Source organism: Streptomyces sp. ISL-96, from assembly GCF_018614035.1.
Classification (GTDB): Bacteria; Actinomycetota; Actinomycetes; order Streptomycetales; family Streptomycetaceae; genus Streptomyces.
In genome coordinates this window covers 1-50480 of the sequence record NZ_JAGGPA010000068.1, presented here as the reverse complement: position 1 = coordinate 50480, position 50480 = coordinate 1, and the positions used below count along the sequence as shown (strand labels likewise).

The window sequence follows — 50480 nt, the reverse complement described above, 5'->3', positions numbered from 1 at the left end:
GCGAAGTCCGGGCCTAGACGTGGTGCGCCCCGCCTACCGGCCCGTCGGTCGTCAGCGAGACAGTAGCCACTTGCCGGAGTTTCCCCGTGGGCTCCCCCCGGGGGCCGCCCCCCAGATGCATTGCGGCGGAGGGGCGGCGGTCAAGGGTGAAGCGCAGCGCAATCGCCGCAGGCGACGCGACGTAGGAGCGCCCTTTACCGGCGGGCCTTCGGCGCCACACTTACGAGTGGCGGCCCCCATCGGCAGATGCGATCAACGCCCCGGGCCGCACGAAGCTGGCCTCCCGCTCGGCCCCGGGGTCCGTCATCGACGCCGGACAGGGCCCGCTGCCGCCACAGGCGACGCCGTCGCCTTCGCCCTCGGCGCTGGTCGTCCGTGCCCAGGATCGCCTCGGAGGTGAGCGCGCCATGTCCGCGACTCCAAGGTCACCGACGGCCCGCAGCTCGCGGTTGCGCCCGACTCATGGGCCGCGTTCGTCTCGTACGCCCGCGCCTGACACCGCACGCCCGCACCGCAGCAGCCGAGTGCCCTCACCCGTGGGTGGGGGCATTTCGCTGGGCATATGCGGGAGTTGGGCGCGGTGCTGTAGCGTAACCGCGTCATCACACTTCGTGTCCGTCCGGGCACGGGGCGGTCCCCGGCGGTGCTACCAACACCATCCGAGGACCTTCACCATCGAGGACTGAACAAGGAGTCCCGAGGATGCTTCGGCATGCTATCGCGCCCCTTCGGCGGTACACCAAGGCTTCGCACGACGTCGTGCAGCACCCGCGTCTGAACAGCGACGCGAAGATCCTGCTTCTGTACGTACAGGGGCTCCCCGAGGGCTCGACCGAAAAGCCGCTGAGCGCACACGCGGAGCGGCTCGGGATCAAGGGCCGGGCGTACCAGAAGGTCAAGCAACTACTCACCACCTGCGGGTTCCTGCACGAGTGGCGGCACCAGAACGAGCGCGGCCGGTGGGTGACGGATCAGCTGCTCGCCAACGTCCACCTCACCACCGAGGATGCGGCGGCCGTCAGGGACGGCGGCGTACCGAGTACGCACATGCGGACGGTCGGTGAACCGGCGCCTCGGGTGGTCGGTGACTCCCCTTCAGGGGATAAAAACGGGGAAGAGAACACTCCCCACCCACCCCCCGAGACACAGGTCGACGCGGACCCGGAACGCGCTGTCGCGGAGGGCGTGTTGCTGTCCCTGCGGCAGTCGCGCCGCGAACTGCACCTGGGTGAGAGCGAGGCCCGTACGCTTTCCGCGATCGCGGCCGACTGGCTGCGCAGAGGCATCAGCCCGGCTGACCTGCGTCACGCGCTGACCAGCGCCCTGCCGCCTACCGGTGTCCGTTCCGCAGTCGGGTTCCTGCGGCACCGCCTGACGGTGAAGATGCCGCAGGAGCGGACCGTCGTACACCCGACTCCCCAAGCGCCCCCGCAGACGGACCGCCTATCGAACGCGCTCATCACCTGCGAGGGGCCCGGCCCGGAACACGTCTTCCGCCCCCTGGCCGACGAGACGCACTGCGGCCCCTGCCGCCAGGAGCAGGCCTGGGAGGCCCACAACGCGAAGTACTCGTCCCTCACCCCGGCTCCAGCGACAGTCACGAGCTGAGGTCCGCCGTACATGCCAATAGCGAATCGCGACCGACGGAGTGGACATCTTTGTCGAGCACGGGATCGGGGGACCTGCGAAGGGCACGGGACGGTCAGGCGCCCATCCACGAGGTCGTCGCTGAGTATCTGCGGTACCTGTCGTGGGAGGCGGGAGACGAATTCCCCTTCAGCTTTCAGCTGCGGCAGTACCCGGCCACGGTCCCTGTCGTCATCGACCCGCGGTTCGGACACGGGCTTCCCGTGATCGAGGCCAACCGGGTGCCTGTGAAGGCGCTGACGGACCTGTGGGAGGCCGGGGAGTCGGTCGAGGACATCGCGTACGAGTACGACATGGAGCCGGAGCAGGTAGACGCTCTGTGCCTACGCCGTGCGGTCCGACCGCATCGACCGCACTTGGCCGTGATCAGTGTCGCCGGACCGCAGCCGGAGCAGGACCCGGTTGCCTACGATGCCGTGATGGCTCGTGATCCGATCGCGTACGTACGGTTCCAGGGCACGGTTCCCCGGGCGCGCGGCAACTTTCCCGGGGTCTTCGGGCTCGTCAACGGTCTCGCGCGGGACGGGAGGCTGACCGCCAAGCAGGAACGGTTTCGGCGTACGAACAATGACTGGTACGACGCGGCGTACACCGATCCGAGCACCATCGATCCGGCCGTCTACGACGATCGGGTGAACCCGGGTGCCGCCGCCTGGTTCAAGCCCACCGCCGTGGAGCTGATCGCGCGCGTGGGCGGCTACCTGGAGATCCTGGCCGCCCACGGCGTCGAGTGGCAGCTTGTGCGGTCCGCCGATCCGGGGCGCGTCGTCTACGAGGACGCGCACCAGATCGTCGTCGTCCCGCATGGCTGCGGGGAGCGAACCGGCAGTCGTGGCCGCTGACCACGGCGCGGCGGCGCCGGTGGCGCGCGCACCGCTCAGATGCCGAACTCCGTGGGCGGCACACCGAGAGCGGCGCAGGCTTCGCGAATGGCGTACTGCTCGGACGGCTCGAAGTGCCCGTCCGCGCCGGCGACGACCATGCCGGTCTGGATGACCGCGCGGGCCTCCGCGGGCTTCTTGGCCGCCTTTCCGATCACCTGCAGCGCGTCGGCCTTGCCCAGTTCGAAGTTGGCCAGCAGCCGATCCACATGCTGGTTGAAGCGCTGGCGGAGCTGGTCCGCCGGAAAGTTCTGCAGGACCTCGTTGGAGACGATCAGCTCCTCGACGCGCTGTCGCTCCGCCGGCTCCACCTGCCCGTCGGCCGCCGCCACCAGTGCGCACATCGCCATGCTCGCGTCCCGGTAGGCGCCGCTCTTGAGTTCGGTCTTGACCGACGCCAGCTGGGTCTTGAACAGCCCGATCAGCTGGGCCTTGGACCCGCCCGAGGCCGAGGCCGAGGCCGAGCCCGATCCGTGGGCCCCGCTCTGCCCGTGCCCCCCGCCCGTGGCCCGACTGCTCTGGGACTGCTGGAAGCTCTTGGCCTGGTCCTTGATCCGGTCCCACTTCACCACTGGTGCCACCTCGGCTCGTACGGCTGTCGATTGCCTTCACGATCTGTCAGGTGAACGTCCCTGAGAGCGACCGGGTTCCCGCATGGCAAAGGTGGAGCAAAGAAGGGGCGTCACTTGCGGTTGTAGAGACGCATCGTCACCGTGCCGAACACCGCCAGCAGCACCGCCGACCAGCCCAGTGTCCAGCCGATGTCGGCGGCCGGCCAGTTGCCCGCCATCAGTTCCCGCACCGCCGTCGCCACATGGGTCACCGGGCTGTTGTTCACGAATGCCTGCAGCCAGCCCGGCATCGTCTTCGGGTCGACGAAGACATTGCTCAGGAACGTCAGCGGGAAGATCACCATCATGCTGACGCCCATCACCGACTTCTCGGTGCGCAGCAGCAGGCCGAACATCGTCCAGATCCACGAGAACGCGAACGAGAAGACCATCAGCAGCGCCACACCCGCGAGCACGCCGAGTACGCCGCCGTGCGGGCGGTAGCCGATGAGCATGCCGACCGCCAGCATCACGGCGGACGCGATCAGATAGCGGATCACGTCGCCCAGCAGGTAGCCGACCATCGGCGCCGGGCGCCAGATCGGCAGCGTACGGAAACGGTCGAAGACGCCCTTGGTGATGTCGGTGTTGACGGCGACGCCCGTGTACATGGTGATCATCACGATGCTCATGGTGAGGATGCCGGGCAGCAGGAACTGGATGTAGTCCGCGACCGATCCGGCCAGCGCCCCGCCGAAGAGGTACGCGTACATCAGCACCATCATGATCGGGAAAGCCGTTACGTCGAAGAGCTGCTCCGGCACATGCTTGATCTTGAGCATGGCGCGCCAGCCGAAGGTCAAAGACGCGGAGAGCGCGCTGGGGCGCGGCGGGCGGTCCTTGCTCACGAGAAGCGCGGCGAGCTCCTCCGCCTTCGGAGCTTCGAAAGTGAGTTCGTCGGGGCCCTTGTCCTTGTCCTTGTCCTTGTCCTTGTCCTTGGTCGCGACGGTGCTCATGCCGGCACTCCTGTCGTCCCTGTCGTCGAGTCGTTCATCGTCTCGCTCCTCTTGTTCCTGTCCGTCAGCGCCAGGAACACCTCGTCCAGGCTCGGCTGGCCCAGCGCGAAGTTGTCGACCGTGATCCCCGACGAAGCGAGCTCCGACAGCGCCCGCGCCGCCTGTTCCGCCGCGCCCAGGTCGCTCGCGTGCCCGTTGACCGTCGCCGTCAGGGCGACGGGATCCGCGTCCAGCTGTACGGCGACGTTCAGCGCCCGCCGCAGGACCCGCTCGGCCTCGGGGCGCTGCGCGGGGTCCCGGAGCCGCAGATGTACGGAGCCCGAGCCGACCGACGCCTTGAGCTCGCCCTTCGTACCCTCCGCGATGACCTTGCCGTGGTCGATCACGGCGATACGGGAGGCCAGGTGGTCGGCCTCGTCCAGGTACTGCGTGGTCAGCAGCACCGTCGTGCCCTGGGCGACGACCGCCCGCACGATGTCCCACACCTGGTTGCGGCTGCGCGGGTCTAGGCCGGTCGTCGGCTCGTCGAGGAAGAGCAGGTCGGGCGTGTTGAGGATGCTCGCGGCGATGTCGATACGGCGCCGCATGCCGCCGGAGTAGTTCTTGACCTGGCGGTCGGCCGCCTCCGCGAGGCCGAAGGCCTCCAGGAGCTGGGCCGACCTGGTGCGCGCGGCGGGCTTGGAGTGGCCGAGGAGGCGGCCCAGCAGCACGAGGTTCTCCGTACCGGTCAGGTCCTCGTCCACCGACGCGTACTGCCCGGTGAGGCTGACCCTCCCCCGTACCGCGTCGGCCTCCCGCACCACGTCCTTGCCGAACACGTGCGCCTCGCCGCCGTCGGGGCGCAGCAGGGTCGCGAGCATCTTCACCGCGGTCGTCTTGCCTGCCCCGTTCGGCCCGAGTACGCCGTACACGGTGCCGGCGGGGACGGCCAGGTCGATGCCGTCGACAGCCCGGTTCTCACCGAAGACCTTGACCAGGCCGGCCGTCTCAATGGCGAGTTCCGGGCCGGGATTTCCACTCATGTCGCTGCCCCTCCGAGCGGTCGTCGGGTGGTCTGGATCGTCTCTACCCAGTGTTGACTGGCCGCGCGCCCGGAAGTAATCGTTCTTTGGTCCTACAGCTCACTGCTCATGGGTGTAGAAGACGTAGAACGCGGCGACCGTCATCCCGGCGCCCAGCGCCCCTCCGACGACCACGGAGCTGAGGATGCTGTTTTCGGACAGGCTGTGGAGGAAGCCGAGCGCTACGCCGAAGAGCGCGCCGTACGCGGCGGCGCGGACCAGGGGGATCATCGCGCGCTGGGTGCGTCCGAGGAGGAAGCACAGGGCTGCCACGATGACGGCGCAGATCACGCCGAAGCCCACGTTCCAGCCGGTCACGGGACCGGCGTCGCGGGCGATGAAGGATGCGTAGATTCCGTACGCCACACCGAGTACGGCCGGCACGATGCCCCGGTGGCGTCGCTCTGCCGGTGCGCTGGGACGTGTCGACCTGGTTGGTGTGGTTGGTGTGGTTGGTGTCGTTGGGCCTGTCGGGCCTGTCGGGCCTGTCGGTCCCTGTGAGCGGCCAGGGATCGCCGAATGTGCAGCCATCGCAGAACTCCTTCCGCAGCGCACACCCCCGCACTTCCCCCATCAGGTCACACCCGCGCGCGTCGGTCGGCAAGTGGATCTAGCCTCCGGTCGGCCGCCGGGCCAGCTCCGCCAGTGTTTCCAGGGCGTACGAAAGAACCTCCCGCGCCGGCGACGCCAGGCCGATCCGTACCGCGTCCGGGGCAGTGTGCGGCGGTACGGCGAAGGCCGATCCCGGGGTGATCGCGATGCCCCGGGCCGCTGCCGCCGCCACGAAGGTGTCCGTACGCCAGGGTGCGGGCAGCTCCCACCAGCAGTAGTACGCGCACTGGTCCGTACGGATACGGAAGCCGCCGAGCACGCGCTGCACGAGGCGGTGGCGGGCCGCCGTGTCCGCGCGCTTGGCGGCGGTGACGGTGGCCACCGTGCCGTCGGTGATCCAGCGGGTGGCGGCCTCCAGGTTGAAGCGCGCCGCTGTCCAGGCGCCGGAGCGCAGGGCGTCGGCCAGCACGGCGGTGTGGCTGGGCGGCGCCGCCAGGAAGCCGGTGGTGAGGCCGGGGGCCAGGCGTTTGGAGAGGCTGTCGACGAGGACCGTGCGGGTGGGTGCGTGGGCGGCCAGGGGAGCGAGGGCTTCGGGGGTTTCGGGGGCGAGGAAGGCCCAAGTGGTGTCCTCGACCACGCCGATGTTCAGCTCCGCGCAGGCTGCCGCCAGTTGCGACCTGCGCTCCTCGCTCATCGTCACCGATGTCGGGTTGTGCAGGGTCGGCTGTACGTACACCGCGCCGAGCGGCGCCCTCCGGTGCGCGGCGTACAACGCGTCCGGGCACAGGCCGGACGCGTCGGCCAGGCTGACAGCGTTCCCCGCGATCGGTACGAGACTCACGCCGAGCCGTTCCGCGATCGCCTTGACCAGCGGATACGTCAGCTGCTCGACGCCGAGTCGGCCGCCGGGGCGCACGAATGAGGCGATGGCCGCGGCGATGGCCTGGCGGCCGTTGCCGGCGAAGAGCAGCTGCCCGGGGTCCGGCCGCCAACCACCCCTGGCCAGCAGCGACGCCGCCGCCTCCCGCGCCGCCGGGGTGCCGTCGGCCGCTGCCGGGCGGGTGGCCGCTTCCAGTACGTCGGGGCGCAGGAGGCCCGCGAGTGACTGCGCCATGAGCTCCGACTGGCCCTCCGCCACCGGGTAGTTGAGCTCCAGGTTGACGGCGGGGCTCCCCGGCGCCGCAGCCCCCTCCTCCGTGAGCGCGTGTCCGGGCGAGGGCGGCGCGGCCCGGACGAACGTCCCGCGCCCGACCTCGCCCACCGCGAGACCCCGGCGCACCAGTTCGCCGTACACCCGGATCGCCGTGGAGTTCGCGATCCGGCGGCTGCGGGCGAAGGCGCGCTGGGTGGGCAGCCGGTCGCCGGGGCGCAGCCGGCCGGCGGCGATCTCGGCGGCCAGTTGGTCGGCCACCCGCCGGAAGTCCTCCGCCATGGCGCTCCACCATCCATTCGAACCGGTCCGGAACATTGCACCGAGAGCAAAGAGCCTATTGCACCGAGAAGTTGGCCGCGCCTAGCCTCCTCAGCATGGCAACGTCACAGCTCGCAGCAGATGTCAACGGCATCACCATCGGCTACACCGACGAGGGCAGCGGTCCCCCTCTCGTCCTCATCCACGGCCACCCCTTCGACCGCACCATGTGGGCCCCGCAGATCGACGCCTTCGCCCCCACCCACCGCGTGATCGCCCCTGACCTGCGCGGTTACGGCGAGAGTCAGGTCGTCCCCGGCATCACCCCGCTGTCCGCCTTCGCCGCGGACATCGCGGCGCTCCTCGACCACCTCGGCGTCGAGCGCGCCGTACTCGGCGGGCTCTCGATGGGCGGCCAGATCGTGATGGAGTGCTACCGACTCTTCCCCGAGCGCATCACCGGCCTCGTCCTCGCCGACACCTTCCCCGCCGCCGAGACGGAGGAAGGAAAGCGGGAGCGCAACGCCGTCGCCGACCGCCTCCTCAGTGAGGGCATGAAGGGGTACGCCGACGAGGTCCGGGACAAGATGGTCGCCCCGTACAACACCGAGGCATCGGCCCATGTCCACCGCATGATGACCGCCACCTCCCCCGAGGGCGCGGCAGCCGCCCTGCGCGGGCGGGCGGAGCGGCCGGACTACCGCGACCTGCTGACGCGCGTGAGCGTCCCCACGCTGGTGGTGGTGGGCCGCGACGACACCTACACGCCCGTCGCGGACGCCGAAGCGATGCACGCCGCGATCCCCGGCTCGACTCTCGCGGTCATCGAGTCGTCGGCCCATCTCCCCAACCTGGAACGCCCCGACGTCTTCAACGCCGCACTGCGCGCCCACCTCGCCCACCTCGCCCGCTAGGCCTGGAGGGCCTGGCGGACACAGGCCCGTCTCTGGGGGAGGATGCGGAACACGTCGAACGCCGCGCGGGAGAGGCTGGTTGGTTCCTTGGGGAGTGCCCGGGAGTGGAGGCGGCTCCTCGCGTGGGCGGACGGCCTCGGCCTCGCCCTGCTCAGCATCGTCGTCGCCTGCCGCGCCCTCGACACCGACGGCCTTACGCCCGTCCCCCAGCTCCTGGCCTTCCTGCCCTGGCTGCTCGTACCGGCCGCCCTGGGGCTCCTCGCCGCGCTCCTCGCCCGCTGGCGCTCCGGCATGGTGTGGGCGGCGGTCGTCCTCGCCGTGACCGGTTGGTACGTCCGGCCGTACGGGCCGCCGCCCGGTGGCGACGCCGAACCCACGGGCCGCGTCGCCGCCTCCGTCCGCGTCCTGACCTCGAACATCGAATTCGGTGACGCGACAGCGGACTTGATCGCCACCATCGAACGCGAGAATCCTGGCCTCGTCTTCATCCAGGAGTGTGACGACGACTGCACGCGCGCCCTCGCCGCGGAAGTCCCGGACGCGGCGTACCCGTACCGCGAAGTCGTCGCGGCCGGCGGCCCGGACGGTTCGGCGATCCTCAGCAAGTACCCGCTGCGGCCCGCGCCCGGGATCGACGGCGCTCTGGCCATGCCGGGCGCGGTGGCGCTGGTGCACGACCGTCCCGTACGCATCCAGCTCGTCCATCCACTGCCGCCCGTCCCCGGCAGCGTTCCCCGGTGGCGTGCCGAGCTGGGCGCGGTCCGCGACTACGCCGCCGGGGGCAAGGACCGGCCGACGCTGATCGCCGGTGACTTCAACGCCTCCCAGGACCACGCCGCCTTCCGGCGGATCCTCGACGCGGGCCGGTTGCGGGACAGTGCGGCGCTGGGCGGGGCGTTCCGCGCGCCGTCCTGGCCGGCGGACTGGGCGCGCTTCGGCACGCAGATCGACCATGTACTGGTGAGCGACGACTTCTCCGTACGGTCGGCCCGGTTCCTCACGCTCAGGCACACCGACCACAGGGCGCTGCTCGTCGAGTTGAAGCTGCACGGCGGCTAGAGGTGTGCTGGGGTGGGACTCATGGAACCCAGCGAAGACAGGGAAGACAGGGAAGACGCCAACCAGAAGATTCTCGACAACATCAACAGCCTGGTCGCCGAGGAGCGCGAGCTGCGCGAACGCTCCACCCGCCACCTGGGTCTCGACGACGCCGAGCGCGCCCGGCTGAAGGCCGTGGAGGTTCAGCTGGACCAGTGCTGGGACCTGCTCCGTCAGCGCCGCGCGAAGTCGGAGTTCGGCGAGGACCCGGGCGAGGCGCGGGTGCGGCCGGCCTCCGAGGTCGAGAACTACAAGAGCTGAAAGTTATCCACAGCCTATGGACAGTTCGCCGCAGGCAGGTGACTTGCATAAGGAGTTCGGTTTCGGTCTGTTTGGTGCATGGCTGAGCAGAGAGCAGGGGGCAGGCTGACGCCGCCCGAGTGGCTGACACAGGGGCTGCGGCCGCAGTCCGCGCCCGTGCCGTGGGCCGCCGTCGTCCGGGCCGGGATCGCGATGGCCACTCCGCTCGCCGTCGGATTCGCCGTCGACGAGCCGACGTACGGGGCGCTCGTGTCGATGGGCGCACTGTCCGGCGTCATCGGCGACACCGCCGACGCCTACCGGATGCGCCTGCTCAACATCGCCGTGCCCCAGTTCTTCGGCGCCGTCGGCGTCACCCTCGGCACGCTCGTGTACGGGCATGGATGGCTCGCCGTAGCGGTCCTGACCTGCGTCGCGCTCGTGTCCGGGATGATCTCGACGATCGGCGCGGTCGCCTCCGTGTCCGGGCTGCTGCTCCTGCTCCAGGCCGTCGTCGGAGCCGGGCTGCCGATGCCGGACCCCTGGTGGACCGCGCCCCTGCTGCTCACCCTGGGCGGCCTGTTCGTCCTCGTACTGACGCTGATCGCGTGGCCGCTGCGGGGTGGGGTGCCGGAACGGGACGCGGTCGCGCAGACGTACCGGGCGGCGGCCGACCTGCTGGAGGCGGCGGGCCGGGACACGGACACGGGCCGGGACACGGACACAGACACGTACGACGCGCGGCGCCAGGCCGTCACCCACTCCCTGAACACGGCGTACGACCTCGTCCTGGCCCGGCGGGCCCGCGACCACGGCCGCAGGAGTCCGCTCGTACGGCTGCTCGCGCAGCTCAACGTCGTCGTCCCGCTCGTCGAATCGGCGCCCGCGGCGCATCTGCGGCGGCGGCCGCTGCCGCCCGAAATTCCGGCTGCGGTACGGGAGTTGGCCGACGCGGTCGAACAGGGCGGCACGGGCGGCGACGCGTCCGAGCCCGGGCTGCGCCTTCGCCGCCTCCTGCTCCGCCTCCCTGAGCCGACGTCGCAGTCCGGGCGCGCCGTCGACCACGCCCTGCGGCACGCGGCGGCCGTCGTCCTCAGCGCGGACCCCGAGGCCGCGATGCTGGACGACCGGCTCGGGCGTCCCGCCGCCCTCGGCGTACGGGCCCGCCGTGCCACCCGTAACGTCCTGCTCTCCCATGCCTCCTGGCGCTACGGCCTGCGGCTCGCGCTGTGCATCGGCCTGGCACAGGCGCTCGTTTCGCTGATCGCGGTGCCGCGTTCGTACTGGGTGGCGCTGACCGTGGTGTTCGTGCTGAAGCCGGACTTCGGGTCGGTGTTCTCGCGGGCGGTGCAGCGGGCGTTCGGTACGGCGCTGGGTCTGGTGGTCGCCGCGGCGGTGCTGGCGGAGCTGGAGCGGGGGTGGTGGGACGTACCGGTGATGCTGGTGCTCGCCGCGCTGATCCCTGCCTTCACGGCGAAGGGGTACGCGTTCCAGACGGCGGCCATCACACCGGTCATCCTGCTGCTGTCCGACTTGCTCAACCGGGAGGGTTTCGGCCTGGTCCTGCCGCGCCTGTACGACAGCCTCATCGGCTGCGCGATCGCACTGCTGGCCGGGTATCTGCTGTGGCCGGAGAGCTGGAGCACGCGGGTGGGTGCGCGGCTCGCGGACACGGTGGCGGACACGGCGGGCTACGTGGAGTGCGCGTTCGGTCCGCCGGACCCGCCGGACCCGCAGGGCGAGCGGCAGCGGCAGCGGCTGCGCCGGCGTCTCTACCGGGACCTGTCGGTCGTACGCTCCGAATTCCAGCGGGCGCTGACCGAGCCGCCGCCGATGGGGACGCGGGCGGCGGCGTGGTGGCCGCTGGTCGTCGCGACGGAGCGGATCGTGGACGCGACGACGGCGGCCCGGGTCCGCATCAATCACGGGGCGGAGCCGCCGGCCGAGGCGGAAGTGGCGGAGGTGGCGCGGGAGCTGCGCGAGCTGGCGGAGGGGCTGCGGGCCAGCGACACGCTGGTGGAGGTACGGACGGACCTCCCCCGCGACGACGAATCGGTCCTGGCACCGCTGCGCCAGGAGGTGGCGGCGGCCCGGTCGGTGGCTTCGCCGGTGCGGCCGCGGGGGTGACGGCGGCGGGGGCTTCGGGGTCGGTGCCGCGCCGGGGCGTCTCCTCGGGCGTCGAACGTTCGGGTACCGCGTTGTTCCGTAAGCAGTGGTTGCGTTCAACGCCCTGCGGGGAGCGCCCCGACACGTCCCCTCCTGGCACAGTGACACGCGACGCGGCACCTCCAGCCCTTCCGGCCCTTCCAGCCCCCGGCCACTTCACCCCCTCCGCCCCCGGCCACTTCAGCCCTCCGGCCACTTCAGCCCCTCCGCCCCCCGGCCACTTCAGCCCTCCGGCCACTTTCAGCCCCTCCGCCCCCCGGCCACTTCAGCCCTCCGGCCACTTCAGCCCTTCCAGCCCCGGCCACTTCACCCCCTTCGCCCCCGGCCACTTCAGCCCCCCGGCCACTTTCAGCCCCTCCGCCCCCGGCCACTTCAGCCCTCCGGCCACTTCAGCCCCTTGGGCCCCTCCAGCCCTCCGGCCCTCCGGCCCTCCGGCCCCGGCCACTTTCAGCCCCTCCGGCGTTTGAGGAGCGGGGTCTGGGGCGGAGCCCCAGCCACCCCCGGCCACCTCAGCCCGTCCGGCGTTTGAGGACCGGGGCCTGGGGCGGAGCCACAGTTCGGGAAGGGGCGGGTAGGGGAACAGCGCCGCAGGCATCCAGCACCGCACCCCCGCCTCAGAACAGCGGCAGCTGCCCCGGAAACGACGGCACCTCGTAGCCATCCAGCGTCCGCTGCGCCGCCGCAGCAGCCGGCGCCCCGCGCTTCGAGCCGGCGCACAGGGTCAGCTCAGCGGCGGAAGCAGCCCGCGTGCGCGGGTCGTGGCGTACGAACCTGCCCGCGACAACGGCAACCTCACGCCCACAGAACGGGCACGGGCGACGCGGCGAAGCCGACGACCCCGCCCTCACGACGGCTTCGGCCCCTGAAGCCGCTCCATCTCACGCCGGTCCCGCTTCGTAGGACGCCCCGCCCCCCGCTCCCGCACCGCGACCGGCGCGACGAACTCCCGAGGAGGCGGCGGCGGGCTGTTGTCGACGTAGCACTCGGCCGCCACCGGAGGACCCACCCGCTTGCGGATGATCCGCGAGACGACCACGATCCGCTCCCGCCCCGCATGGAACAGCCGCACCTCGTCGCCCGCCTTCAGCGCGTGCGCGGGCTTGACCCGCTCGCCGCCGACGCGGACATGGCCCGCCTTGCAGGCGGCCGCAGCCTGGGCGCGGGTCTTGGTGAGCCGTACGGACCAGATCCAGACGTCGATCCGTACCGTCCCGCCCGCCCCGCTGTTCACCTCGTCCGAAGCCATGCCTCCGAGGGTACGGCCGCCGACAGCTCCGTGCCCCCGTACCCGGCCGACCGCACTACTATGCGCACGATCTACCGTCCGGAGGGGACCCCTCCGCACCGGGACCGCATCTCTGACTTGTCGCCACATGTCGTGCCACACAAGAGGAATAGGGGATTCCAATTGTGTCCGGCACACCTCCGGAAGCAGTTGAGAACAGTTGAGAACCGCATGAACCGCAACCCCGGCAGAGGGCTCCAGCCCAACGCCCTCGGCACCTTCGAAACGATCGTGATGGCCGTCGCGGGCAGCGCCCCCGCGTATTCCCTCGCCGCCACCACTGCCGTGCTCGTCGGCGCCGTCGGGCTCGCCAGTCCGGCCGCGCTGCTCTACTGCGCGGTACCGATGCTCGGCATCGTCCTGGCCTTCGGCCGCCTCGGCCGCATCGACGTGAACGCGGGCGCCACCTACTCCTGGGTCGGCCGCACCCTGCACCCGTTCCTCGGCTTCATCAGTGGCTGGGCGCTCGTCGTCGCCGCCACGATCTTCATGGTCGCCGGGTCGCTTCCCGCAGGTCAGATGACCCTTTCCCTCTTCGACCCGGACCTCGCGTCCAACACCGCGCTCGCCACCACCGCCGGCGCCGGCTGGTTCCTGCTGATGCTCGCCGTCGTACTCGGCGGCGCCCGTCTCTCCGCCCGCGCCCAGCTCCTCGTCTCCGGCGTCGAGCTCGCGATCCTGGTCCTCTTCGCGGTCGCGGCCCTCTTCCACCGCGGTTCGGCGACCGCCTTCGACTGGTCGTGGCTCGGCTTCGGCCACTTCGACGGCTTCACCGGCTTCGCCACCGGCACCCTGATCGCCGCCTTCTACTACTGGGGCTGGGACGTCACCAGCAACCTCAGCGAGGAGACCCGCAACAGCCGCCGCACGGCCGGCTTCGCCTCGCTGATTGGCATAGGCGTCGTCTTCCTGCTCTTCGTCGTCTTCACCATCGCCGTCAACATCATCCTTACGACTGAGCAGATCTCGGCCCACGACACCAACGTCCTGGCCCTCCTCGGCAACGCGATCTGGCCGGGCGTCGGCGGCAAGCTCATGGTCCTGGCCGTGGTGCTCTCCACCATCGCCACCCTCGAAACCACCCTGATCCAGGTCACGCGCTCACTCTTCGCGATGGGCCGCGACCGTACGATGCCGGCCGCACTCGGCGCCGTACACCGCCGCTGGAACACCCCGTGGGTCGCGGTCGCCGTCGTCGGTACGGTCGCGCTCGTCCTCTTCGTCGCCTCGAACGCGCTCGGCTCGACGGAGGAGATCATGTCCGACGCGCTCGAAGCGATCGGCCTCCAGATCACCCTCTACTACGGCCTGGCGGGCCTGGCGGCGGTCGTCGCCTACCGCAAGACGCTGCTCACCTCCCCGAAGGACTTCCTGCTGGGCGGGGCCTGGCCCCTGCTCGGCTCCGTCTTCATGTTCTGGGTCTTCGCGGCCTCGCTCACCGAGCTCGGCGCGGCGGCGATCGCGATCGGCCTCGGCGGCCTGGCCGTCGGCGTGGTGCCGATGCTCTGGTACTGGCGGCAGGGCAGCGCGTACTACAGCCCCGCGCGGCTCGACGCCACCCAGGCCATCGAGATCGAGGCGGCGTACGTCAACTCCGGCTCGGAGCGCAGGGAACACGCCGACGCCGGATTCCCCACCGACTTCTGAACAGGAGGTACGAGCCCCGATGGCCGCAATCCGCCACCGCTTCTCTTCCGGCTCCGGCTCCGGGCCCCGTTCTGGTCCCCGTGCCGGTCTCGCCGCCCCCGACTTCGACCCGGACTTCGGGGACCGGCCGCTGACCGCGGCTCGCCAGGACATCGTGATCGGCCGATGGCAGGGCGTACGCGATCTGCTGCGCGCGACCGGCGACAACTGGCCCCTGCGCACGCACCGGCTGCGCCTGCTCTCGCACGCGGCCGCGAGCAGCTCGGTCGTCGAAGCGTGGCGGGCGGCCGAACCGGACAGCCCGGACGCGGCGGTGCTGCGGGCCGCGACCGAGGTCGTACGGGTCTTCAACCAGGCGATCGAGGCGGGACGCGGCACGGAGGTCGACCGTACGCGCATCGACGTAGCCGTCATGACCTGCCTCAGCGCCGCCGACGCACGGCCCGCCGACCCGATGCCGTGGGTGTCGCTGCTGACCGTGGCGCGGCTGTACGGCGACGGGGTCGGCCGGGCGGAGCTGCGCGAATGGTGGGAGGAGCTGCGGCGCCGCGACCCGTACAACATCGAAGGGCATGTGCAACTGCTGCGCTACCACTCGGCACGCTGGCACGGCACGCACGGCCGCATGTACGACTTCGCCCGCGACGCGGCGGGCGCGGCGCCCGAGGGCTCGCCGCTGTCGGTGCTGGTGCAGATCGCGCGGGTGGAGGAGTACCGGTACGTGGCGGCTGCGGCGCAGGGCCGGCCGGTGCGCGGCTTCGACCAGCACTGGCACCACGAGCTGGCGGTGACGGAGGTACGCCGGACGAGGGAGCGGTGGCTGGGCGGGCGAACACCCGCACCGGTGGCGCCGGAGGAGGTGGCCGAGCTGAACTATCTGGCTCATGCCGCCTGTTACGCGGGTCTGCCCGAGGTGGCGCGAGAGGCGTTCACCCTGCTGGACGGGCGGGCGGCGCGGGTGCCGTGGTCGTACACGGGGGATGCTCGCGAGCAGTACGTGAGGTGGCGCGGGCAGGGGTAAGGGGCGCTGCCCCCTGAAGCCCTGCCCGCGCCCCCCGGACTACACGCCGATGGCGCGCCCGTCCTTGCGGTAGACCGCCACCACCGACGGGCGCACGAGCTTTCCGGGGCCGTCAGGCCACGCACTCGCCGGCTTCTCGACGCTCGCACCGTCGATCTCGCCCGGGTGCTGGACCGCGACGAGCACGCGGCGGTCCTGGATGATCGGCCCGCAGGTCTCAGCGCCCTTAGGAACCGTCAGGAACTGCTTCAGCTCGCCGCGCCGCTCACCGCGCGTCGCGACGCCGAACAGGCCGTCGTGGGAGCCGAGCTGGTTGCCGTCCGTGGAGAGCCACAGGTTGCCGTGCGGGTCGAAGGCGATGTTGTCCGGGCACGAGATCGGGCTGACCTTGTCCTTGGGGAAGCCCGCGAAGTACGTCGCCGAGTCGTTCGGGTCGCCCGCGACCAGGAAGAGCCGCCAGGCGAAGCCGTCCGAGGCGGGGTCGTCCCAGTGCTCGGCGAGCTCCAGCACCTGGCCGTGCTTGTTGAGGTTGCGCGGGTTGGCCTCGTCCGCGCCCGCCTTGCCGGTCTTGCCGCGGTCGGTGTTGTTGGTGAGGGCGACGTACACGCGTCCGGTGCGCGGGCTGGGCTCGACGTCCTCGGGACGGTCCATCTTCGTCGCGCCGACCTTGTCACCGGCCAGGCGCGTGAAGACGTACACCTCCTCGGCGGTCATGCCGGGTACGTGCGAGGTGGTGCCGGTGGCGAGCGGGATCCAGACGCCGCTGCCGTCGAACTCACCGTCGTTCGGGAGCTTGCCCGCGCCGTCGATCTCGGCGGCCGGGCTGTCGCCGGTGAGCTTGGCGACGTACAGCGTGCCCTCGTCGAGGAGGGTGAGGTTGTGCTCGCGCGCCGCCCGCGAGGTGCCCTTCTTCATCCGCTTCGACGAGACGAACTTGTAGAAGTAGTCGAAGCGCTCGTCGTCGCCCATGTAGACGACGGGCCGGCCATCGGCCGTCAGGCGGGGCTGCGCCGCCTCGTGCTTGAAGCGGCCGAGCGCGGTGTGCTTGCGGGGCGTCGAATCGGGGTCGTACGGGTCGAGCTCGACGACCCAGCCCTGGCGGTGGGACTCGTTCGGCTCCTGCTTCACGTCGAAGCGCTTGTCGAAGAGCTCCCACTTGCGCTCGGTGGCGCCGGTGGTGATGCCGTACCGCTTGTCGGTGGCGCTGGAGCCGTTGGCGAAGTACTGGTTGAAGTTCTCCTCGCCGTGGAGGGTCGTGCCCCAGGGGGTGGTGCCGCCGGCGCAGTTGTTGAGCGTACCGAGGACCTTCCTGCCGGTCGGGTCGGCGGACGTCTTCAGGAGGTCGCTGCCGGCGGCGGGGCCGGTGAGCCGGAAGACGGAGGTCGTGTGGAGGCGGCGGTTCAGGTGGTGGCGGGTGACCGGCGTGAGCTTGCCGGACTTGCGCTCCTCCTGGACGACCACGACGGACAGGCCGTGCGCGGCCCAGGCGGTCTCGACCTGCTCGCGGGTGGGGTTGGCCGGGTCGTAACCCTTGAACATCAGGATTTCGTCCGTGTACTCGTGGTTGGCGACGAGTACCTGGCGGCCGTGCTCGGTGGGGAGGGGGAGCAGGGAGAGGAAGTCGTTGTTGTAGCCGAACTGGCCGGCCTGCGCCTTGGCGGACTGCTTGTCCGCGTCGAAGGCGGGCGCGCCGCGGAGGATGGGCTCGCCCCAGCGGATGACGACGTTCTGGGCGTAACCGTCGGGGACGGTGACGGCGTCGGTGGTGTTGGGCGCGACGGCCGCGAAGCGGAGTCCGCGGGCGCCGTCCGCCGCCTTGCCGGCCTTGGGCGTGCCGGTGCTGTCGGCGGCGACGGCCTGCGGGGCACCGGGGCCGGCAAGGGCCGAGGTTCCGGCGGCGGCGGCGACGGTCACCACGGCGGCGGCGCGCATCATCGACCGTCTCGACAGAGCGCCGGCTATGACGTCGCCGGCGTACTCGTTGTCGCTGGTGTTCGGGACGTCCTGGAAGCAGGCGTCTCCGCAGCGGTAGCGACAGGTCAGCGCGGAGCGCCCACCCGGGTGCGGCGAGTTGAGCAGCGGCAGCAGATTGCGCACGGACCCCTCCATATGGGCTGTGGCTGTACGGGCTGTGGTTCGGCGCGCCCTGCGCCGACAACGTGTCGGAATGTCTCCGGCCGTGACATTAGGGGCGTACGTGCGCCTTCCGGCGGCCATGGGGTGAACGTGAGGTGAATGCGCGACGGCCGGGCGGAAGTTGACTTGACGGCTAGGCTCCAGCCTCATGCGCGAGGACGTCCCGGAAGAACCGCACGCCCCGACCGACGACTTGACGCCGGGCACCGACGACTTGGCGCCGGGCGTGGGTCCGGACCTGCCGCCGGACCTCACCGTGGATCTGCGAGGTATGCCGCTCGACTCACTCGACGACTTCTGGGACGCGGTGGCCGGGCCGTGCGGGCTGCCGGAGTGGTTCGGCCGGAATCTGGACGCGTGGTGGGACACGATCGAGGCGCGTGGCATCTCGGAAGTGATTGACGCGCATGGGACTTTGGTGGTACGGGCCGACGCGGCCGGTCTGTTCGCGCCGGGGCGGCCGGAGGGGGCGCGTTTGGCATCCGTATTCGCCGACGCGAGCCGCGCGCGCCTGGAAGTGGAACGGCACGCCTGACCCTCCCGAAGATCAGCGGGAAGGGCCGCTAACCTTACGTGTCCGCCCTGGCCAGGGATCATCCGCCGGGTGCGGGCGTGCATCGCACCCAACTCATGCGAAAGGCCTCGCCCATGGGCATTCGGAGCTTGCTGCGCAAGGTGTTCGGACGCGATCGAGCGGAGAGCAACGAGCAGCCGCCGGCACGGGAGACCTCGGCGGCAGCTTCTGTTCCGTCCCAGGCCGAACGTAAGCCGGAGCCGGCCACCGCGCCGGAACCGGAATCCGCGTCAGCGTCCTCGTCAGCGTCAGAGTCCTCGTCCGCCGAGGCCAGGGAGTCGGTGGCCTCGGTACCGGCCCCGGCCCAGGCCCCGGCCAACGAGGACGACACGGCGGCGGCGGAGAAGCCGGTCAGGAAGTCGACGCCGGGTATCGCATCGGACCTGGTGGCGGCGGCTTTCGACAAGCCGTCCTCGTCCCCGTCCGCTTCCTCGTCCCGTACGAAGACCCCCTCCCCCGGACCGAACGTCCCGGCCCAGTCCACCCCGGCGAACCCGGCCACCCCGAAGCCCTCGGCCCCGGTCCCGTCCCAGCCCACCCCGGAATCCACCACCCCGGCGGCCACCCAGCCGAAGGAAGAGGCAGCCCCCAAGCGGGCGGCTGCCCCGACGCCGGCCCCCGAGGCGGAGCCGACCACCAAGATCGCGGCCGACAGCGAGCCCGAGGCCACCCACGCCCCGGTCGCCGCCGACGTAACCCCGGCAACCGAGCCGCAGGCCACGGCGGAGCCGGTCGCGGAGCCGGTCGCGGAGCCCGCACTCACGGCTGACGCGCCCCAGGAGACCGAATCCGCCACGGAGGCCACCCCGGCCACCAAGGCTGACCAGGCCATCGAGGTCGTCGAGGTCGTCGAAACCGAGACCGAGACCGAGACCGAGATCAAGCCCGAGGTCACCGCCGCCGTCACCGCGCCGGAGACCGCCACCGAGCCGAAGGTCGAGGTCGCGGCCGACGCCACCGACACCGGCACAGCCACAGCCACCGAGGCGGACGCCCTCGTTTCCGCAGCGGCCGCCGCAGGAGAGGAGAAGCCGGAAACCGACACCCAGCCCGAGCCTGAGCCCGAGCCCCAGCCCGAGCCCGTCTCCGCAGGTGGAAGCGAGGGCTCCGCGCTCACCCTCGCGCACGTCGAGTCCCACGCCCCCGCGCTCGCCGCGCACTACCAGGCCGCCGGCGCCGCACTCGGCGCCAAGCAGCTGACCGGGGTGCGGGCGGACGTTTACCTGGTCCTCGACCGGTCAGGCTCCATGCGCGGCTTCTACAAGGACGGCAGTGCCCAGCACCTCGCCGACCAGACGCTCGCCCTCGCCGCCCACCTCGACGAGAACGCCGCCGTACACGTCGTGTTCTTCTCGACCGACATCGACGGCACCGTCGACGTCAGCCTGGACGCGTACGACGGTCTGGTGGACGAGGCGCACACCGCCATCGGTCACATGGGGCGTACGAGCTACCACCGCGCCGTCGAAGAGGTCGTCGCGCACCACGAGAAGTCCGGCAGCGACCGCCCCGCTCTGGTCGTATTCCAGACGGACGGCCCCCCCGACGCCAAGGGCCCGGCCAAGCAGGCCCTGGCCGACGCCGCCGACAAGCCGCTGTTCTGGCAGTTTGTCGCGTTCGGCGAGCACGACGCCAAGGGCTTCGACTTCCTCCGGAAGCTCGACGTCCCCAACGCCGCGTTCTTCCACGCGGGCCCCGCGCCGCGCGAGGTCGCGGACGACGCGCTGTACGCCGAGCTGGTCACCGGCCTCAAGGGCCTGAAGGCCTGACCCGGCAGCTTCACGACGACGGCGGTGCCCGGCCCCAGCGGCCGGGCACCGCCGTCGTTGTTTTACGTTTTGCGAAATTTATGCGTGTGAGTGGATCACCTGTTAGCCGTTAGGATTTCGACCATGGCGGCCACTGGATCCGAGAAGCAGGGGACGAGCGAAGACGTGAAGGCGTTTTACGTATCGACCCCCATTTACTACGTCAACGACGCTCCTCACCTGGGCCACGCCTACACGACCGTTGCAGGTGACGTGCTCACGCGCTGGCACCGTCAGCGCGGCGAGAAGGTGTGGTACCTCACCGGCACGGACGAGCACGGTCAAAAGATCATGCGCACTGCCGAGGCGAACGGGGTCTCGCCCCAGGAGTGGTGCGACAAGCTCGTGGACGAGGCGTGGAAGCCTCTCTGGGAGCACCTGAACATCGCGAACGACGACTTCATCCGTACGACGGAGAAGCGGCACACGGACCGTGTGCAGGAGTTTGTGCAGGATTTGTACGACAAGGGCGAGATCTACAAGGGCGGGTACGAAGGCCCGTACTGCGTGGGTTGCGAGGAGTACAAGCTCCCCGGCGACCTGATCGAGGCGGAGGACGGCACCAAGCTGTGCCCCGTCCACAAGAAGCCGGTGGAGATCCTCAAGGAGGAGAACTACTTCTTCAAGCTGAGCGAGTACGGCCCGAAGCTGCTGGAGTTCTACGAGGCGAACCCGGGCTTCATCCAGCCGGAGTCGGCCCGTAACGAGGTCTTGAACTTCACGCGGCAGGGCCTCCAGGACCTGTCCATCTCGCGCTCGACGTTCGACTGGGGCATCCCGGTGCCGTGGGACGACAAGCACGTCATCTACGTGTGGGTGGACGCGCTGCTGAACTACGCGACGGCCGTCGGCTACGGCTCGGACCAGGCGAAGTTCGACACGACGTTCCCGGCCAATGTCCACCTGGTCGGCAAGGACATCCTGCGCTTCCACGCGATCATCTGGCCCGCGATGCTGATGGCGCAGGGCCTGCCGGTACCGGGCCGGGTGGCGGCGAACGGCTGGCTGATGGTCGGCGGCGAGAAGATGTCGAAGTCGAACCTGACCGGCATCAAGCCGCAGGACCTGACGTCCCACTTCGGCGTGGACGCGTACCGCTGGTACTTCCTGCGGGCGATCGCCTTCGGCCAGGACGGCTCGTTCTCGTGGGAGGACTTCAGCGCCCGCTACACGAGCGAGCTCGCGAACGACTTCGGCAACCTCGCGTCGCGCGTGGCGGCGATGGTCGGCAAGTACTTCGGCGGAACGCTGCCGGAGGCGACGGCGGCCGGTGACGCGGAGAGTGCGGTCCAGGCCGGCCTGGCGAAGGCGGTCGCGGAGGCCGACCGGAAGATCGGCGAGGAGCTGGACTTCCAGGGCGGCATCCTGGCTGTGTTCGACTTCGTGAAGCAGGTCAACGGCTACATCACGGAGCAGGAACCGTGGAAGGTCGCGAAGGACGAGTCGCCGGAAGGCCAGGCCCGCCTGGCGACGATCCTCTACACGGCGGCGGAGTCGCTGCGCGCGATGGCCGTACTGCTCAACCCGGTCATGCCGGAGACCTCGCAGAAACTGTGGGACTCCCTGGGCGCGGAGGCGCCGCTGGGAGCCCTGGCCGACCAGCCGCTCCAGGACGCGGCGCGATGGGGCCAGCTTCCGGCGGGCGCGACGGTGACGAAGGGCGCGGTGCTGTTCCCGCGCCTGGAGGACCCGAAGAAGGAGTAAGGCGTACGTCTACGGCCTACGTCTACGGCGTAGGCCGTAGACCTAGGCACGGAGGGGCCGGGACCTGAACGCCAGGGTCCCGGCCCTTTTTGCCGGGTCGGGGCCTCGCCAGGGCCGGCAACCAAGGCTTGCTTCTGGGGGTTTCGGGCCGTCCCGGGCGCTCGGGTGTCGGTGGGCCGGGGCGGCCCAAAGAAAAACGCCCTGCACGGGGGCTCGGGGAGTAGCGCGGGTGGGTTCGATGGCTGTCGGGTGAGTGGGTGGGGCGCGGTCTGTTTAGGGGGCGGCGCGGCCCCTGGCTCGGCGGGTGCGGGGACGGCCGTTGGTGCGACATCCCCATTCCCACGCACGCGAGCACCCCCGCCGGTGGCCGGATGGTCTGGCGGGTCGACGTGCGGACTCGTGTCGGCGCGGGTGGCGCGCGAGAGTTGAATGGGGTGACTCGGGTGGGTGTGGCGTCCGCCCCGGCCGGTGGTCGGCTGGGCCACAAGCAGGTTGCTGATGTGGGTGGGTGGAGGCTTGCTCAGCAGCGAGTGGTCCTGCCGACGGTACGGCCGGAAACCGGCTGCGGCCGGCACGACGTAGGTTTGGGCCATGAAGTCTGAAGTACGGGGGGTGCTGAAGTGTTCACGCTGACGGAGATCGCCGATGATCCCTCACTTCTGACACGCCGCCTGGCACGGATTGACGGTTCGGATGTGGTCTTCCGACCCCTCACACACGCCGACACGGAGCCTCTCGCAAGCTTCCTCATGGGCCTGTCGCCCGAATCAAGGCGGCTGAGCACCTTCGACGGATACGACCTCGCAACCGCACAGGAGCTGTGTGACGCGATCGCGCGCTACGACAAGCTCAGGCTGGTGCTAGAGGAAGTGCCGTCTGGCAGGATCGTCGGCCTCCTTGAGTTGAGTCTCGAGCTCCACCCGGACGACATCGCGCGCTATCGCGAGGCCAGCATCCGGCTTACGGCGACCGATTGCCGCTTCGGCCCCACCCTGGCCGACGACTACCAGGGGAAAGGAGTGGGGACGCAGGTCTTCCCTCTCATCGCTGACGTTGCGCGAGGGTTCGGCAAGAGAAGGATCATTCTGCTGGGCGGCGTTCTCGCCGACAACGCACGCGCCATTCGCTACTACCAGAAGAACGGCTTCCAGGCGGTCGGCTCCTTCACCGGGACAAACGGTGTGCGGTCGCTCGACATGATCCTTGATCTCGATCTGCCGCCTGGGCAATGACAGCCTTCGCCCGAGTTTCGGTGGCACATGCTTAGCCTTCGCTGTCACAGGACAGCCATTCGTTGATGGCTGCGACCAGCACAGACGCTTCAGAGCGGACGGCGAGTTTTTCATACCTGGTGGCGGACGGCCCGGTGGCGGTCGGGTAGCCGGGTCATGTTGCCATGACCCGGCCCCCTCAGAACCGGGCATGCCTGTTTCCAGGCACCACGGCTCAAGCAAGCCCATACGCTTCACAGAATCTGCTATTTGTTGCTTCCATCTCGCGCATGAAGCTGCTGATGACATTCGGAATGAACGAGTCGAAGATTCTTGACTTCATCAGACCCGCCGTCTCGCCGGTAGGCGAAGTGGTGCTTGTGCAACCGCTTCTTCATCGCGTCGAACCAGTCGATCCACTCGCGTGGGCTTTCCGGCTCGTATTCCGCTCCAACGATGAGCGCCTGACCGCAGAGCGGACAGAGTCCTTTCTGACGGGCTGCCAGAGTAAGGCTGATCTTGTCCATTGGCGGAGGCGTGCGCGTCCTGCGACGCTGACTCCAGTAGTCATCGAGCGCGGGATCGTCAGGTGATGACTTTCCCTTGACTAGCTGGTGCCTTCTGATGTTGGTCCAGGCGAACTTGGGAAGATGTGCACCTGTAGTGCGGTCACCGAAGACCCAGCTATTGTTCTTGGACCGGTTGAGTCTGCCGAAGTACTTGTTGACAATCCAGCGCTTCGACTTCTTCGGGTGGGTGCGCTTGGCCCACTTGTAGGTGAGCGTCCACACATAACTGTCCAGCGCCGAAAATGTTTTGCTGGAAACCACCGTCCGGTAGTACGCAGACCAGCCCCTGACAATCGGGGAGAGCCTGCGGAGTACGACTGTGATGCTCTGTCCGAGGAGAGCTTGCATCTCGGATCGCAGTCGATTCCGGATTCTCTTCACCGCATCCTTGCTGGGCGTAATGATCAGGCTGTCGCCATGGCGTCGGACGTTGAAGCCGAGGAAGTCGAACCCTTCGGAAAGGTGAAGGATTCGTGTCTTCTCTTCGTTGAAGCGAAGACCTCGGGGTTCAAGCCAGTCGCCAAGCCGCGACTTGACCGTCTCAGCTTCCTCCTTGCTCGTGCAGAACACGGCAAAGTCGTCGGCGTAACGCACCAGGATCGGCGTCCCTTTCGCGGCCCACATCACTGTTCCTTTGCGGGTTGCGAACCGAACGCCTGCGGCGTCCTCCATTCCGTGAAGTGCAATGTTGAGCAACAAGGGGCTGATCACTCCGCCTTGAGGTGTTCCCTCGTCGGTGCGAGTGAAGCGTCCGTTGTCGACCACGCCCGCCTTCAGCCACTGGCGGACGAGTTCCCTGGCGGGGAAGCCGCCGACTCCGTCGAGCAGGCGGTCGTGGTCGATGCGGTCGAACGCTGCGGCCAGGTCGGCGTCGAGTACCCACCGACGCTTGGCCGTCTTGCCCTTCGCGGTGCTGAAGATCGCCTGGATGGCGTCGTGGCATCCGCGACCAGGTCGGAATCCGTAGGAGCGTGATTCGAACCGGGCTTCCCACTCAGGTTCCAGCGCGTTTTTCACGCGCGCTTGGATCACTCGGTCGCGCATGACCGGGATGCCGAGCGGGCGTCGCTTTCCATTGCTCTTCGGGATGTAGACCCGCTTGACGGGCCTGGCTCTCCAGGGCTGGGTTTGCTGGTCGATGTCGACCGCCATGCGAGCTCGCGCCTGGGGGGTGAGTGCTCGTTCCCTGTCGATTCCTGCCGTCTTGCGGCCCTTGCTCTGCTGCGTTACCCGTTTCACGCTCGCGAGCGTGTTACTGCGGCTTCGCAGCATGAGCTTTTGCAGATTGCGGACCTTCTTGAGGTCCCCTTCCTGTGTCGCTTTGAAGATCCGTTGTCTCAGGCGCCGTACGTTTCTCTCAGTGCTGGCCCAGTCGATGCAGTGCCAGTCCAGCGGTTCGCCCTGCGGTCCGTTCACTCTGGAGGTGCGGCCGGCAGTAGGGACTGTCTGTCGCATGTTCCTCCTTTGCGTCTAACTTGTCCGGCAGGTTCTGGCGTCATTACTTGGGATAATTCAAAGGCTCACCCGGCCCACGTGGGCACCCTTTCGGGTCAGGCCATCTAGACCTGTATCCGGCGGGTTATAGCCTGGAGTGAAGGACTCCAGGGTTTTCCTCTGACCTTTCGGTCGACCGGCGTTCGCTTCTTGGGCCATCCTGTTCCCGCTGGAGAGTTGGGCCTTCCTTACGGTTGGCTTACCGGGCCAAAGCCCGGACTCCAACGGGGTTTCCACGTTCCACACACGTAAGCTGCGACTGGGGTGGGTGCCCCCTCTATCCCGGAACCGGCGGTGTCCTTCTCCCGGTCTCAAGTCTCCGAGAGTCGCCTGGCGTCTTCCAACGCCGAGTCCTGTAGCCGCTGATTACGAACCATCGGGCGGCTTCAACCTTACGAGACATCAACGGGGGTTCACGCGGTTCACCCGTCCAGCCTTTCCCTCGCCTGTCGTTCCCCGATGGCCAGGGAACCCTTGGGCTTGAACGCTCAGCTTCACACCCCGCTGTTACCGGCGACGCATGTGAGCGCGGGAACGGATTTTGGACACTAATCCGGGGTCAGCACATGTCTCCTTCCTTCGTGGCTTTCCCACTTAACGTGTGCGACTTCGTGTCGCACCTTGAGCCGGTTGATCCCGCACTCAACCGCGTGCCGCCGCTTGGTTGCGGACACGGTCCGCCGGGACCGGAATCGTGGCCTTGATTCCGCGCGGCCTGCCGAGCCCGAGCCGGGGGCCCCGGATCGCTTCCAGGACCGGCCCGAACTGCGGGGGGTCGCCCCGCTGTCCGGCCGTGATCACGACAGAAGGCCGCCCAGCTGGTGGGCCCTGCACACCGTGGAGTCGACGTTGACGTCCGAAGTGATCAAGCCCTTGGCGTCCGCTTCGGCCTGGAGCCGTGCGAGGATCCTTCGCCCACATCCCGGCCCGCTGCCAGCGTCGGAACAGCTCGTAGCCCGATCCCACGGGACGTGGGGTTCAGCTAACAAGATCCATTTTCGCAACAGACCCCAGCCGTTGGGATGGAACGAACCCGGCAGAAGACGAACACCGGGATCCCATTTGACCTATTTTCGGCGTATCAGGAAGGGCGCGACATGCGTCACGTGCCGGTTTCATGGCGCGCCACCGGACGCTGATGCCTGACGGCCCGCCAGCCCCAGCGACCGCAACCGCTTCGGCTGCCCCAGTCGAGGCGCGGTGCCGTCGAGCGCGATCCCTGCGGACCGGTGGGCGTCCGGGCTGGCAGCGTGACGGAAAGGAGACGTGACGCGGCCGGGCGGGCCGAGCAGCATCGGCTTGATACGGGCGTCGCAACGCGATTAACCCAGCACTTGGCGAATGACATCGCCCCGGCAGTCCCACCCGTCGCACGCGCAGCGTCTTCGGTCACCGCGGGAGTGTTTCGGTTCACGTGAGCCCCGACGTAGCCCTTGCCAGCCGCCGCATGCATGACGTGCTGGGTTCGCGCCTCGGTATTCGGTGCGCCACCACACACGCACATCAGCAACGTGCTTGAGGCTCCGCCGATCCCCGGCCGGGGTGGACGCCCTACCGGCCCGAGTCGCCCCATTCAACTGTCGCGCCCCACCCGCGCAGTCATGAGCCCGCACGTCGGCCCGGTCGGCCAACCCGCCGCCGCCGTGGGTGGTCGTGTGCGTGGGAATGGGAATGTCGCACCAGCGGCCGTTCCCGCAGTCGCTGAGTCTGGGGCCGCACCGCCCCCTAGACCCGTACTTCGCAGGTCACCCGATCGTGAAGATCAACTGGTCACGACCGATCGCCGCTCAGTCCGGTCCGCAACGGCGATCGCAATGCCGGTCCGATCCGGTCGGGTTCGGACGCCGAAGAGCCGCTGCGGCGAACCTTTTCAGCGACCCGCGAAGTCCGGGCCTAGAGCTCATGCGCCCCACCCACACACCCTCGGGCGGCAGCGATACAGCGGCCAATCGCCGGGCCTTCCCCGTGGGCTCCCCCGGGGGCCTCCGCCGCCACACTTACGAGTGGCGGCCCCCGTCGCAGACGCGACCAACGGCCCGGGGCGCCCGGAGCCCCCCTCACTCGCCCCCGAAAGCGTGTGACTCAGCGTCGCAGCGATGCCTCGTCGCCCATCACCACCACCGGGTTCTTTGACGGGTCGATGGTGCGTAGGAGGTGCTTCATCACGGGCCGCTTGAAGGAGACGCAGCCCTGCGTCGGGCCCTCATGGTCCACATGCAGCCAGATTCCGCCGCCCCGGCCGGGTCCCAACGGGCGTGTCCAGTCCAGAGGGGTGGTGCCGGGCTTGCGGTTGTAGTTGATGGCGATGACGTAATCGAACGAGCCCGCCAGCGGTTCGCCCCGGGAGCCGTTGCCGGTGACGGTGAACGCGGGGCCCGTGTCGTACGTCAGTTTCGTGCCGGGGTCGGGGAGCAGGCCGCCCGCGTCCGTGAGAGTGAAGACGCCGATCGGGGAGCGCAGATCCCCCTGGACGTGTTTGTCCGTCCAGCCGCGCACGGCGTTGTGGGTCGGCCAGCGCTCGCCCGGCCGCCACGCGGCGCCGGGGCGTTCGCGCTCGTAGAGGACCGCCGTGCCCCGGTTCTTGTCTCGGCCCTCACCTGTGACGACGAGCGCCTGCCGGGTGTCCTCCGGGACCAGGCCCAGGGTTTTGGGGCCCAGGCCCGGAAGGGCCTGGGCCGCAGGGCTGAGGAGTCGGCCGGGCAACCTCCGCCGTTCCGGCGCGGCCTTGCCCGCCTTGCCGGCCTTGCCCCCCGACACCTCGTGCGCGGGGGCGCCGCGTTCGGCGACCTCGCGCGAAGCGCGGTCGGTAGCGGTCCCGCAGCCCGTCGCCAGCAGCGCGGCGGCCGTCAGCAGCACGGTCAGCGGCGCCTTGGTTCGGTTCCGGCGCTTCATTTCCTGCCCTTCGTCTTCTTGCTGCCGAACGTGACCGAGTCCCGCCCGGGTAGCGGACCCAGCCGTCCTCCGCGAGACGCGAGATGTGCGTCGCCGGCAGCAGCCAGGCGACCCGCAGCAGCCGGAGCCCGCGCACGGCGACGAACTCCTCGAAGTCCCTGTCGCCGCCGCCCCTGTTCGTCGGTCCTTCACTACCGTTCAACGCGCTGGGGGACCGATCGGGTTGCCTACGGCGCGCCGGCAACCCGAAAGCGATACGTAGCGATACGAGGAAGGGGCTCGGAACCGATCGGTTCCGAGCCCCTTCCTCGTATCGCTACGTATCGCTTCGACAGCTACCGCACTACTTGTCCGAAACCGGCTTCCGCAGCTGAATGTTCAGCTCCCGCAGGCGCGCCTCGTCCAGGGTCGTCGGTGCGCCCATCATCAGGTCCTGCGCGTTGCCGTTGAGCGGGAAGGCGATCGTCTCGCGGATGTTCGGCTCGTCGGCCAGCAGCATCACGATGCGGTCGATGCCCGGGGCGATGCCACCGTGCGGCGGGGCGCCGAACTCGAAGGCGCGGAGCATGCCGGCGAACTCGCGCTCGACGGTCTCCTTGTCGTAACCCGCGATCTCGAACGCCTTGAACATGATCTCGGGCTCGTGGTTCCGGATCGCGCCGGAGGACAGCTCCACGCCGTTGCAGACGATGTCGTACTGCCAGCCCAGGATGTCCAGCGGGTCCTGGGTCTCCAGGGCCTCAAGGCCGCCCTGCGGCATCGAGAAGGGGTTGTGCGAGAAGTCGATCTTCCCCGTCAGCTCGTCCTTCTCGTACATCGGGAAGTCGACGATCCAGCAGAACCGGAAGACGCCCTCCTCGAAGTGACCGGCGCGCTTGGCCGCCTCGACGCGGACCGCCGACATGATCTTCGAGACCTCGTCGAACTCACCCGCGCCGAAGAAGACCGCGTGGCCGGGGGCCAGGGAGAGGCGCTCGGTGAGGACCTTGACGTTCTCCTCGGTGAGGAACTTGGCGATCGGGCCGGTGAGTGAACCGTCCTCGGCCACGCGCACCCAGGCCAGGCCCTTCGCGCCGTGCTCCACGGCGTAGTCGCCGAGGCCGTCGAAGAACTTCCGCGACTGGCCCGCCGTGTCCGGCACCGGCAGCGCGCGGACGTGCTTGCCGGCGAAGGCCTTGAACTCCGAGCCCGCGAAGACGTCGGAGATGTCGACGAGCTCCAGCTTGGCGCGCAGGTCGGGCTTGTCGTTGCCGTACTTCAGCATCGCCTCGCGGAAGGGGATGCGGGGGAAGGGTGACGTGACGTGGCGGCCGTTGCCGAACTCCTCGAAGAGCTCGGTCATCAGCTTCTCGATCGGCTGGAAGACGTCCTCCTGCTCGACGAAGCTCATCTCCACGTCGAGCTGGTAGAACTCGCCCGGCGAGCGGTCCGCGCGGGCGTCCTCGTCGCGGAAGCACGGCGCGATCTGGAAGTAGCGGTCGAAGCCCGAGATCATCAGCAGCTGCTTGAACTGCTGCGGGGCCTGGGGGAGCGCGTAGAACTTGCCGGGGTTCAGGCGGGAGGGGACCACGAAGTCGCGGGCGCCCTCGGGGGACGTCGCCGTCAGGATCGGCGTCGCCATCTCGTTGAAGCCGAGCGCCGTCATCTTGTGACGGATGGCCGAGATGACGGCCGTACGCAGCATGATGTTGCGGTGCATGCGCTCGCGCCGCAGGTCGAGGAAGCGGTACTCCAGGCGTCGCTCCTCGCCCACCCCGTCGTCCGTGTTGATCTGGAACGGCAGCTGCTGCGACGCGCCCAGCAGCTCGACCTCGGAGACCTCGACCTCGATCTCGCCGGTCGGCAGGTCCGGGTTGACGTTGTCGGCGCCGCGCGAGACGACCCGGCCGTCGACGCGGACGACCGACTCCTTGTTGAGCTTGTCGAGGGCGTCGTACGCGGGGGTGCCGGGGCGGGCGACGAGCTGCGTGATGCCGTAGTGATCGCGCAGATCGATGAAGAGGATGCCGCCCAGGTCTCGACGATTGTGCAGCCAGCCGCTCAGCCGGACGTCGGTGTCGACGTCAGAGGCGCGGAGCTCGCCGCAGGTGTGGGACCTGTACCGATGCATCGTCGTTCATCCAGCCTTCGGGATTCGGGGTTGTCGGAGCACTCAAGGTTACCGCCCGGCGCATCCCGTTTAATTTGCCGTTTCTCTTTGCCGTACGGGAGAGGTCGTAGGGGCACTCGCACAGCCGGTCCGGCCGCGACCTGTAAAGATGAAGCAATGCGTACCGAGGACATCCTGGCCGCCATCGCAACCGGCATGTGGCGCTGGGACAACGCATCCGGGGTCGTCACGCTCGACGCGGAGGCCGCCCGGCTCCTCGGGCTGCCCGCCGAGCCCGTGGCGCTGCCCGAGGCCGCCGTACGCTCGCGTTTCCATCCGGTCGACTGGAACGAGATCAACGGCGTCGTGAACCTCGCGGTCGCCGAAGGCACCCTCGCCGAGGCCCGGCTCCGGGTCATGGATACGGAAGGACGGCTGCTCAGGACCGTACGCAGCCGCTCCAAGCCGGTCATCGACGGCAACGACTATCAGCTCTTCGGCACCCTCCAGGAGGTCGCCGAGCCCCGGCCGGGCGCCGCCGCGCACACCCCCGTCACCGGTGACTGGCGCCGCTCCCGCGAGGCGTTCCTGCTGGACGCGGGACGAGCGCTCGCGGAGGCGCGGTCCACGGCGGAGGTACTGCGGGTCGCGGCTTCCCTGTCGATGCCCGGTTTCTCGCCGGACAGTCTCGCCGTCTTCGGTTCGTCCGGCGGGCGGATCACGGTCCTGGGCCACCACGGGTACGGCCCCGACGACGAGCTCCCGTTCGCCGACATGCTGCTGGATACGGACCATCCCGCCCCGGAGGTCGTACGGACCGGGCGGGCCATCTATCTGACCTCCCCCGAGGAGTACAGCCGCCGCTACCCCGCCGGCCGCCCCCTCGCCCGCAACGCCGAGCGCCGCTCCTGGGCCTTCGTACCGCTGACGGTGGCCGGGCGCACCATGGGCGCCTGGATGGCGGGCTTCGCGCACCCCGTGGCGTTCACCCCCGACGAGCGCTCCGTGCTGGCGACGGTCGCCAGGATGCTCGCGCAGGCGCTGGAGCGGGCCTCGGTGGCCGAGAACGAGCGGGCGCTTTCGCTGGGTCTCCAGCGGTCGATGATGCCGACGCTGGGGCCGGAGATCCCCGGCATGACGGTGGCCGCGCGATACGTGCCGACCGGCGGCGGACTCCAGGTCGGCGGCGACTGGTACGACATGATCCCGCTGCCCAGCGGACGAATAGCCCTGGTCATCGGGGACGTACAGGGGCATGACGTACGGGCCGCCAGCCTGATGGGCCAGCTGCGGATCGCCCTTCGCGCGTACGCCTCCGAGGGCCACCGGCCGGACGCGGTCCTCTCCCGCGCCTCCCGCTTCCTGCACGGGCTGCATGATTTTCCAGGGGCGGACACCTACGACCCCGGCGACTACTCCAGCCCGCGCTTCGCGACCTGCCTCTACATCGAGGCCGACCCCGCCACCGGGCTCCTCGACATCGCCCGCGCGGGTCACCCCGAACCGGCGGTGCGCCTCGGCGACGGGACGGTGCTCGTCCGGCCGACGGCGGGCGGCCTGCCGCTGGGCATCGTGCCGGACACGGACTATCCGACGACGCGGCTCGTCCTCGAACCGGGCGAGACGATCATGATCTGTACGGACGGCCTCATCGAGACCGGCGGCCACGACCTGGACACCGGCTGGGCCAGGCTCCGCAGGATCATGGAGGAGCACACCGGCGACAGCCTGGAGAAGCTCGCCGACGCCCTCGTGTCGGGCGTGCACGGCCCCTCCTCGCACCACACCACGGGCCCGCTCGTGGACCGCCGCGAGGACGACATCGCCGTGCTGCTGCTGTGCCGCGAGGGCGACGGGTGCGGCTGCGGCCCCGGCTCGACGGTGACGGTGGCCCCGGTGCGGCGTACGGCGATGTCCGTGGCCCAGGCCGAGCCGGAACGTATCGCCACCGCCCGGCAGCAGCTGCGGGACCTGCTGCACGACTGGGCGGACGGGGAACAGCTCGACGCGGCCGTGCTGATGGTCTCGGAGATGGTCACCAACGTGCTCGTACACACGGACGGCGACGCGCTGCTGGTGGCGGAGGCGACGGGTGATCCGGGCGTACGGCGGCTGAGGGTCGAGGTGACGGACTCCAGCGACGAGCTGCCGCACAAGCGGCGCCCGGGGGAGATGGCGTCCAGCGGGCGCGGGCTCATCCTGATGGAGATGCTCGCGGACGCGTGGGGTGTGGACCCGAGGGGCGAGGGCAAGTCGATCTGGTTCGAGCTCTACGAGGACGGCGACCTCGGTGAGGACGGCCACCTCGGTGAGGACGGCGACGGCGAGCGGGCCCTGTAGGCCTGCTCCTGGCACTGTGGCACTGCCTGGAGGCGGCCGCATGCTCAGGGCTTTCCGGCCGCCGCTGTTCGACAACCCGGCCACCGTCGGCCGCCACGACGACCGGACACGGACCGGCTTCCACCCTCAGGCCTGCTCGTAATGCCTGCGCATCTCTCCGATCACGCCGAAGACCGCCGCCGTCAGCGGCACGGCGAGCAGCATCCCGAGGATGCCCGCGACGGACGCGCCGGCGGTGATCGCGAGCATCACCACGGCCGGGTGCATCTGCACGGTCCGGCTCTGGATCATGGGCTGGAGGACGTGCCCCTCAATCATCTGTACGGCGAGTACGACCCCGAACGCCCACAGCGCGATCACGAACCCCCGGTCGGCGAGCGCGACGAGCACCGCGACGGCGCCGGAGATGAAGGCGCCGAGGTAGGGGATGTACGCGCCGACGAACACGAGCGCGCCCAGGCCGACCGCGCCGGGCACTCGCAGGACCAGCAGCCCGACGGTGATGAGGATGGCGTCGATCAGCGCGATGAACGTCGTACCGCGCATGAAGCCCTCGACGGCTTCGAAGGCGCGGCGGCCCATCGCTTCGACGGTGTCGCCGGTCGAGCCGGGCGCGAGCGACTTCAGGGTGTCGGCGGCCTTGTCGGAGTCCCGGAGGAAGAAGAAGATCAGCAGCAGGGCCAGGACGGCCATCGCGATCACCTCGCCGACGACGCTGAGGCCGGTGATCAGCCCGGTGGCCGCGGTGCCGCCGAACTTGCCGAGGAGCTCCCTGGCGTTCTGGGCCATGTCCTCCAGGGAGGTACCGGCGGCGCCGAGGTGCTTGGCCAGGTCCCTGGCGGCCTGCCGGAGCGATGCGAGGATCTGGTCGCCGGTCTCGACGAGCGCACTGGCGACGATGTACGCCGCGCCGCCCACGACGGCGACGACCGCGACGCAGGTCAGCATGGCGGCGAGCGACCGGTTCAGGCGCATCTTGATGAGCCGCCGGTGCAGGGGCCCGAGCAGCGCGGTCCCGAGGATGGCGAGCAGGACCGGGGTGACCGCGGTCTTGAAGGTGACACACAGCCAGATCCCCACCGCCGTGACGCCGGTGACGAGCAGGGCGACGACACACCAGGCGGCGACCCGTCGTGCGGGCTCGGGAAGGAGCGGCTGGGTCGGGTGCACGGCCCCAGCGGATCACGGACGGCGCGGGGCGGCCCGCCGGACGGGGCCGCCCGGGTGACGACTCGTCACCCGGGCGTTCGGTACGGGACTTCTACTTCGTCACTCGTCCGTCACTCGCCCATGCCGTGGACGGCCGGGATGGTGCCGAGACGGCCGCGCTGGAAGTCCTCGAAGGCGATCTTCAGCTCTTCCTGGGTGTTCATCACGAACGGCCCGTAGTGAGCCATCGGCTCCCGGATCGGCTGCCCGCCGAGGAGGACGACTTCCAGGTCCGGGGTGTTGGAGTCCTGGTGTTCGTCCGCCCGTACGGTCAGCGAGCCTCCGTCGCCGAAGACCGCGGTCTGGCCCTTGTGGACGGGACGGCGGTCCGTACCGACGGCGCCGCGCCCGGCCAGGACGTACGCCAGGCCGTTGAAGTCCGCACGCCAGGGCAGCGTGATCTCGGCTCCCGGCCGCAGGGTCGCGTGGATCATCGTGATGGGGGTGTGGGTGATGCCGGGGCCCTCGTGGCCGTCCAGCTCGCCCGCGATGACGCGGAGCAGCGCGCCGCCGTCGGGGGATGTCAGCAGCTGCACCTGGCCGCCGCGGATGTCCTGGTAGCGGGGCGCCATCATCTTGTCGGAGGCCGGCAGGTTGACCCACAGCTGAAGGCCGTGGAACAGGCCGCCGGACACGACCAGCGCCTCCGGCGGCGCCTCGATGTGGAGGATGCCGGCCCCGGCGGTCATCCACTGGGTGTCGCCGTTCCGGATGCTGCCGCCGCCGCCGTTGCTGTCCTGGTGGACGAAGGTGCCGTCGATCAGGTACGTGACCGTCTCGAAGCCGCGGTGGGGGTGCCAGGGGGTGCCCTTCGGCTCTCCCGGCGCATACTCCACCTCGCCCATCTGGTCCATCATGATGAACGGGTCGAGGTACTTGTAGTTGATGCCGGCGAAGGCACGGCGGACCGGGAAGCCCTCGCCCTCGAAGCCGCCCGGAGCGGTCGTGACGGCCAGCACGGGACGCGCTACGGCGTCACTCGGCGCGGCGACCTTCGGCAGGGTCAGCGGGTTCTCAACGGTTACTGCGGGCATGGCGGGCCTCCTTGTACGTCCACTTTAGTTGAACGTAGAACTTCCTGCCAGTGGGAACGAGAAGCGCCCGGGAGGAATTCCCCCGGGCGCCCGTGTCCTCGGCCGACAGTCCTCAGCCGATCCCTCTAGCCATACATACGCCGCATCGCGAAGTCGACCATCTGCTCCACCGCCTTCGCGTCGAAGACCATCCGGTGCTCACCCTCCATGTCGAGGACGAAGCCGTACCCGGTCGGCAGCAGATCGATCACCTCCGCCCCGGTGATCACGAAGTACTTGGACTCCTTGCCCGCGTACTTACGCAGCTCCTTGAGCGAGGTGAACATCGGGATCACCGGCTGCTGGGTGTTGTGCAGCGCGAGGAAGCCGGGGTTGTCGCCGCGCGGGCAGTAGACCTTCGACGTGGCGAAGATCTGCTGGAAGTCCTCGACGGAGAGCGTCCCGGTGGTGAAGGCGCGCACCCCGTCGGCGAGCGAAGGCGGCGACGGCTCCGGGTAGAGCGGCTGCTCCCCGTAGCCGCCCTGGGGCGGAGGCTGCGGCGGCGCGTACTGCTGCTGCTGTCCACCCTGGTTCTGGTCGTAGCCGTACATGCACGCAAGCGTACTCAGTCACACATCACCGGAAGGGGTTGCGCCTTATTACCGACGGGTAGCATCATCGTAGCTACTGAGTAGTAGTAGATGTACGAGGAACCTGCCTCCCGATCCTTAACGGAGCCGTTGCCATGGGTCACTACAAGTCGAACCTCCGCGACATCGAGTTCAACCTCTTCGAGGTACTCGGCCGCGACAAGCTGTACGGCACCGGCCCGTTCGCGGAGATGGACGTCGAGACCGCCAAGAGCATCCTGGACGAGATCGCCCGCCTCGCGGAGAACGACCTCGCCGCCTCGTTCGAGGACGCCGACCGCAACCCGCCGGTCTTCGACCCGGCCACCAACACCGCTCCCGTACCGGCGTCCTTCAAGAAGAGCTACCAGGCCTTCATGGACAGCGAGTACTGGCGCCTCGGCCTCCCCGAGGAGATCGGCGGCACCACCTCCCCGCGCTCGCTGATCTGGGCGTACGCGGAGCTGCTGCTCGGCGCCAACCCGGCGGTGTGGATGTACTCGTCGGGCCCGGCGTTCGCCGGCGTGCTCTTCGAGGAGGGCAACGAGGCGCAGAAGAAGATCGCGAAGATCGCCGTCGACAAGCAGTGGGGCTCGACGATGGTCCTCACCGAGCCGGACGCCGGTTCGGACGTCGGCGCGGGCCGCACGAAGGCTATCCAGCAGGCCGACGGCTCCTGGCACATCGAGGGCGTGAAGCGCTTCATCACGTCCGGCGAGCACGACATGTCGGAGAACATCCTTCACTACGTGCTGGCGCGCCCTGAGGGCGCCGGTCCCGGCACCAAGGGCCTGTCCCTCTTCCTCGTCCCGAAGTACGAGTTCGACTGGGAGACCGGCGAGCTGGGCGCCCGCAACGGCGCGTACGCCACGAACGTCGAGCACAAGATGGGCCTCAAGGCCTCCAACACGTGCGAGATGACCTTCGGCGACCAGCACCCCGCCAAGGGCTGGCTGATCGGCGACAAGCACGACGGCATCCGCCAGATGTTCATGATCATCGAGTTCGCCCGGATGATGGTCGGCACGAAGGCCATCGCGACGCTCTCGACGGGCTACCTCAACGCCCTTGAGTACGCCAAGGAGCGCGTCCAGGGCCCCGACCTCGCCAACTTCATGGACAAGACCGCGCCCAAGGTCACCATCACGCACCACCCCGACGTCCGCCGCGCGCTCATGACGCAGAAGGCGTACGCCGAGGGCATGCGCGCCCTGGTCCTGCACACCGCGTCCGTCCAGGACGAGATCGCGGCCAAGGAGGCCGCGGGCGAGGACACCAAGGCGCTCGTCGCCATGAACGACCTCCTCCTGCCGATCGTCAAGGGCTACGGCTCCGAGAAGTCGTACGAGCAGCTGGCGCAGTCGCTCCAGACGTTCGGCGGCTCCGGGTACCTCCAGGAGTACCCGATCGAGCAGTACATCCGTGACGCGAAGATCGACACCCTGTACGAGGGCACGACCGCGATCCAGGGCCAGGACTTCTTCTTCCGCAAGATCGTCCGCAACCAGGGCGCGGCGCTGAACTCGCTGGCCGAGGACATCAAGAAGTTCATCGCGGTCGGCACCGGCGGCGACGAGTTCGCCGCGGCCCGCGAGACGCTCGCCAAGGCGGCCGTGGACCTGGAGGCGATCGTCGGCGCGATGCTCACCGACCTCGCCGCCACCGAGCAGGACGTCAAGTCGATCTACAAGGTCGGCCTGAACACCACGCGCCTGCTGATGGCCTCCGGTGACGTCGTCGTCGGCTACCTGCTGCTCAAGGGCGCGGCGGTGGCGGCGGAGAAGCTGCCGAACGCCTCCGCGAAGGACGTCCCCTTCTACACGGGCAAGATGGCGGCGGCGAAGTTCTTCGCCGCGAACGTCCTGCCGGGCGTCGGTGTCGAGCGCGCCCTGGCCGAGTCCGTCGACCAGTCCCTGATGGAGCTGGACGAAGCGGCCTTCTAGTCCACTGCGAAACCCTCTGGCGACGGGCCGGGCACTTTGTGCCCGGCCCGTTGTCAGTGCCCGTTGTCAGTGGCCCGTGCGACTCTTGTCGACATGAGTTCCATGGAACCCCGCAGGGGTGGCTATTCCGTCCCGGCCGGCCGGCCGTACGCGCTCAGTGAGCTGCGCGGAAAGCTCGGCTCGGTGGGCGACCAGATCAGCGACCTGTACGACGGCTCCCACCCCCTCGAATACGAACCCATCGCCGACACCCTGTACGTCGCCTTCAAGACGGCCGCCGAGCTCGCCCCCGTCAAGAGCTACACCGGCTGCGACCTGCACCCCAACGGCGCCATCGACCCCGAGGCCCCCAACGGCTGGGGCCGCTGCCTGCTCTGCAACGACCGCCGCCGCCGCGGCGAGCGCAGCGTTCCCGCACCGGCCGAGCAGCGCCGCCTCGGCTACCCCGTGCCGGATCCGCCGTACACGCTGGACGCACTCAAGGGGTACGTCCAGCGAGTCAACGACCGCGCCTTCGCCGTCACCGTCTCCTCCCCCGGCGAGGAGTTCGTGGACCTCGCGGACACCCTGCACCGCGCCTTCATCGTCGCCCGCGAGCTCTCCCGGCCGCGCAACGCGTCGGGCTGCTCCGAGCACCCCGGCTCACCCATCGACCCGACCGCGCCGCCCGGCGAGGGCTGCCTGTTCTGCGTGGGACGCCGCCGTCAGCGGCAGCGTCCGCCCGGCGCCCCGCAGATGCTGCCGCAGGTGCGCCGCGGCGAGCGCCGGACGATACAGCGGCGCTTCGAGCGCCCGCCCGGCCTCTGACGAACCGGCTCCGAGACAGGCTGTACGGCCCGTAGTTAACCCTGGTTATGGTGAACCCCATGAGCGCACCCGCCCGCTTCGACCGCGGCCACACCGACGACCTGATGTCCTTCCTGGCGGCCTGCCCGACGCCGTACCACGCGGTGGCCAACGCCGCCGGGCGACTGGACAAGGCCGGGTTCCGGCAGGTCACGGAGACCGAGGCCTGGGACGCGACGTCCGGCGGTAAGTACGTGCTGCGCGGCGGGGCGATCATCGCCTGGTACGTACCGGAGGGCGCGGAGGCGAGCACGCCGTTCCGGATCATCGGCGGCCACACCGACTCCCCGCACCTGCACGTGAAGCCGCTGCCCGACATGGGCGCGGCGGGCTGGCGGCAGATCGCCGTCGAGATCTACGGCGGGACGCTCCTCAACACCTGGCTCGACCGCGACCTGGGCATCGCGGGCCGCCTGACACTGCGCGACGGCTCGCACCGCCTGGTCAACATCGACCGGGCGCTGCTGCGTGTACCGCAGCTGGCCGTGCACCTGGACCGGTCGGTGAACGCCGAGGGCCTCAAGCTCGACAAGCAGCGGCACATGCAGCCGATCTGGGGCCTCGGTGACGTGCACGAGGGCGACCTGATCCGTTTCCTGGAGGAAGAGGAAGGCCTCACCGAGGGCGAGGTCGCCGGCTGGGACCTGATGGCTCACAGCATCGACCCACCGGCCTACCTCGGCCGCGACCGCGAGCTGGTCGCCGGTCCCCGCATGGACAACCTGATCTCCGTACACGCGGGAGTCGCCGCGCTGACGGCCGTCAGCACCGCAAACGCCCCGCTCCCGTACATCCCCGTCCTAGCCGGCTTCGACCACGAGGAGAACGGTTCGCAGTCAGACACCGGCGCCGACGGCCCTCTCCTCGGCAACGTACTGGAGCGCTCGGTCTTCGCACGCGGCGGCAGTTACGACGACAAGGCGCGCGCCTTCGCCGGCACGGTCTGCCTGTCGTCCGACACCGGCCACGCGGTGCACCCCAACTACTCCGAACGCCACGACCCGACGCACCACCCGCGCGCCAACGGCGGACCGATCCTCAAGGTCAACGTCAACATGCGGTACGCGACGGACGGCAGCGGCCAGGCCGTGTTCGCGGCGGCGTGCGAGAAGGCGGGCGTGCCGTGGCAGGTCTTCGTGTCGAACAACTCGATGCCGTGCGGCACGACGATCGGCCCGATCACCTCCGCCCGGCACGGCATCCAGACCGTCGACATCGGCGTAGCGATCCTCTCCATGCACAGTGCGCGTGAACTGTGCGGAGCGGACGATCCGTACCTCCTCGGGAACGCGATGACGGCCTTCCTCGAAGGCTGAACCCGACTCAGAGGCTTGTCTGTTGAAGGGCCGGGTACGCGAAGTACGTACACCGGTCCGGACCAGCCGGGCCGACAGGGAGGCGGAAGTCATGGGACTGGGAGGATTCATACTCCTCATCGCGGGCGGGGCGATACTCACCTTCGCCACCGACTGGGAGATGGAAAGCGTCAACCTCGACCTCGTCGGGGTCATCATGATGCTCGTCGGCATCATCGGGGTGGCGGTCTACGCCAGCGTCGCCAGGCGCCGCCGCATGGTCGTGCCCCCGACCACCACCGTGGTCTCCGACGACGACCGGCACCACCACACCCCCTGACCGACCGCCCCTGGACGGGCTGGATTTTTGCGGCTCCGCCGCGTGGTGGGGGCAAGCCCCCGGACGCCCTACGGGCGTGTCCTCAAACGCCGGACGGGCTGGATTTCGCGGGGGCGCGCCCGGCACTGGCATCGCACGCACGGTGCCAGGAGGGGACGTGCCGGGGCGCTCCCCGCAGGGCGTTGAACGCAACGAGCCCGAATACAAGAACGAGTACCCGAACGTTCGACGCCCGAGGAGACGCCCCGGCACGGCACCGACCCCGGAGCCCCCGCAAGAGACGGTCACCGAGCGCCCCGCCCGGCGCAGCCAGGGCTGAGCACCGCACCGGCGCGCTCAGGAATCCATGCCCGCCAACACCAGCGGCAGCCGGGGCGCTCCCCCCGCCGTCACGCGGACGGGCACACCCCAGTCCTGCTGGTGGACATGGCACGCCGGGTACTCGTTCTCCGGGTCGTCGTCGCACGACGCGGCCATCGCCGAGACATGCAGCACCCCTTCGACAACCTCCGGATTCAGCTCCAGCTCACGGCTGAGATCCGTCCCGGACCCCTCACCCCCGCTCAGCAGCTCCGGCGGCGTAGACGACACCAGCAGCCGCGTAGAAGGCCCGTACCGCGTGTCCAGCTTCTGACCGCTCGGCGCCTGGAAGACGACGTCCAACCGAAGCCTGCCCGGCGCCACTTCGGTCGCCGCCCGCTGCGTACGGTGTGCGACGGCCTCCACCCGTACCGCCTCGTCGGGCAGCCGCAGCCGCGTCAGCCGGTGGCGGGCGGACTCGACGACGACGATGTCGTCACCGACGAGCACCGCGTCACTCGGCTCCCTCAAGTCGGTGGCGACAGTGGTCACTTCACCACTGGCCGGGTCGTAGCGCCGCAGCGCGTGGTTGTACGTGTCGCTGATCGCGACCGACCCGTCGGGCAGCGCGGTCACCCCGAGCGGATGCTGGAGCAGCGCCTGCCCCGCCGCGCCGTCGCGGTGCCCGAAGTCGAAGAGCCCGGTCCCGACGGCGGTGTGCACGACGAGGTCGGCATCGACGTACCGCAGCGCGCTCGTCTCCGAGTCCGCGACCCACAGCCGGTCGCCGGCCGCCGAGACCGCGAGCCCGGACGGCTGGGCGAACCACGCCTCGGCCGCCGGCCCGTCGACGAGCCCCTCGTTGGTCGTCCCGGCGGCGACCCGCACGGTCCCTGCCTCGGGGTCGTACGTCCACAGCTGGTGTACGCCGGCCATGGCGATCCACACCTTGCCCTGCCACCACGCGACGTCCCACGGCGAGGACAGATCGACCTCGCGGGCGGGCCCGGCGGTCGGGGACCCCTGCCACCACTGCTTTCCGGTACCGGCGACGGTCTCGACGGCGCCGGTCGCCGGGTCGTACGTACGCAGCTGATGGTTGACCGTGTCGGCCACGACGACCCGCCCGTCCGGCAGCAGCGCCAGCCCCTGCGGCTCCTTGAACTCGCCGTCCCCGCCGCCGCCGATGCGCCGTACAACCGTTTCGCCATCCCCCTCCAGCTCGACAAGCTGATGCCGGGTGGTGTCCGAGACCAGGAAGTTCCCCGTGCCGGGCAGCAGCAGCGCCTTGCCCGGGAAGCGCAGGTCGGTCGCGACGGGCTCCGGCGCGACGTACGGCCCGTCCCCGCGCCGCAGCGTCCCCTTCGCCGCGTGAGCGGCTTCCAGCTCCTCGACGAGCTTCGCGATGGCGTGCGCGTGCCCCTCGCCGGCGTGCTGCGCGACGACGTACCCCTCGGGGTCGATGACGACGAGCGTCGGCCAGGCCCGTACGGCGTACTGCTTCCACGTGGCGAGCTCAGGGTCGTCGAGGACGGGGTGATGCACGCCGTACCGCTCGACGGCGTCGACGACGGCCTGGTGCTCGGCCTCGTGCACGAACTTCGGCGAGTGGACCCCGATGATCACCACCGTGTCGCGGTGCTTCTCCTCCAGCTCCCGCAGCTCATCCAGGACATGCAAGCAGTTCACGCAGCAAAAGGTCCAGAAATCGAGGATGACAATGCGTCCTCGCAGGTCAGCGAGGCTGAGCTCTTCGCCTCCGGTGTTGAGCCACCCGCCCTTGCCGATCAGCTCGGGGGCACGGACACGGGCACGGCGGGGCGCGGGGGTGGGCGCCGGGGCGGCATCGTTCATGGTTCAAGCTTGCCATCCGGCCATGAGCGACCGGTCACGGCCGCAGGACAACGCCCGCTCACGGGGCACGCTCGACCACGGCGACTTCCGAAAACTCCCGGAGGAAGGTCATGTGACCGGTCCGGCCGGTGTGCTGGATGCACATGTCGGTGCACACGTCCGCGTTCCCGGTCGGTGGGGCGGTCCAGTGGCAGTCAGGGTTCAGGCAGCGCGCCGTTGCCGTTGTCTCCGCCGAGGGGTGGCGGTGCATGACATAGCTCACGTACCGGAGTACGGCTTTCACGCTCATGCCGACTCCTCGAGGGTGCGGATGGTTCCGGAGTTCTACGTTGCAGTCGCTGACCCTGGAGCCGTCGTACCCGAGGCGGGCCTCCCGCCGCTGCACGGCCAGGGCGGCGCAGACTCCACAGTCGGCCACCGGTGCGGGCTCCGGATCTGTTCGCAACGGCAGCACTACCGGCGGTTGCGCATACGTGATCGGCTTCACGGCCCCGCTCCTCATGTTGTCCGTCTCACGACCACGCTAGGAGCATCCTGGATCCGGCCTCAACGAACTTGCGCGGACTTGCGAGCGCTCACCGGAGGGAGTCGATCGCCGATGTGATCAGCACACGGGCCGGAGCACCGTAAACGGCCAGATCTGCCAGTTCAGCGAAGGTGCGGGCGTACATGCCGATCTCGTGGGGCTGGGTGATCGTGAGGAACGCGGACACCAGCTCGACGTTGACTTGCGCCTCATCGAAGATCCAGAAATCCTCTACCGGCCACAGCACCGTGCGGTCGGCGGTCAGCGGGATCACACCCAGGCTGACGTTCGGCAGAGTCGCGACGGACAGGAGGTGGCCAAGCTGTCCGGCCATAGTGTCGGCGCCACCGATCCGGTGGCGTAGGACGCTCTCCTCCAGCAGAACGGCGAAGCGGTGAGGGCCGGAATACAAAATCCGTTGCTTGTCCACACGGACTTGAACGGCTGCCTCCAGGTCATCGGGCAACGCCCGGCGGTCGCGAATCGCCGTCAGCAACGCCTCGATGTAGGCGCGCGTCTGGAAGGGGCCGGGGATCAGCCAGGACGAGTAAGCGCGGAAGTTCCGAGTCCGTTCCCATAGCGGGAGGACCGACTCCTGAGCCCTCCGCAGGCCGGACCGCTCCATACGCCGCCATTCGACGTAGGCGCCGTTGATGTTGCGTGCTGTGGCGATCAGGTCGGCAAGTTGCTCCTCAGCGTCGCAGTGCAGCGCCCAGACACGGAGATCGTCGTCGGAGGCAGCCGTACGCCCGTTCTCGATGCGGCTGCACTTGCTTTCATGCCAGCCGCCCCGGCAGGCAAGCGCCCGCGCGGTGAGACCCGAGTCCATACGGATCTCGCGCAGGCGCTTACCCAGAGCCTCCCTGGCTTGCTGGACGCTGGAAGATGATGATGACGTCACGTTCGGCTGCTCTGGATCAGACGGGCTGGTAGTCCTCGTGCGGCGTAGCCTTTCCCCACACAGCCGTGAACGCGGACGCGCACAGCTCCACTACGGCGGGGTCGGTGACCAGCTCCTCACCGGTCATCTCTCCATTGCCGTCAAAGTGGTTGAAGAGCACCGACGAGCCGTCGAAGAGCCACAGGTCATTGCCGGGGAGAGCCAGGCCGGAAGCGTCCCGCCGGGGCAGCCAGCGCACGGACTCCCCGGCCTTGATGTTGTGGCCACCGGTCAGCTCGTACTCGTAGCGCACGTACGGGGAGATCGGCTCGGAGACGATGCGCGCCCGGCGAACGTCAACACCCTTGGCTACGGATGCGGAGACCAGCTCAATCCACCACGGCCAGCGATCTGCCGGGTCGAAGCGGTTGCCCGCAGTCCACTCGGCGTAGTCCTGATCCAGCGCGTAGGCGTCCCTCATCTCCAGGTGGTACGCGCTGTGCTTCGCGGCGCGGAACAGATCCTCAAACGTCGGCACCGTCGCCACCGCTCACCTCCGGGAAGAACTGCATCATGCGCTGCGGGAACTCGATGACCGTCTCGTGAGCGGGGATGTCCATCTGTGCCAGACGTTCCGCGTCCGTCACACGCCACCCTTGCAGGATGTAGTTCCCGGTCTCGTCGTCCAAGTAGACGGTCGGTGAGCCGTTGTTGGGGCTCTCCGGGTCCTTGCCAAGCCGGTGCAACGTCATGGTGCCCTCCGGTCGCTCGGGCGGCGATCAACATGAACAGCTTGCGCCGAATCAAGCCGAGCGTGCCAGCGACTTGCACGAACTTCTACGCCTCCCGGGCTGCACCTTGGTCCTGTGAATCCCGAGGAAACGAGGAAGCCCCAGGATCCCCGCCCTAAGAGGGTGACGAACACAGGGCGCAGGGGGTGTTCAGCGGACTTATAGGGCCAGGCCAGCAAGAGTATTCCGGGTCGCCGTTTTGTAAGTTACTGACGAATGATCGCCGTTAACTCCGGCACAACGGTGCGAGCGACAACCGGTCGCGTCCGTCCACCCGTCAGAGCGTCGGTGGGGAGTGCGTCGCGCGCGCGGAACTTGCGGCGCGTATGAGGGCGGCGAAGGCGGTGGGGGTGGTGGTGAGGATGGCGGCCGGGGCGTCGCTCTCGCGGAGGAGGACGGCATCGTCAGTGGCGGCGAGCTCCACACAGTTCCCGCCGTCTCCCGCTCCTGAGAACGAGGACTTCTGCCATTCGAGGGGCTGCGTCATGAGCGGGACTCTCAAATCTGCCGTACCAGTTGGTGGATGAGGTCCCTTGACTCTACGACTCCCAGCGCCGCGTCCTCCAGCTTCGCAAGGAAGCCCCGATAGCGGTGCAACTGCGCCTCGGCATCCATGAACCCCGAACCGTGCACGGTCTCCACCAGGACAGTGTCGAGCTGAGGAACCGCCCCTCCCGCGTACAGCATCGGGTACCCGATACCGGCGAAGCCGTCCAGTTCGAACGGGATGACATATACAGCCACTTGAGGGCGTTCCGACTGGTCCAGGATGTGGAGAAGTTGCCTTCGGGCAGCTTTTCGGTCGGCGACCCTGATGCGTAGCGCTGCCTCGTGGATCACTGCCGTGTAGGGCAGCGCATCATCGCGGGCGAGCACCTCCTGCCGCCGCAGCCGGTACGTAACTCGCGTATCGATGTCCTCAGCCCTGAGCTCGGGCACCGGGAAGGCGCAGATCGCTCGCGCGTGCTCCTCGGTCTGAAGGAGACCGGGAATGTGCACACTCTCGAAGGTCTTCAAATATGCGGCGTGCTGCTCCAGTTCGGCGATGTCCAGGAACCCTGCAGGCAAGAGCTCCCGGTACTCCTCCCACCAGCCACGCACTCGCTCACTCGCCATGGCTGTCAGCGCGTCGACGAGCGCCGCGTCATCGCACGCGTACTGGCTGGCCAGATGGCGGACGCGTTCAGCGCTCACGCCAACCCGACCCGCCTCCGTCATGGAGATCTTGCTCTCGGCGATGCCCGTTGTCCGCGACGCCTCTCTGGCCGTCAGGCCCGCGCGCTCCCGGAGCTTACGCAGCTCAGCGCCAAGGCGTTCCTGGCGTGCGGTGATGATGCTTCTCGCCGGCATGTGCCCCTTCTCTCCTGGGCGTTGACAGGGCAAGTATCCCAGTCCGGCTTGACCGGGGTGATACATCACCCCTACCGTAAGTGACGCGTCGCACACGCTGCGATTACCGGGACACCGGAAGTGCACCGCCCCGCCATGCCATCGCGGGTGCGGCCAGGCCACCGCCCGCCGACCGCCGCGCCGTACTGCACCTTCGTACCGCTCACTCGGAGTCCCGTATGCAGAACGACGAAGAAGCACCCTGGGAATACACGCTCTACATCCCCCACGACCCGCGCGCCGTCTCCATCTGCCGCCGCACGCTGCGCCTCGTCCTCACCACACACCACCTTGCCCATCTCATCGACCTGGCAGAGTTGCTCGCGTCCGAGCTGATCAGCAACGCCATCGCACACACCGATGGCCCCGCCGCTCTCCGCCTCCTCCACACCAAGGGCGTCCTGCGTCTTGGGGCCTGGGACACCGATCCCAGACCGCCCTCTCCGGGCACTGCGAGCGAACAGGACGAAAACGGACGCGGGCTCCACCTCGTACGGAGCTGTGCGGACGACTGGGGGTGGTTTCCGCTTACCGCTGCCGCATTCGGGTCGGCCGGGAAGTACGTGTGGTGCGAGGTCACCGCTACGGGGTAGCCCTCATCGCATGAAATACCTCGTACGGGACAAAATCTTCGCCATCGGTGACGACTACTGGATCGACGATGAGCACGGGCGCCACGCCTTCCTCGTCGACGGCAAGGCGCTGAGGCTGCGCGACACCCTGGAGATCAAGGATCCCGCCGGGCGAGTGCTGATCACGCTGCGCGAGAAGATGTTCAGCATCCGGGACGCGATGACCATTGAGCGGGACGATCAGACGCTCGCGACCGTACGCAAGAAGCGGCTGTCACTGCTGCGCAACCACTACCGGGTCTCTCTGGCGGACGGTACGGACCTGGACGTCAGCGGCCGCGTGCTGGACCGCGAGTTCACGGTCGAGCGTGACGGCGAGCGGGTGGCCCACATCTCGCGGAAGTGGTTCCGGCTGCGGGACACGTACGCCGTCGATGTCGCAACGGACGACCCCGACGCGGCACTGCTCATCGCGGTGGCGGTGTGCGTGATCCGGATGGCGGAGCGAGAGCGGGGGGACGACTGAGTCACGAGGTACACAGATCGCCGGCCGGGCTGTACGCGAGCGAGGCGCGGCGCCGATGATGTGCGGGTGACTAACCGCATCAGCACGCTGATCTCAGCATTCGGCGTCTTGGCCGCCTTGATGTTCCTGATCTTCGCGATCCGCGAATACCGGGCGGGCTCCTCCGTCCTGGTGTTCGGCCTGGGGATTTTCGTCTTCGCCGGTGCCGTTTACGCGCTTATACGTGACATCCGCACCCAGGCGAAGGGCAGCGATCCAGAGAGGACGGCCGGCCACCGCTAGCGCAGCCGGCGGTCCTTCAGGGCCGGGAACTGTTCCCGCGTCGACGCCACCTTCGCCGGATCAAGGTCCACCACCAGCACCTCCTCCGCCGTGCCCGCCTCCGCCAGCACCTCGCCCCACGGGTCCACCACGATGCTGTGCCCCGCCTGTTCCACCCCCGCGTGCGTGCCCGCCGTGCCGCAGGCAAGGACGTACGCCTGGTTCTCGACCGCGCGGGCGCGGGCCAGCAGTGTCCAGTGCTCGCGGCGCCTGGCGGGCCAGCCGGCCGGGACGACGAAGGCCTGCGCGCCGGCGTCCACGAGGGCGCGGAAGAGTTCGGGGAAGCGCAGGTCGTAACAAGTACCGAGGCCGAAGGTGAGGCCCGCGGCCGACACCGTCACCACTTCCTCGCCCGCACCCATCATCACGGCCTCGCCCTTGTCGAAGCCGAAGCGGTGGATCTTGCGGTAGGTACGGACCAGCTCCCCGGCGGGGGAGAAGACCAGCGAGGTGTTGTAGAGGGGGCCCTCCGGGTCGCGCTCGACGATCGAACCGGCGTGCAGCCACACCCCGGCGTCGGCCGCCGCCTTCGACATCACGTCGTACGTCGGACCCTCCAGGGGCTCCGCTTCCTCCACGAAGGACTCGTAGGCGAAGGCCCCTGTGGGCCACAGCTCGGGAAGGACCACAAGATCGGCGCCGTGCCGCTCACGCTGCTCACGCACGAGTGAAGCGACGCGCCCGCGACGGGAATTGACCGATTCGTCCGGGTCTACTGCGATCTGGATGAGGGAGGCGCGCACACTACCACCGTCCTGGCATTCGAGCCGTCAACACGGGCCTACGATCGTCACACCAAAGCACTGCCAGGGTGCCACGGGGCAGCGTAACTTAGCGTGCGAGCCTCCCACGCAGTCCGGCACGTACGTCAGCGTCCAGCCCAGCCCGCCAGCAAGAGAACCGCACGAGGGGTCCCGTGACCGTCCATCCCAGCCTCCAGACATACGCCGAAGCCTGGACCCACTCCATCGAAGCGATATCCGAGCTGGTGACACCGCTCGTCGAAGGGGAGTGGAACCGGCGCACGCCGTGCCCCGGCTGGTCGGTTCGCGACATCGTCTCGCACCTCATCGGCATGGAGTGCGAGATGCTCGGCGACCCCCGGCCGATCCACTCGCTGCCGCGCGATCTGTACCACGTGACCTCGGAGTTCGCCCGGTACATGGAGATGCAGGTCGACGTACGCCGCCACCACACGGCGCCGGAGATGACCTCGGAGCTCGAGTACACGATCATCCGCCGCGCGCGTCAGCTCCGCAACGAGACCCGCTCCCCCGACACCATGGTCCGCGCCCCGCTCGGCGCCGAGCAGACCCTCGAACTCGCTCTGCGGATGCGGGCGTTCGACACCTGGGTGCACGAGCAGGACCTGCGTACGACCTTCAGCCAACCCGGCAACCTCGACTCGCCCGGCGCGCTCGTCGCCCGCGACGTCCTCGTCCAGGGCCTGCCGAAGGTCGTCGCGAAGCACGCGGGCGCGCCCGCCAACTGCGCGGTCGTCTTCGACGTACACGGCCCGGTCGAATTCATGCGCACGGTCCGCGTGGACGCGGACGGCCGCGGCACGGTCGACGGCACACCCTCCCTCGGCCCGGTCGCGACGATCGCCCTGGACTGGGAGACGTACGTACGCCTGGCCTGCGGCCGGGTCCGCTACGACGCGGTCGCCGACCACGTCAAGGTCGAGGGCGACCAGGCGCTGGCGGACGCGATCCTGCGCAACTTCGCGGTCACGCCGTAGCCGAGCGGCTCTCAGGCCGCCGGGACGTGCACCGCCTCGACGCGGCTGGCGACCAGGTGGTCCCGCTCCCGGCGGGCGGTCCGCTTGCGCAGGCGCAGGATCTGTACGACGCCGAACGCCTCCAGCACGAAGACCGACGCGAACGCGATCCGGTAGTTGTCGCCGGTCGCGTCGAGCAGCACGCCCACCGCGAGCAGCGTCGTCATCGAGGCGACGAAGCCGCCCATGTTGACGATGCCGGAGGCAGTGCCCTGCCGCTCCGGCGGGTTGGCGGGCCGCGCGAAGTCGAAGCCGATCATCGAGGCCGGTCCGCACCCGCCGAGCACCGCGCACAACATCACCAGCAGCCACATCGGGGCGTGGTCACCCGGGTAGGCGATGGCCGCCGCCCAGAGCAGGGCGGTGGCCCCCACCGTGCCGAGGGCGAGCGGCGCGCGGGCCGCGCCGTGGCGGGCGATGAGCTGCCCGTACACCAGGCCCAACGCCATGTTCGACAGCACGACGAGCGTCAGCAGCTCACCCGCCGCCCCCCGCGACAATCCCTGCGCCTCCACCAGGAACGGCATCCCCCACAGCAGCAGGAACACCATCGCCGGGAACTGCGTCGTGAAGTGCACCCACATCCCCAGCCGGGTCCCGGGCTCGCGCCACGCGGCGGCGATCTGCTTGCGGACGTACGCCGCACCCGCGTGCTGGGCGGGCGCCGGCTCGTACCCCTCGGGGTGGTCCTTCAGGAACAGCAGCAGCAGTACGAGCACGAGCACCCCGGCGAGCGAGCTGCCCGCGAAGGTGGCGGTCCAGCCCATGCCCTGCAGCATGCGGGCGATGACGAGGGTCGAGACGAGGTTGCCCGCCATCCCGCACAGCCCGGCGAGCTGCGCGATCAGCGGCCCGCGACGCACGGGGAACCAGCGCGCGCCGAGCCGCAGCACGGCGATGAACGTCATCGCGTCGCCGCACCCGAGCAGGGCGCGGGCCGCGAGAGCCATCCCGTACGAGGGGGAGAGGGCGAAGCCGAGCTGCCCGAGGGTGAAGAGGACAACCCCCAGCGTCAGGACTCTCTTCGTCCCGAGCCGGTCGACGAGCAGCCCCACGGGTATCTGCATCCCCGCGTACACCAGCAACTGCAGTATCGAGAACGTCGACAGCGCGGACGCGTTGACGTCGAACCGGTCGGCGGCGTCGAGCCCCGCGACGCCCAGGCTCGTACGGAAGATGACGGCGACGAAGTAGACGCCGACGCCGATGCCCCAGACGGCGGCGGCGCGCCGGCCGCCGGGCGGATCGCCGGGCAGGGAGGCGACCGGAGGTATCGGGCTCCTCACCGGTCCTCACCCCGGACCAGCACCTTCACCCGGCTGACGTGGCGGCGTACACACTGGGCGGCGGCTTCGACATCCCCCGCCCTGATGGCTTCGAGCATTTCGGCGTGCTCGGTGATGTTCTTGGCGATGCGGTCGGGGTGCGCCTCCATGATGGTGACGCCCATGCGCAGTTGGCGGTCGCGGAGCTGGTCGTACAGCCGGCAGAGGATCTGATTGCCGGCGTTACGGACGATCTCGGCGTGGAAGGACCGGTCGCTGACGGCGACTTCGGCGAGGTCTCCTTCGAGGGCGCGCTGCTTCTGCTCCTCCAGCAGCTCTTCGAGCCGCGCGACGAGAGCGGCGGACGCGGGTACGGCTCGCCGCACCGCGAACTCCTCGACCAGCAGCCGGGTTTCGACGACGTCGGCGATCTCCTGGGCGGAGACGGCGAGGACGAGGGCGCCCTTCTTCGGATACAGCTTGATGAGCCCTTCGACCTCGAGCCGCAGCAGCGCTTCCCGTACAGGCGTCCTGGACACGCCGACGGCGTCGGCGAGGTCGCCCTCGGTGAGGAGGGTGCCGCCTTCGTAATGGCGGTCGAGTACGCCCTTCTTGATGTGGGCGTAGACGCGCTCGGCGGCGGCGGGCTGCTTGGGAAGCGGGGGCGCGGTGGGCATTGGTAGTTGAAGGCGCG

At 69.3% G+C, this 50480-nt stretch carries 45 protein-coding genes and 2 pseudogenes; 23 read left to right on the top strand and 24 right to left on the bottom strand.

The window, feature by feature from the left end:
• Positions 1–418 precede the first annotated feature (418 nt).
• From J7E96_RS32445 to J7E96_RS32430, 4 genes and pseudogenes are all read left to right on the top strand, one after another.
• Positions 419–496, top strand: a pseudogene (locus tag J7E96_RS32445) (DUF397 domain-containing protein); the annotation flags it as partial.
• A gap of 206 nt (positions 497–702) precedes the next feature.
• Positions 703–1608, top strand: coding sequence for a hypothetical protein (locus J7E96_RS32440; protein ID WP_215136726.1), 906 nt, complete (start codon positions 703–705; stop codon positions 1606–1608).
• Between the two features lie 242 nt (positions 1609–1850).
• A pseudogene (locus J7E96_RS38605) lies at positions 1851–1904 on the top strand (hypothetical protein); the annotation flags it as partial.
• Between the two features lie 162 nt (positions 1905–2066).
• Complete coding sequence (locus J7E96_RS32430; RefSeq protein WP_215136736.1) at positions 2067–2489, top strand: hypothetical protein; 423 nt, start codon at positions 2067–2069, stop codon at positions 2487–2489.
• Between the two features lie 35 nt (positions 2490–2524).
• On the opposite strand, the gene J7E96_RS32425 is transcribed toward J7E96_RS32430, so the two are convergent.
• The 5 genes from J7E96_RS32425 to J7E96_RS32405 all read right to left on the bottom strand — a co-directional run bounded on the left by J7E96_RS32425 (position 2525) and on the right by J7E96_RS32405 (position 7140).
• On the bottom strand, positions 2525–3100 hold the full coding sequence (locus tag J7E96_RS32425; RefSeq protein WP_215136724.1) for a tellurite resistance TerB family protein: 576 nt from the start codon (positions 3098–3100) through the stop codon (positions 2525–2527).
• A 110-nt stretch (positions 3101–3210) separates the two neighbouring features.
• Positions 3211–4095, bottom strand: coding sequence for an ABC transporter permease (locus J7E96_RS32420; protein WP_215136722.1), 885 nt, complete (start codon positions 4093–4095; stop codon positions 3211–3213).
• On the bottom strand, positions 4092–5117 hold the full coding sequence (locus J7E96_RS32415) for an ATP-binding cassette domain-containing protein (RefSeq protein WP_215136720.1): 1026 nt from the start codon (positions 5115–5117) through the stop codon (positions 4092–4094). The genes J7E96_RS32420 and J7E96_RS32415 overlap by 4 nt, the downstream gene beginning before the upstream one ends.
• Before the next feature lie 99 nt (positions 5118–5216).
• Positions 5217–5540 carry a hypothetical protein gene (locus J7E96_RS32410; protein WP_251070764.1) on the bottom strand — a complete coding sequence of 108 codons (324 nt, stop codon included), beginning with the start codon at positions 5538–5540 and terminating at the stop codon, positions 5217–5219.
• Between the two features lie 226 nt (positions 5541–5766).
• Positions 5767–7140 carry a PLP-dependent aminotransferase family protein gene (locus tag J7E96_RS32405; RefSeq protein ID WP_215136716.1) on the bottom strand — a complete coding sequence of 458 codons (1374 nt, stop codon included), beginning with the start codon at positions 7138–7140 and terminating at the stop codon, positions 5767–5769.
• Between the two features lie 95 nt (positions 7141–7235).
• Here J7E96_RS32405 and J7E96_RS32400 point away from each other — a divergent pair, with 95 nt between their 5' ends.
• The 4 genes from J7E96_RS32400 (at position 7236) to J7E96_RS32385 (ending at position 11498) form a co-directional block, all read left to right on the top strand.
• Positions 7236–8033, top strand: coding sequence for an alpha/beta fold hydrolase (locus J7E96_RS32400; protein WP_215136714.1), 798 nt, complete (start codon positions 7236–7238; stop codon positions 8031–8033).
• A gap of 87 nt (positions 8034–8120) precedes the next feature.
• The gene (locus J7E96_RS32395) at positions 8121–9092 is read left to right on the top strand and encodes an endonuclease/exonuclease/phosphatase family protein (RefSeq protein WP_251070763.1); all 972 of its coding nucleotides are present in this window, start codon (positions 8121–8123) and stop codon (positions 9090–9092) included.
• 21 nt (positions 9093–9113) lie between these two features.
• On the top strand, positions 9114–9392 hold the full coding sequence (locus J7E96_RS32390) for a DUF2630 family protein (protein WP_215136710.1): 279 nt from the start codon (positions 9114–9116) through the stop codon (positions 9390–9392).
• Positions 9393–9470: 78 nt separating this feature from the next.
• Positions 9471–11498, top strand: coding sequence for an FUSC family protein (locus J7E96_RS32385; RefSeq protein WP_215136708.1), 2028 nt, complete (start codon positions 9471–9473; stop codon positions 11496–11498).
• A gap of 653 nt (positions 11499–12151) precedes the next feature.
• On the opposite strand, the gene J7E96_RS37915 is transcribed toward J7E96_RS32385, so the two are convergent.
• Both J7E96_RS37915 and J7E96_RS32380 read right to left on the bottom strand, forming a co-directional pair.
• Positions 12152–12385: a hypothetical protein gene (locus J7E96_RS37915; protein WP_308296242.1), complete on the bottom strand. Its 234-nt coding sequence runs from the start codon at positions 12383–12385 to the stop codon at positions 12152–12154.
• Entirely contained in the window at positions 12382–12783 is a 402-nt protein-coding gene (locus tag J7E96_RS32380) for an RNA-binding S4 domain-containing protein (protein ID WP_215136705.1), read from the bottom strand. Before J7E96_RS32380 ends, J7E96_RS37915 begins: the two co-directional genes overlap by 4 nt.
• Before the next feature lie 210 nt (positions 12784–12993).
• Between J7E96_RS32380 and J7E96_RS32375 the strand changes: the two genes are divergently transcribed.
• Both J7E96_RS32375 and J7E96_RS32370 read left to right on the top strand, forming a co-directional pair.
• On the top strand, positions 12994–14469 hold the full coding sequence (locus J7E96_RS32375) for an APC family permease (RefSeq protein ID WP_215136703.1): 1476 nt from the start codon (positions 12994–12996) through the stop codon (positions 14467–14469).
• Between the two features lie 19 nt (positions 14470–14488).
• Entirely contained in the window at positions 14489–15490 is a 1002-nt protein-coding gene (locus tag J7E96_RS32370) for a hypothetical protein (RefSeq protein WP_251070762.1), read from the top strand.
• 39 nt (positions 15491–15529) lie between these two features.
• Here J7E96_RS32370 and J7E96_RS32365 read toward each other — a convergent pair whose 3' ends face one another.
• Complete coding sequence (locus J7E96_RS32365) at positions 15530–17587, bottom strand: PhoX family phosphatase (protein ID WP_215136701.1); 2058 nt, start codon at positions 17585–17587, stop codon at positions 15530–15532.
• A gap of 187 nt (positions 17588–17774) precedes the next feature.
• Between J7E96_RS32365 and J7E96_RS32360 the strand changes: the two genes are divergently transcribed.
• The 4 genes from J7E96_RS32360 to J7E96_RS32345 all read left to right on the top strand — a co-directional run bounded on the left by J7E96_RS32360 (position 17775) and on the right by J7E96_RS32345 (position 22944).
• Positions 17775–18161 carry a barstar family protein gene (locus J7E96_RS32360; RefSeq protein ID WP_215136699.1) on the top strand — a complete coding sequence of 129 codons (387 nt, stop codon included), beginning with the start codon at positions 17775–17777 and terminating at the stop codon, positions 18159–18161.
• Between the two features lie 320 nt (positions 18162–18481).
• A complete protein-coding gene (locus J7E96_RS32355) occupies positions 18482–19969 on the top strand; it encodes a VWA domain-containing protein (RefSeq protein WP_308296240.1) in 1488 nt (495 codons plus the stop codon).
• A 123-nt stretch (positions 19970–20092) separates the two neighbouring features.
• Complete coding sequence (metG, locus tag J7E96_RS32350; RefSeq protein ID WP_215136695.1) at positions 20093–21712, top strand: methionine--tRNA ligase; 1620 nt, start codon at positions 20093–20095, stop codon at positions 21710–21712.
• A 620-nt stretch (positions 21713–22332) separates the two neighbouring features.
• Complete coding sequence (locus J7E96_RS32345) at positions 22333–22944, top strand: GNAT family N-acetyltransferase (protein ID WP_215136693.1); 612 nt, start codon at positions 22333–22335, stop codon at positions 22942–22944.
• A gap of 245 nt (positions 22945–23189) precedes the next feature.
• On the opposite strand, the gene ltrA is transcribed toward J7E96_RS32345, so the two are convergent.
• The 3 genes from ltrA to aspS all read right to left on the bottom strand — a co-directional run bounded on the left by ltrA (position 23190) and on the right by aspS (position 29988).
• Positions 23190–24947 (bottom strand): group II intron reverse transcriptase/maturase, encoded by a 1758-nt coding sequence (ltrA, locus tag J7E96_RS32340; protein WP_215136691.1) that lies wholly within the window; start codon positions 24945–24947, stop codon positions 23190–23192.
• 2121 nt (positions 24948–27068) lie between these two features.
• The gene (locus J7E96_RS32335; RefSeq protein ID WP_251070760.1) at positions 27069–27878 is read right to left on the bottom strand and encodes a hypothetical protein; all 810 of its coding nucleotides are present in this window, start codon (positions 27876–27878) and stop codon (positions 27069–27071) included.
• A 343-nt stretch (positions 27879–28221) separates the two neighbouring features.
• Positions 28222–29988: an aspartate--tRNA ligase gene (aspS, locus tag J7E96_RS32330; RefSeq protein ID WP_215136689.1), complete on the bottom strand. Its 1767-nt coding sequence runs from the start codon at positions 29986–29988 to the stop codon at positions 28222–28224.
• 156 nt (positions 29989–30144) lie between these two features.
• On the opposite strand from aspS, the gene J7E96_RS32325 reads away from it, so the two are divergent.
• Positions 30145–32307: a SpoIIE family protein phosphatase gene (locus tag J7E96_RS32325; protein ID WP_215136687.1), complete on the top strand. Its 2163-nt coding sequence runs from the start codon at positions 30145–30147 to the stop codon at positions 32305–32307.
• A gap of 126 nt (positions 32308–32433) precedes the next feature.
• Here the strand turns inward: J7E96_RS32325 and J7E96_RS32315 are convergent, their stop codons facing one another.
• The 3 genes from J7E96_RS32315 to J7E96_RS32305 form a co-directional block, all read right to left on the bottom strand.
• Positions 32434–33477 carry an AI-2E family transporter gene (locus tag J7E96_RS32315; RefSeq protein ID WP_215136685.1) on the bottom strand — a complete coding sequence of 348 codons (1044 nt, stop codon included), beginning with the start codon at positions 33475–33477 and terminating at the stop codon, positions 32434–32436.
• Positions 33478–33587: 110 nt separating this feature from the next.
• Positions 33588–34550: a pirin family protein gene (locus J7E96_RS32310; RefSeq protein ID WP_215136683.1), complete on the bottom strand. Its 963-nt coding sequence runs from the start codon at positions 34548–34550 to the stop codon at positions 33588–33590.
• Positions 34551–34675: 125 nt separating this feature from the next.
• Positions 34676–35140 carry an SseB family protein gene (locus tag J7E96_RS32305; RefSeq protein ID WP_215136681.1) on the bottom strand — a complete coding sequence of 155 codons (465 nt, stop codon included), beginning with the start codon at positions 35138–35140 and terminating at the stop codon, positions 34676–34678.
• A 134-nt stretch (positions 35141–35274) separates the two neighbouring features.
• Between J7E96_RS32305 and J7E96_RS32300 the strand changes: the two genes are divergently transcribed.
• The 4 genes from J7E96_RS32300 (at position 35275) to J7E96_RS32285 (ending at position 39582) form a co-directional block, all read left to right on the top strand.
• On the top strand, positions 35275–37101 hold the full coding sequence (locus J7E96_RS32300; RefSeq protein ID WP_215136679.1) for an acyl-CoA dehydrogenase: 1827 nt from the start codon (positions 35275–35277) through the stop codon (positions 37099–37101).
• A gap of 93 nt (positions 37102–37194) precedes the next feature.
• Complete coding sequence (locus J7E96_RS32295) at positions 37195–37908, top strand: hypothetical protein (protein WP_215136677.1); 714 nt, start codon at positions 37195–37197, stop codon at positions 37906–37908.
• Between the two features lie 59 nt (positions 37909–37967).
• A complete protein-coding gene (locus J7E96_RS32290) occupies positions 37968–39263 on the top strand; it encodes a M18 family aminopeptidase (RefSeq protein WP_215136675.1) in 1296 nt (431 codons plus the stop codon).
• Positions 39264–39354: 91 nt separating this feature from the next.
• Positions 39355–39582 (top strand): DUF6458 family protein, encoded by a 228-nt coding sequence (locus J7E96_RS32285; RefSeq protein ID WP_215136673.1) that lies wholly within the window; start codon positions 39355–39357, stop codon positions 39580–39582.
• Positions 39583–39918: 336 nt separating this feature from the next.
• Here J7E96_RS32285 and J7E96_RS32280 read toward each other — a convergent pair whose 3' ends face one another.
• The 7 genes from J7E96_RS32280 to J7E96_RS32250 all read right to left on the bottom strand — a co-directional run bounded on the left by J7E96_RS32280 (position 39919) and on the right by J7E96_RS32250 (position 45283).
• A complete protein-coding gene (locus J7E96_RS32280; protein WP_215136671.1) occupies positions 39919–41736 on the bottom strand; it encodes an NHL domain-containing thioredoxin family protein in 1818 nt (605 codons plus the stop codon).
• 58 nt (positions 41737–41794) lie between these two features.
• Positions 41795–42025, bottom strand: coding sequence for a hypothetical protein (locus tag J7E96_RS32275; protein ID WP_215136669.1), 231 nt, complete (start codon positions 42023–42025; stop codon positions 41795–41797).
• A gap of 286 nt (positions 42026–42311) precedes the next feature.
• Positions 42312–43163 (bottom strand): helix-turn-helix transcriptional regulator, encoded by an 852-nt coding sequence (locus J7E96_RS32270; RefSeq protein ID WP_215136667.1) that lies wholly within the window; start codon positions 43161–43163, stop codon positions 42312–42314.
• 16 nt (positions 43164–43179) lie between these two features.
• Positions 43180–43623: a DUF6879 family protein gene (locus J7E96_RS32265; protein WP_251070766.1), complete on the bottom strand. Its 444-nt coding sequence runs from the start codon at positions 43621–43623 to the stop codon at positions 43180–43182.
• 43 nt (positions 43624–43666) lie between these two features.
• Positions 43667–43894, bottom strand: coding sequence for a hypothetical protein (locus J7E96_RS32260; RefSeq protein WP_215136663.1), 228 nt, complete (start codon positions 43892–43894; stop codon positions 43667–43669).
• A 316-nt stretch (positions 43895–44210) separates the two neighbouring features.
• Positions 44211–44420 (bottom strand): DUF397 domain-containing protein, encoded by a 210-nt coding sequence (locus tag J7E96_RS32255; RefSeq protein ID WP_215136661.1) that lies wholly within the window; start codon positions 44418–44420, stop codon positions 44211–44213.
• A gap of 11 nt (positions 44421–44431) precedes the next feature.
• Entirely contained in the window at positions 44432–45283 is an 852-nt protein-coding gene (locus J7E96_RS32250; RefSeq protein WP_215136659.1) for a helix-turn-helix transcriptional regulator, read from the bottom strand.
• Positions 45284–45501: 218 nt separating this feature from the next.
• Between J7E96_RS32250 and J7E96_RS32245 the strand changes: the two genes are divergently transcribed.
• From J7E96_RS32245 to J7E96_RS32235, 3 genes are all read left to right on the top strand, one after another.
• On the top strand, positions 45502–45915 hold the full coding sequence (locus J7E96_RS32245) for an ATP-binding protein (protein ID WP_215136658.1): 414 nt from the start codon (positions 45502–45504) through the stop codon (positions 45913–45915).
• A 10-nt stretch (positions 45916–45925) separates the two neighbouring features.
• On the top strand, positions 45926–46420 hold the full coding sequence (locus tag J7E96_RS32240) for an LURP-one-related/scramblase family protein (RefSeq protein ID WP_215136656.1): 495 nt from the start codon (positions 45926–45928) through the stop codon (positions 46418–46420).
• 66 nt (positions 46421–46486) lie between these two features.
• A complete protein-coding gene (locus J7E96_RS32235) occupies positions 46487–46702 on the top strand; it encodes a hypothetical protein (protein ID WP_215136654.1) in 216 nt (71 codons plus the stop codon).
• Here the strand turns inward: J7E96_RS32235 and J7E96_RS32230 are convergent.
• On the bottom strand, positions 46699–47484 hold the full coding sequence (locus J7E96_RS32230) for a carbon-nitrogen family hydrolase (RefSeq protein WP_215136652.1): 786 nt from the start codon (positions 47482–47484) through the stop codon (positions 46699–46701). The genes J7E96_RS32235 and J7E96_RS32230 overlap by 4 nt on opposite strands.
• Before the next feature lie 173 nt (positions 47485–47657).
• Between J7E96_RS32230 and J7E96_RS32225 the strand changes: the two genes are divergently transcribed.
• Positions 47658–48482: a maleylpyruvate isomerase family mycothiol-dependent enzyme gene (locus J7E96_RS32225; RefSeq protein WP_215136650.1), complete on the top strand. Its 825-nt coding sequence runs from the start codon at positions 47658–47660 to the stop codon at positions 48480–48482.
• 11 nt (positions 48483–48493) lie between these two features.
• Here the strand turns inward: J7E96_RS32225 and J7E96_RS32220 are convergent, their stop codons facing one another.
• The gene (locus tag J7E96_RS32220) at positions 48494–49807 is read right to left on the bottom strand and encodes an MFS transporter (RefSeq protein ID WP_308296239.1); all 1314 of its coding nucleotides are present in this window, start codon (positions 49805–49807) and stop codon (positions 48494–48496) included.
• Complete coding sequence (locus J7E96_RS32215; RefSeq protein WP_215136728.1) at positions 49804–50463, bottom strand: GntR family transcriptional regulator; 660 nt, start codon at positions 50461–50463, stop codon at positions 49804–49806. The genes J7E96_RS32220 and J7E96_RS32215 overlap by 4 nt, the downstream gene beginning before the upstream one ends.
• Between the last annotated feature and the right edge of the window lie 17 nt (positions 50464–50480).

Coding starts and splice junctions, on each gene's coding strand:
- J7E96_RS32430 (WP_215136736.1), top strand. CDS start 2,067: ATGGCTCGTGATCCGATCGCGTACGTACGGTTCCAGGGCACGGTTCCC.
- J7E96_RS32415 (WP_215136720.1), bottom strand. CDS start 5,117: ATGAGTGGAAATCCCGGCCCGGAACTCGCCATTGAGACGGCCGGCCTG.
- J7E96_RS32370 (WP_251070762.1), top strand. CDS start 14,489: ATGGCCGCAATCCGCCACCGCTTCTCTTCCGGCTCCGGCTCCGGGCCC.
- J7E96_RS32335 (WP_251070760.1), bottom strand. CDS start 27,878: ATGAAGCGCCGGAACCGAACCAAGGCGCCGCTGACCGTGCTGCTGACG.
- J7E96_RS32215 (WP_215136728.1), bottom strand. CDS start 50,463: ATGCCCACCGCGCCCCCGCTTCCCAAGCAGCCCGCCGCCGCCGAGCGC.
- J7E96_RS32300 (WP_215136679.1), top strand. CDS start 35,275: ATGGGTCACTACAAGTCGAACCTCCGCGACATCGAGTTCAACCTCTTC.
- J7E96_RS32285 (WP_215136673.1), top strand. CDS start 39,355: ATGGGACTGGGAGGATTCATACTCCTCATCGCGGGCGGGGCGATACTC.
- J7E96_RS32260 (WP_215136663.1), bottom strand. CDS start 43,894: ATGACGTTGCACCGGCTTGGCAAGGACCCGGAGAGCCCCAACAACGGC.
- J7E96_RS32420 (WP_215136722.1), bottom strand. CDS start 4,095: ATGAGCACCGTCGCGACCAAGGACAAGGACAAGGACAAGGACAAGGAC.
- J7E96_RS32305 (WP_215136681.1), bottom strand. CDS start 35,140: ATGTACGGCTACGACCAGAACCAGGGTGGACAGCAGCAGCAGTACGCG.
- J7E96_RS32390 (WP_215136710.1), top strand. CDS start 9,114: ATGGAACCCAGCGAAGACAGGGAAGACAGGGAAGACGCCAACCAGAAG.
- J7E96_RS32250 (WP_215136659.1), bottom strand. CDS start 45,283: ATGCCGGCGAGAAGCATCATCACCGCACGCCAGGAACGCCTTGGCGCT.
- metG (WP_215136695.1), top strand. CDS start 20,093: ATGGCGGCCACTGGATCCGAGAAGCAGGGGACGAGCGAAGACGTGAAG.
- J7E96_RS32280 (WP_215136671.1), bottom strand. CDS start 41,736: ATGAACGATGCCGCCCCGGCGCCCACCCCCGCGCCCCGCCGTGCCCGT.
- J7E96_RS32275 (WP_215136669.1), bottom strand. CDS start 42,025: ATGAGCGTGAAAGCCGTACTCCGGTACGTGAGCTATGTCATGCACCGC.
- J7E96_RS32400 (WP_215136714.1), top strand. CDS start 7,236: ATGGCAACGTCACAGCTCGCAGCAGATGTCAACGGCATCACCATCGGC.
- J7E96_RS32295 (WP_215136677.1), top strand. CDS start 37,195: ATGAGTTCCATGGAACCCCGCAGGGGTGGCTATTCCGTCCCGGCCGGC.
- J7E96_RS32375 (WP_215136703.1), top strand. CDS start 12,994: ATGAACCGCAACCCCGGCAGAGGGCTCCAGCCCAACGCCCTCGGCACC.
- J7E96_RS32240 (WP_215136656.1), top strand. CDS start 45,926: ATGAAATACCTCGTACGGGACAAAATCTTCGCCATCGGTGACGACTAC.
- J7E96_RS32325 (WP_215136687.1), top strand. CDS start 30,145: ATGCGTACCGAGGACATCCTGGCCGCCATCGCAACCGGCATGTGGCGC.
- J7E96_RS32245 (WP_215136658.1), top strand. CDS start 45,502: ATGCAGAACGACGAAGAAGCACCCTGGGAATACACGCTCTACATCCCC.
- J7E96_RS32360 (WP_215136699.1), top strand. CDS start 17,775: ATGCGCGAGGACGTCCCGGAAGAACCGCACGCCCCGACCGACGACTTG.
- J7E96_RS32440 (WP_215136726.1), top strand. CDS start 703: ATGCTTCGGCATGCTATCGCGCCCCTTCGGCGGTACACCAAGGCTTCG.
- J7E96_RS32265 (WP_251070766.1), bottom strand. CDS start 43,623: ATGAGGGACGCCTACGCGCTGGATCAGGACTACGCCGAGTGGACTGCG.
- J7E96_RS32380 (WP_215136705.1), bottom strand. CDS start 12,783: ATGGCTTCGGACGAGGTGAACAGCGGGGCGGGCGGGACGGTACGGATC.
- J7E96_RS32255 (WP_215136661.1), bottom strand. CDS start 44,420: ATGACGCAGCCCCTCGAATGGCAGAAGTCCTCGTTCTCAGGAGCGGGA.
- aspS (WP_215136689.1), bottom strand. CDS start 29,988: ATGCATCGGTACAGGTCCCACACCTGCGGCGAGCTCCGCGCCTCTGAC.
- J7E96_RS32385 (WP_215136708.1), top strand. CDS start 9,471: ATGGCTGAGCAGAGAGCAGGGGGCAGGCTGACGCCGCCCGAGTGGCTG.
- J7E96_RS32405 (WP_215136716.1), bottom strand. CDS start 7,140: ATGGCGGAGGACTTCCGGCGGGTGGCCGACCAACTGGCCGCCGAGATC.
- J7E96_RS32310 (WP_215136683.1), bottom strand. CDS start 34,550: ATGCCCGCAGTAACCGTTGAGAACCCGCTGACCCTGCCGAAGGTCGCC.
- J7E96_RS32290 (WP_215136675.1), top strand. CDS start 37,968: ATGAGCGCACCCGCCCGCTTCGACCGCGGCCACACCGACGACCTGATG.
- ltrA (WP_215136691.1), bottom strand. CDS start 24,947: ATGCGACAGACAGTCCCTACTGCCGGCCGCACCTCCAGAGTGAACGGA.